Below are 57,671 nucleotides of genomic sequence, written 5' to 3' on the forward strand. Positions count from 1 at the left end.
TTAGAATCCAAACTTTCTTGGAAAGCGAATTCCGTAGAATCGAAAGCGTCTGCATAGGTTTGAAATCGGTTTTCATTGAATTGTTCATCTTGATTTTCGAAAAAACCTGCAAGGAAAAACCCAAAAATTAAACTTTCTTTACAAAAACGGGGGGTGGTTTATGCAAAGTGCCCGAAAGCGAATTGTTCAAGAATTCGCCTCAAAAACACTATATTCAATCCGGTCAACTTTTTTCATTTGACAGGATAGTCTTCTAGAATTTCGTTGGCCAAAACCGTATGAAGAATTCCAATCCACCAAAATCAAAAGAATCGTTTCCAAAACGTCCTTTTGAAGATCAAGTCAATGACGATCAGAGAAAATATTCTCGCTATGTATGTGATTCTCGGGCGATTCCGCACGAAATCGACGGTCTGAAACCCGTCCAGAGAAGAATTCTCTGGGCTATGTGGAACTCGGACGCAAGAAACCGTTATACAAAAACCGTAAAAGTCGCCGGTCTTGCGATGGGATATCACCCGCACGGCGATAAATCGATTCAGGATGCGCTTTCTCAAATGGCTCAGGACTTTACCTTTGCCAATAATATTCCTCTCGTTTCCGGTGAAGGAACCTTCGGAGACGTTTTGGATCCGAGCGCGATCGCTTCTCCGCGTTATACCGAAGTAAAACTATCCGACTTTGTAAAAGATTTGGGATTCTTTGAAAGTTTGCCGGATATCGATTACGTTAAGAACTACGACGAAACCGAGGACGAACCGATTCACTTTGTCGGAAAAGTTCCGATCGTTCTTTTGAACAACATTCAAGGAATCGCGACCGGATTTCGTTGTTTTATTCCGGGTCATAGACTTGCCGACATCGTTAAGTCTCAAGTCAATTATCTCAAAACCAAAAAACCTCTTCCGTTAAAACCTTGGTACAAGGACTTCAACGGGGAAGTGAAGATGGCCGAAACCGAGACCGGAAATATCACGATGTCCACAACGTTCGCGTTCAAATGGGACGGAGATACTTTGTATCTTACCGATTCGCCGATGAACTGGAACCGTGAGAAGGTGATTTCCCTCTTGGACGATATTCTTGAAAAGAAGGATTCGTGGCTGAAGGATTATGTGGATTATTCCAGCCAAACGTTTAAGATTGAACTTCAGTATAAGAAGGGAGAAAAGCCGAGCCAAAAAGAAATCATGGCCCTCTTCAACAAAGAGGACGTGCAAACTCTGGCGACAAACGTCATTACTTACGACGGTAAACTGAAGAATTTAAAGCCCGAAGAAATCATCAAACGCTTCTGCGACTTCCGTAAAACGCATTTGATCCGAAGATTCAAACGACTCGCCGGTTTGGAAGAGGAGAAAATCGAAAGAAACTCCGAATTGATCCGTTTTATTAAAGAGAAATGGAACGAGAAGGTCGTCGGAATCAAATCGAAAAAGGATTTTGAGGAAAAACTCAAAGTTTCCAAGTTCAAATACTTCGAATGGTTGTCCACGATTCCCGTCTATAGAATGACGATCGAGGAAGTGCGTAAATGCGAAGAAGCGATCGTGGAAGCGAAAACCACTCTGGCCCGTTATCAAGGTCTGGTCAAAGAAGATAAAAAATTGACCGACTATATGATCACCGAGCTGGACGAACTCCAAAATAAATGGGATAAAGTATGAGCGCCGATAAGAACAAAGTAAAAGAAAAAACATCCCAAGAAAGAAATTTTAAAAAGTTATCCAACGTGGAACACGTTCGGATGAGAACGGGTATGTGGTTGGGACAAAACTCCGCTTCCACGTTCGAACAACACTTTTTCCGTAAGAACAACGAAGGAAAATACGAGATCGTTCACGAAGAACTCGAAGACGTTCCGGCAAAACTGAAATGTCTGGACGAAGCTTGTATGAACGCGGTGGACGAATACCGCAAAAATCAAAAGGACAAAACGATTCCTGAAAAGGATAAGATGTCCAAACTGATCATTCAACTTTCTTCCGATCGCAAATGTGTGACGATCACCGATAACGGACGCGGAATCCCCGCCGCCAACGCGGAAGGGGTTTATCTCCATTTGATGTACGGGGAGAATTTCGACGATCACGTAAAACAGGATCACGTAGCCGGTCAAAACGGCGTAGGGATTTCCCTCGTGAGAATGGTTTCGAGCTACTTCAAAGTTAAAACCGTAAACAACGGAAATTCCTTTAAGAAGCTGTTCACCGTTCACGACGACGTAAAAAAACAAATCCGTTCCTATAAACTTTCCAAAGAGGATACGGACCGCGTTTTTCTTTACTTCGACGAACACGGAAAGTTCACCGATTGCAATCTTCTCACCAAAGATCAAATCGATAAGCTCGGTCCTTTATTAAAAAAAACGAATATGCAGGAATTGATCGAAAAGGCTCCCAAAGAGGATCACGGGACTTCCGTGGAGTTCGAACTCAATCCGCAATATTTCAACAAACTGGATATTTCCTTCAACGTGGATCTGATGAAACAATATCTTCAGGATATTGCGATGACGAACCCGGGTTTGGAGGTTCAGTTCGTTTTCAAAGGGAAAAAGGAAAAGTATAAGTTCAAGAAAGGTTTGGACGAAATCTTTTCCCATTCCGATCTCGTTTACTACAAGATGGATTACGTCGCTCCGAATTCACCTTCTCAGCTTCATCTGGAAACGTATCTCGTCATCGGTCAGAATAAGAACCTGGCTTGGGTCAATTCCATCTTCGCACCGCAAGGCGGGTCCGCGATCGAATATCTGGAAAACAGAATCTGCGACGAGGTTCGTAAAAAAAGTCAGATCGTAGCGCTTGAGAAAAAACTCAAGACAAGTTCGACTCGTAACGACGTGAGAAACTGTTTTCACATGTATGTAAACGCGAGGCTTTTGAATCCTCGTTTTAAATCCCAGGATAAATCGTATCTGATCAACGACCTAAATGAAGAGATTCGGAATGCGGTCGATAAACATCTCGAGAAGTTCATCAAAAAAACCGGACTGATAGAAGAGATCAAACTTCAGATGGAAAAGAGAACCCAACTCAAAGCGTTTGAAGACGCGCAGAAGGGTTTGAAAAAAGCGAGCCGGATGAACATTCCGAAGCTCATGCCTCCTACCGGAAAAGCGGGAGATCCGGGCCGAGTTCTGTTCGTAGCGGAAGGGGATTCAGCAATCGCGGGTCTTCGTCCCGCGAGAAATCCAAAACTTCACGGTTTATTTCCGTTAAGAGGAAAACCGTTGAACTGCAAAGGTTTGAGCATCGCCAAGGCGATCGCAAACGAAGAACTAAAAAACATCGTAGCGATCGTGGGACTTCCTTTGGATCAAAAGGTAAAATCTTTGGACGAATTGAATTACGAAAAAGTCAGCATTATCACGGATGCGGACTTTGACGGTTATGCGATTCGATCCTTGATGCTTTCTTTCTTTTACGAATATTGGCCCGAACTTTTCGAACTGGGTTTTATTCATATCTCCAGCGCCCCGCTTTACGAAGTGGATGTGAAGTTCGGAGATAAGAAGAAGGAAACCGTATTCTGCATCGACGATAAGGATTATGAAGACTTAATCAAACGCGTCGAAAAAAGCGGAGGCGAGATCACCCGTAAAAAACGAAACAAAGGACTCGGTGAAACCGGTAAAGAAGCGATGAAGTTCGCGGTCGAAGAATGTATGACGAAGATTACGATCGGAAACAAGAAAGAAGCTTCTAAAGTTCAGAATCTCTGGTTTCACAAAGATTTCGCGGAACAAAGAAGGGACGCAATCTCCGAATATGCGATGAGCGTGATCGAAGACTGATTTTTGTTCAATAGAAAATTAGAATATTCTGTTTTTGGAAAAGGGGCTTCGGCCCCTTTTTTATTTTGTCGGAGTTCCGACAAAATTTTGCGCTTAAGATTGGATTGACTTTTTTCGATTTTTCTGTTATAAGCGGATTTGGTAAAAGTTCCCGCCACCTCTCCTCCTCCACCCAATCAGGGCGGGGCCGTCGCGTTTCACGATAAAATCGTAGGACCTACAACAAAATTTTAACTTCGAATTCCTTCTTGAAGCATCTTGAGAATTTTTCCGATCTCCGCATCGTCGTCGAATCGATCGTCTTTGGTTAAAACGAACCGATATACGAGATAGGATATATTGATGCTGTACGAAGTTTTTGCGAACGTTTCCGGATCGAGATCCTTTCGAATCTCACCCTTCTCCTGGAAATAACGAATCGCTTCCAGCGCGGGTTTGAAAAGATTCTCTTTCCAGACGTCTCCGAAAAAATCCGCAAAACTCGAATCGTGTAAAATCGCGGACAAAAGGATTCGAATTTTCGAATGATTCTCTTTAGCCGCTTGGATCCGGTTTTTCATCATAGAAAGATACCACTGTTCAAAAGAAACATTCCTTGTTTCGAGGAACTTGCGAAGTTCCGGCATCTGGGAACCGAAAGCGGTTTCATAAACGATCGCGGATAGGATTCTTATATAAAGATCCTTTTTTGTCGGAAAGTATTTGAACAGCGTCCGTTCCGTGACGTTCGCTTTTTTCGCGATTTGGGCGGTGGTCGCTCCTTCAAAACCGAATTCTCCGAAAATGGATTCACCGGCCTTTACGATATCGATTTCCTTTTCCGAAACCGGATTCGCGTATCGTTCGTATTCCGAAATCAGTTTTTTACGATTGAGCTTCAAACGGTTCCTCTTCGATCGATCTTGAAATTCGAACATAAAAAGAAAACCGATTTCGAACGATGAAAGCCTCTTTTCGCGGAGTTTTTTTTCGGAAGGTTCCCGAAAAGTTGTTGTATAGTGCGTACTTTACCGTCTATTGTTTTAGTATAGTATTTACTATATTTGGAGAATTTATGAAAAACGTAGATACAAAGCTTCCCCTTTCTCTTCCGGTTTCATGGCTCAAGAAGAACGTAAACACGGCCGAATCGGGCATGGAAATTTTACCCGATGGAAGAGTGAAATTCTGGATCCGCCATTCCCCCTTAAAAGGTGTTACTCCGAAAATGCTAGTCTGGTGGTTTTCCCATTTGGAAGGCACGATTGAATACGACGGCGGCGTATTCAATCGATACCGCATTTGGCATCCCGAAGATCACGTTCACGCGAGTTACGAAAGACGTTTGCCAGACGGTTCGATCGGGCCGGGCGCTTCCATTCGGTTGGTGGAATATCTGGGTAGAAATAAAAACTACATCGTCAATATCGTTACGGAAATCGAAAAGCTGGACGAAACCGGTTACATTCACAATCCAAAATTGGAAGGGAAATACAAGGTCGCGAGAATGGAATACGAATTCTCCGCGATCGGCAACGATACGTTTTATACGAACTGCCTCATCATAGGTTGGAAAGGATGGACTTGGAACTGGATTCGTCCCTTGTTCCTAAAGTTCGTGTTTAACAAGGAAAGAGGTTTCGCTTGGATCAAACACAACGTGGAAGAAGTCGGTCAGTTCGAAAGATTCTTACCCGAATTGTATCGAAAAGAAACCGCTTCATCGAAGGAAAGTCGACTTGCTGAATCCGTGTCGCTTTAAAAAACGATTTCGATTTCAACGTTGCAGTCGTTTAAAAAACGGATGAATCGAAAAAACGAGGAGACACGAATTGATCACCGGTTTCGCCACGGTTTGACGGTTTGAAATGCGATTCTATTCTAAACCTGATTCACAGCGCGGATCGCGGAGGTGAGAGCGCCTTCCACCGTTCCGTTGATTTCCGCGGTGTGTTCTCCGGCAAAGAAAATTCGATCCATCGGTTTTAACAAAGATATGATCGAACCGTAACTTCCCGGAGGAAAGGTCGCAATTCCGGTCGGAACGAACTTCGACTGCGATATTTCGCTGCTTTGAATTCTTAATACCTGCAAATCCTTTTTCTGTCCCAAACGTTCGAGCGCAAGACGGATATATTCCACTTTCATCGCGTCCGTGGAAGAAGCAAATACGTCGTATCGATCCCCCGTCGCGATCATGCCGAGAACCTTGTCTTCGGAACCGGCCTTGGTTCCCGCGTCGTATATGAAACCAGCGGCAGAATCCGAATACGCGGAAAAATTCTCCCGATTCCAAGGCGCTTCGCGAAGCATTAGAAAAGTCTTATAGATTCTCGAATAACGGATTCGCAACGCGGATAATTTCTTTTCCTTGTCCAATTCCGGGTCCCATTGAATCGACGTTAATTGATTTGCGGGAAGCGTGGAAATACAGGCGCTGCCTTCGAGCTTCTTTCCGGAAGCGGTCGTTACGGCGACCTTTCCTTCTCCCTGCGTAACGGAAACGACCGGATCGGCAAAGACGGTTTCGGTATTCTCCAACGAGAAAACGAGCGCCTTTGCCAACGCTTCCATCCCGCCTTCGACGCGTGTGTTGTATTTAGGAAAGTTGACGAGATCGGACAAAACCTTCTGTGCGGATAAGGAACGAAGAGAATCTCCGTAATATAAGGAATATTTAAAGTTCAATACGTTCAAATCTTCCGGAGTCATTCCTTGATACGTCAGAAAATTATAAAAACTGATTCGATCCAATTCCTGTTGCTGCGTGGAATTGATTTTAGAATTCATCTGAATGAGTTTGTTCAAAATCTCCTGCGACTTCGGAGAAATGTCCCAAGTTCCGAACTTCTGATACGATCCGAAAAACAAATCCGATTGAACTTCGAAATCGGTCGTCTTTAAACCCAGCTCGCGGAGTAAACTTCTTGCGGTTCTATGTTCATTCTGAATCCACTCGGCGCCCAAATCCAAAACGTTGCCGCTCCCGTCGGCGACCGTCCGGATTCTCCCCCCCAAACGATCCGTCGCTTCAATGAGTTTTACCTTGATTCCGGTTTTGCCCAAAAGGTAGGAAGCGTAAAGCCCTGAAATTCCGCCGCCAAGCACGATCACGGTCTTCTGCGGGGATGACGTCCCTTGCGCCCGTAAATTCATCCCAGGAAGGCCGGAAATGCCTGCTGCGGTCAAAATTCCTAGTTTGATAAACTCCGATCTGCTTAGTTTCATTGGGTTGTCCGAATTGAATTTGGAAGGTTAGATTCCTTTTCCTTTATTTTCGGTCAAAATCTTGCATTTTAAGAATCATTTTGATCGTACTTTTTGAATTTGTCGAAGTGTGGGAACTCCCACGAAGTTCAAGATCTTTCCGTAAAGTAAAGTGTGGGAACTCATACGAATTAGAATTCACGGTGAAATTTACGAACAACGGACGATTTTCCATTCTTAAAAAAAGAAGAAAGGGCCGTCTTTCTTTGCTCAAAAAAAATCTTGCCCGTACAAGCTTCCGATTTTCCCCTGTCCATAAGCTTTCAGGGAGGAAGTTGGGTGAAATTCCCACGCTGACCCGCAACTGTGAATTCGATTTTAGTTTTAGAATCGGACAGCCAGATCTTCCCCGCGAACAACGTCCTCGAGGTAGGGACAGTTCGAAACTCGCCTTTGCATTTTTCATGCGTCCGCGATGGGGTCCCGAAAGACGAACGTCGGGGGACCCGAGTGGAAAATTCAAACTTTTCAATCCATTCGTTAGAACGGATTCTAAATCGAATTCTATACGTTTGCAATTTAGAATCTTTTCTACCCTGACAAAGGAAAACTTTTGCAGGTAACAACATGAAAAAACTTTCAATCCATTGGAAACTCTTTGCGGTAACCTTTCTGATTCTCGGATTGGTGAATTGTTTTGAAACGAAGAAGGAAGAGGATAACAACGATAATAATCTTCTTCTTGCGGCGATCATCGCGAACAACTTCGAGATTACGGGTTCTTGGACCTTTTACAACGGAACTCCCGATTACGCAGGAGCGGCGTTCACAGAAAAAGGAACGATTTCTCAAGGAACCTATACGATTACACAATCTAGAATTTCGAGAAACATTAAAGACTCAGGCTTCGGAGCAAGCCAGTTAATCGGGGACGTGGTGGAAATCGATCTCTCGAAAAAAGTGGCCTATGTTCAATTTACGCAAGATTCCACTTATTCCAAAGGTAAGTTCGCTTGGTATCGCTGGACATACAACGGCGGCTACTTCTATATTTGCCCGGATCTTTCAGGTGTGAGCAATCAAAACACTTTGGAACAGGCGAAAGCGGATAATCTTGATACGTATTCCAACACTGCAAGCATCAACGCCGGTTGCGGTTTGAACAGCGGATTCGACCCTGCTCCGTGGAGTCGTTTGGAAATTAAAACGAATTAAAGTTTTTGAATATAACGAGTGAGTAAAATCACTCGTTATAGAACCTTTTCCCGAAACGGAACAGGTTCTTGCGGTTTGTATTTCTATCGAAGTAAAATTAAGTTTTGGGACAAGCTGTAAATCGAATTCTTCAGACTCGGATATTTTTATGAAAAAAACAATTCTCATTCCAGTATATTCAATTCTCCTTATGGTTCTCATTGTATGTAAAGAGAATGCTACCGATAGTACGGAATCGGTCGTCGGGCTTTTTGCTTTAATTCAGGTTCAGCAATCCGGTTCCACTTCCAGACCTTGCAAGGATAGAATTGCCATCGATCAAACCGGCGTTTACCACGCGAAAGAAATCGTAAGCGCCCCGGCAAATACGAACTCCGGTTTTCAGGATTCGCTCTGCGCCGTTGACGGCGTTTTGGGATTAGGAAGTTTTAACGGCTCTCTCGACGTTTTTACGTTGGATACGAACGGCGCCGGAGCTTCCTTGATTCTCGGATGGAACGGTAAAAAAGTCGAAAATGCGACCGGTGCGGATTTTATCGTGTTCGAAAATCCGTTTCAAGTGAGCGGAAACGTAAACACTGTCTTTTTAGAACCGGTAATCGTCGAAGTCGGTAACGACCAAACCAATTGGTGCGGTTGGAATCCAACGTACACCGGCGGCGGAACGTTCTCGAATAACCCTACCAATTGGCTTCGATTCGCCGGATTGAAATACGTAGATTACAATCAAATCACGAATTCGATGAATTCGACCACTTTATTTGCCTCAGGCGGAGGGGATTCCTTTGATCTCGGGGATGCGAATTTCGGAAATTCGGGAACTGGTTGTAGCGGGGCTTTAAAAACCGAACTTCAAACAAACGGGTTTCTTTATATCAAACTTACGTCCGCAAAAGCGATTCTTACTTCCCTTCCGATTCCTGGTTCCAACGAAAATCCGGACATCGACGGCGTAATCGCCAAACAAGTCAGTCCATAATATTAGGAGAATTGAATGCAACTGTTCGATAACACTTTACGAAATCTGAAATCAAGATTAGCGGCAAAGGATACGATTTCCGTACTCGGGGTGATTCTTTCGGGGATTTCCCGTTTTTTACCGCATCCGTCCAACTTCACTTCGGTGGAAGCCATGACCGTTTACTCGGGGGCAAGAGTGCAAGGTTGGAAGGCGTTCGCCTATCCGATGTTCATGATGCTTGTTACCGATTTTGTTCTATCCAAGATCCACGGCTTCGAATGGTTTTACGAAGGACTTCCTGTTGTATACTGTTCGCTTCTTGTGAACGTTTTCTTGGGGAGAATCTTTTTAAGGAACGACGATAAATTCGTTTCCGTAGCGGCGGTTTCCCTTTTAGCCAGCGTTCAATTTTTTATTCTTTCGAATTTTTCAGTCTGGGCGTTTTCCTCTCTCTATCCTAAAACGTCCGTCGGTTTATTGACTTGCTATATCGCGGCTATCCCTTATTTTGGCGGGACTCTGCTCGGAAACATGATCTACACTCCCGTGCTTTTCGGAATTTTGGATCGTGTTGAATTGAAAGTGAAAGCGAATTTTGCGAACCCCGAGGTCGAGACAGAGAAGGAACTTTCTGTTTGAACTTGAATGAACTGCTTACGAAATTACAAAGTAAAATCGATCTAAAAACCAAACCTCCCGGTTCTCTGGGAGCTTTGGAATCTCTCGCACTTCAAATCGGTTTGATTCAAAACACCGATTCTCCCGAACTCAAAGATCCTCATATTCTCGTTTTTGCCGGCGATCACGGTCTCGCGAATTCCGGCGTCAGCGCGTATCCGAAAGAAGTCACATATCAAATGGTATTCAATTTTTTGAATGGAGGCGCTGCGATCAACTCGTTCTGCAAACAGAATTCCATTCGACTGAAAGTCGTAGACGCCGGAGTGGATTTCGCATTTCCTCACGATTCGGTTTCCATAAATCCGGATTTTATCGGAGCCAAAGTAGGTTTCGGAACAAAAAACATTCTGATGGAACCCGCAATGACAAAAGAAGAATGTGAACAGGCGATCGAAAGAGGAACCTGGGTTTCCACCGAAGCGGTATCAAAGAACTGTAATATTATCGGATTCGGTGAAATGGGGATCGGAAACACTTCCTCCGCAAGCCTGATCACCGCGAGCGTGCTCAACAAGGACTTAAAGGAAGTTACGGGAAGGGGAACGGGACTCAACGACCAAGGTTTTCAAAAGAAGATCGTGATTTTGGAGGAATGTCTCCGCAAATACCAATCCTCTCTCGAAACTCCTTTTGCCGTCTTACGGACGTTCGGCGGTTTTGAAATCGCGATGATGGTCGGGGCTATGATCGATTCGGCCAAAAAAGGAAGAATTCTTTTGATCGACGGTTTCATCGCGACATCGGCGTTTTTAATCGCACAAAGAATGGAACCCGTGATCGTAAAGAACGCAGTATTCTGTCATAAATCCGTCGAACCCGGCCACACATATCTATTAGAAGAATGGAATGCAAAGCCGATTCTCGATCTGGGACTCAGACTCGGAGAAGGAACGGGTTGTGCGATTGCGTATCCGATCGTCGTTTCGGCCGTAACCTTTCTCAAAGACATGGCCTCGTTTGAATCCGCAAAAGTGGATCAAAAACATTGATATCTATGATTCGAGAAGAGTGGAATCGTTTCTGCGCTTCTTGGATGTTCAATACAAGACTTCCCGTTCCCCCGTTTTACGTTTATTCCGAGGCGACGGTTTCCCGTTCTTCTCGTTATTTTCCGCTCATCGGCTGGATCGTTTCCGGAGGAGCGTCTTTTACCACCTTTTTTCTTTCCTGGATCCTACCCGTTGAAATCTCTGTGATCCTCGGAATGATCGCGAGCGTTTTGATAACGGGCGGATTTCACGAAGACGGACTCGCGGATGTTTGCGACGCATTCGGAGGAGGATGGAGTAAGGAAAAAATTTTAGATATCATGAAGGACAGCCGAATCGGAACCTTCGGCTCCTTGGGATTGATCCTTTCATTGGGTTTGAAATATCTTCTTCTGGTGAAATTGTTTCAAATGTCGCCCTGGATTTTTTTATTCGTTTCTTGGTTCGCGCACGCAGCAAGCCGATGGTTCGCATTGGTCATGATGATGTTGATTCCATACGCGAGAGACAACGATCTCTCTAAATCAAAACCGATGGTCAAACGACTTCCCGTTTCGGACTTTATTCTTTCCATTTTTTTCGGATGTTTTCCCGCGATCTATTTCGCGTATCAATATCAGGAAAAGATCATGAATGTTCTCTTCGGATTTTTCCTTTCGTTTTTGTTCGTTCTCTATTTTAGAAGTTACTTTAAAAAATGGATCGAAGGATTTACGGGAGATTGTCTCGGTTTTACGCAGCAAGGAACCGAAGTTCTTCTTTATATCGGAATGACGATCGTTTGGAACTTTATTTAATCCGACATACGACCCCGGATGTTCCGGCCGGAACTTGTTACGGAAGGACGGACGTTCCGCTCCGATCCGATTTTCTCTCCGAATTTTCAAACGTCCTTGAAAAGCTCCCGGCGCTTCCGCAAACTTTTTATTCCAGTCCCAGTTCCCGTTGTAAAAAACTCGCCGAATTCTTAACGGAAAACCGATTCTGTAGTTTGGAATATTCTAATTCTTTAATGGAGTTGAATTTCGGAATTTGGGAGGGAAAACTCTGGTCGGCGATTCCTCGATCCGAATCGGAAGTCTGGACCAAGGATTTCGTCAAAGCGCGTCCTCCCGGCGGCGAAAGCTATCTCGATTTGAACGAAAGGGTTTCCGACTACCTGGCCGAAATTTTAAACACTTCCGAAAATTCTCCGATCGGCATCGTGACCCACGCGGGCGTGATCCGAGCCGCTTTGTGCAGATTGCTGAACATCCCCTTGGAACAAAGTTTTTCCTTCGAGTTGAACTACGGATCGGTCAGCAAAATCGATATTACGAAGAATGGGACAGAATTTTTTTCCAAATTGATCTTTTGGAATCGCTGATTCTTACGCGGCTTTAACATTACGAAAAGGCGAAGTTTTTTTGTCGAAAACCGAACACGCGATAGATAGATTTTTTCGGATTCGCCGATACAATTCTTAGTATGCGAACTTTACTCAAATCCGTTCTTATTTTATATTCTGTATTCTTATTTACGGGAACGGAAATCTCTTCGGAAAACCAAGAGCGGTCCAAATTGTTCATCATCGACGCGTCCGGATCGATGAACGAATATCTCGGAATCTATCAAAAAATCCATCTTGCCAAAAAACACGTTAGTCGCTATGTGTCCGCTCTTCCGACCGAAACCGAGGTCGGTTTTATGGCGTATGGAAATCGAGTTCCGGGTTGTTCCTCTTCGAGATTATATCATCCTTTAGAAGCGGGAAGCCACGACGCGTTTAAGAATCGTCTCTTCGGTTTAACGCCGTCGGGCGCGACTCCTCTGGCGGAATCGATTCGAATCGCGGGAAGCCTGATCTCTCAGAGAAAAAAAGGCACGGAGATCATTTTGGTAACGGACGGCGTCGAAAGTTGTTACGGCGATCCGAAAAAAGAACTTCAGGCTCTGAAACAAAAAGGAATTCCTTTTAAATTTCATATTCTCGGTCTCGGATTAAAACCGAACGAAGAACATCAGATGAAAATTCTAACGGAGGAAGGAGACGGAAAATATTTCGGAATCGAAGACGATTCTTCTTTTTATTCTGCTTTGGATTCTTTAAGAAATCAAAACGTTTCAGCGCCCCCAGGACATCAAACCGATCCGATTCCGGAATCGAACGAAGACCGGATCGTATGGTTCGAAAAAATTCATAGAAACCGGGAATCGGATTCAAAGACTACTTATACGATCGACTTCGGTTTTAAAACACAATCCAATCCTTCAAACTGCGTGGTGTTCAATCTAAAACAAAAGAGCGATTCTTCCAATCGAAACTTGGGTCCGAAACGAATCGTTGCTCCGGAGAGTTTGTTTTTAAGCAAAAGCGAGTGTTTCGATCTCCCTCAAGGAAAAGGAACGATCACGATCGAAATTCCCAATCAGACTTCCTTAATCGGAGTTTTGGAACTATGGGATATGACGGGAGTTCCCGCTTCTCTTGGAATTTCCAAGGAAGAAGAACTCCGCTAAACACGTTAGACGTCACAGATTCAAGTCGTATTCGGAAGGAAAGCTGACCTTATACTTCAAACGGATTTCCTGTTTCTGATTCGGTTTCAGATCGAGTTTCCATTCTAAGATTCCGGAATCCTTTCTGACTTCGTTATAACCGGGCGTCGTATTCGAATCGATGGAGATCTTTACGCTTTCCACGCCGGAAACCGGAATCGATTCCTGAAACGAAATCGTTCTGGATTCTTTCGCGAAATTTTCTAGTTCGACTCGGATCAACTTTTCGATGACCTTCGTTCCCGAAAGAATTCCTTCTTTGGTTTGATTGGATTCTTTTCGATAGATCGCGCGGACTTCGTTTTCGGAACCGAAAGAAATTTCAGCCTTTTCACCCGGACTGATATAACCGAAACTCGAAGTTCCCACCATTCCCGCCTGACGAAATACCGCGGCTTCTCCCGGAAGAATCGGAAACTCCGAAAGATTTTTAAAACTTCCTCGAATGAGCGGATAACGCTTTAACGCGGGGACATACAGGGCTCCGAACGTCGCATCGCTCGTAAACGAAGCCAAGGATAATTTTTTGGACTCTTTTCGGGAAAGAAGCGTTACCGGTTTCGCATAACGGAATAAGAAACCGCTTCCCGATTCCTCGCTTTTTCCGGTCGTCGGCTCCGTACTCGCCTCGGGAGCTTCCGCTTCGGGAGCCACGTTGGCCTCGCCCGCGGTGCTCTGACTTTGGAAGGTAATCAAATTATCCTTGTTCGTTTGTTTCTTTTGATCGTATAACTTCTGACTGGAAAGACGAGGTCTTCTACCGCTTACGTCCGGGCTGGAAGTAGATAACAAAAGATTAATATTGTTCCAATCCTCTCCGCTTTCCTGATTGATTTCGGCGAGATATTCCAGTTCGATCTTTTCCCTTCCTTCCATACGGACCGAATAGAACGGTTTCCAGGAAACTCCTCCGGTTTGATAGGTCAGGTTCAATTTGACTTCTTTCTTTTCCGTTCCGTTAAAACTTACGAGAACCTTCGTAATTCGCGAAGATTTTTCGGATAAGGAAAGAATCACTCCCAACTTGTCCCGCAGTTCGGAAAGTTTTTTTCGAAGATCCTTGATCGAACGGCTGACTTCCTGATTGGAACCGAGCGCGGCATGTATCGCTTGTCGATTTCCGGTAAGGCTTTGAAACCATCGTTTGGAATCGGTTTCGTTCTTTTTATAAAACAGATTTTTCGAGATCATCTCCGTCAGTTTCAATCTCGTGTCCGTCAGAATTCTTCTTAAGTTTTTAAGATTGGAATCTTTGCCTTCGTGCCCTTCGATCTCCTTTTCCAAGACTCGGATTTTCTTTTGAAGTTCCAAAGCTTCTTCGTTATGAATGATCGCTCCGGTTTCGATCCAAGTGCTGGAACCGACAACGGAGGCACCGGAAGCGTCCACGGAAGCGACCAGAGATTCGTCCTGAAGTTGAACCGGAAGATTTCGAATGATGAGTTCGTTCACACCCGGTTCCAAATTGATCCTTCCGCTCCTCAAAACACCGGCCGAGGATTCGTATAAGGTCACATCTTGAACCTTGAGTTCGACTTCCCTTGCGCTCGTTTCGGAAACAGCAAAAATTCCCGCCAAGAAGAAGATTGCAATCAGCGGATAACGTTTTTCGTTCCGCAGCTTTCTCGAAAAACTCGGAACAAGCTTCTTTACGGAAGAATTCTCCCGTTTGTCCGCGAAAACTCCGCACGTATCGGATGCCTGTTTCAACATTGAGAATATTCCAAAATTAGAATGTTTCATTTTAATATCCTCCCGAACCCGGAGTGCGGATCAGACGATTTTCCGCGGGATGACTGACCGAATATTCGAACTCGATCGTTTTCTTCCCGCCGGCCGGAAGTTCCATTTTGTAGGTAAGAATTCCTTCCTCGTTTTTAACGGGAACGTCTTTGCCGAATTCGAATTTGATTTCCACGCTGTCGTCCACGGTATAAGGAACGCGATCGATCAAAGTAAGGTTCGCGTTTCGTTTTTTACGGTTCTTGATATCGATGCTGACCTTGTATTTGATTTTTGTTCGCGATGAAATCACTCCTTCTTTTTGTTCGAAAGAGGTTTCTCTTCGATTCACGAGAATGTCGCGATCTTGACCGAGTTCCATACGGATCGCTTCGCCCGGTTTACTCACGCTCACGATCGTGTTTCCTAAAAGAGTATTTCCCGAAAAAACTTCCATCGGTCCCGCAAGCAAAGGTTCTCCTTCCGAGTTCGAAGCCTCGACGGTAAGATAAGCTCCCGATCCCGCCAACGGAGAAGAGGAATATCCCGGCGTCAAAGAAAGAGACTTCTTCTTTAGAAAAACCTTATTGAGGGAACGATCGGATGGAATCGTTTCCGAAATTCCGGATGCGTATTGATAATCGAAACCTTCCAAAGGAGAAGGAGGAATCAAACCGCCGGGAACTTTTTGCGAGGAAAGAATCAAACTTCCTTTGCGGAGCAATTCTTCCGTGTAAGTTTCGATCGAGTTCAATTCCTTACGGGAGAAGTCCGAAAGTTTCGAAAACTTTTTGAGAGCTTCCTGTCCGTAATAGTTCGCCTGATCGTATTGACCGTTGTTGAAGTTGTATTGCTGATTCGCTAAATCTGTTTTCAACTGATTGAGATTGTCTTCGGTGCGGAGAGAATTCGCTCGATTGGAATAATTCTGCTGAATAATCTGACGCGATTGTTCCATCGGAGCCGGTGCGTTTTTCGCCCGCTCGTTGTTTTGTGCATAACCGTCGGCTTTGGAAGGAGCACGTTTGCTTAATTTGCCCGTGGCCTTGAGTTCTTCCTTTTTCTTTTCGCGTGCCACTGCTCCTGCACTCGGTGCGACATCCGCACGATCATAGGCGGCTATCTCTTCATTGTCATTGTAAACTTGTTGTTTCGTTTCATCAACGGAAGATTGCGTTTGAATTCTCCACTCGCGAACGATCGGAAGATCGATGTCCAAGTCCGGATTGGAAGCGGTAAAAAAAAGTTTCACCTTATCCCAATCTTCTCCCGTATCGTTGCGAACGAGAGCGAACCAGCTCAAATCTCCGCTTCTCGATTCGTCCGTAAGCTGTAGCGAATACCGCGGAAACCAGCTCGCCCCGGGAATCAGATATTTGTATTCGATCAAAGCTTCCGCGTCTTCGGAAGTTTCGGTTTCGAGATAAATTTCCTTTTTTTGTTTCGCTTCCAGTCTTCCCAGATGATCCAAACGAGCGTCCACGACCAAACCTTCTTCGCGGACCTGATCCAAGGTTTCCAATTTTTTTTGGCGGACTGCGGACAACTGGTTTAGATGTTCTTGATATTGTTTTTGAAAGCCGGATAAAAATTCGGGATCTGCGATTTCTTCCTGAGGCGCCGGATCTTTTTTTACGACCGGAGAAATTTTTACGATCGCCTTTTCCTCTTCGATCAATTCCTGAATTTCGGAACTCAAAAGTTCGATCTGATCGTTGAGGATCTCTTGTCGCTTTAATAAAGATGCGATTTCCTTCGTTCTCGCCTTTCGTTCCACGCGGATCTTGCCGCGAATTCCGCGGATCTTGATCTTCTTGGAAGAATCCGGAAAACGAACCGAGATCGTTCTTTCGGAAACCATCTCGGGAATTTCTCCGAGATAAATTTCGGAACTTCCCGCTTTGATTTTGGCGCGAAGATTTCTCGTAACGTACGCAAAGCTGGAATACAGAACGACGGATTGAATTTTCGAAGGATCGGGTTTATCAACGGTCGCCGTCGCAACTCTTTCCCCCGCCGCGGGGTCGACGTCTTCGGTTTCATCCTGACCGCGAGCGGGCGGTGTCGTTAGAACGATTATGGTAAGAATTAAGATTGGAAATAACTTTTTTTCGATCCGCAACGATCGAAAGGGATGTCTTCGCATACGGGTTTTCTCCAGGAAACCGGATTTCTTCTTCACGAAAAGAAACACCGGCTCCCGGAAAGGGTCAACCGTTTTCCCTAAGGGTCGAAAGCGGATTTCAGAAAGTACTTTGTGTTTGGGGCTTTTGACCTCGAATCGAAAAGAATCGTTTCTGACTGATTAAAAAACCGCCGAAGATCGCAAGCGATACGATCGATCCTATCTGAAGAATTCTAGGCAAAGCGAGAATCCATTCGTTGCTCAAAAACAATGTCAGCTTTTCAACACCGGTAAAATCCATCGGAAAAAGGAATGAAATAGCCGCTATGGAACTCATCCTTACGATTTCGGAAATCAAACCGCTCGTCTTGGTTTCAAAGATAGCGCTGATATTCCAGAACGTCCAAAGAATATAAAACCCGAGAATCAACATCTCCAGTAAAGGAAGTTCTTTCTTAAATTCGATATAAATCATCGATGCGCCGATTCCCAACGCGAATTGAACCGCGGAATACGTCATCAATGTCGCGGGAATTTCCGTATTAAATTTTTTGTATGTTTTCCGATCGATTTCGGGAGGTGTGAGAAATTCGCCCAGATCGGAGGGCTGCCAGCCCGGAGGTTTGAACCAAACCAGAAATTTGTCCTTCCAATTTTTCGTTTTCCAAGCCATCCTCGCGAGATCCTCGAATTGATGAATTTGTGCGTGAACGGGACTCCAAGTCTGAAGCGGTTTTACGATTCCGTAAATCGGCTCGTCCTCCTCTTCGATATACGTTCCGAGCATTCTATCCCAGATTGCGAACGTGCCCGCATAATTCTTGTCGATGTATTTCGGATTCCGCGCGTGGTGAACCCTGTGTTGAGAAGGTGTGTTCAGGATATACTCTATAATTCCGAGTTTGCCGATCAAACGAGTATGAATCCAAAATTGATAAGCGAAATTGATCTGGATACAAAGCACGAACATCAAAGGGGAAAATCCGATGATCGCCAGCGGAAGATAAAACGGAAGGGAGAAAATATTCTGAAAGATCCCTTGTCTTAACGCGGCTGTGTAATTGTAGTCCTCGCTTTGATGATGAGCAACGTGCGAAGCCCAGAGTATGTTGACCTCGTGACCCAGACGATGGTACCAATAATAACAAAAATCCGCCAGAACGTAACAAGCGATCCATCCCCAAATGGAGGTATCGGAAATTCGAAATATTCCAAAATTCTTATACACCCAAGCGTAAATCGCGACTAACCCCACGGTTATGAAAACCGTAAAGACCTGCATATAAATTCCGGCGGTTAAATTGCTGACGGAATCCTTAAAACGATAAACCGGTTTCTTAACCGCGTATCCTACGATTAGCTCCACGACCAGCAGCACAAAAAAAACGGGAGTAATCAGCTCGATGAGATTCTTTTCCATTAGAGTTCGCTTCCTTTCCTCTTCACTCGAGAATTTACGTTGCAAGGTCCATAGATTCCTTAAGGAATCCATGGACAACGAGCGCAAAATCCTAACTCAAAGTGGCTCTGTAGCGAACGCTACTGTCAACAAAAAAGGCGAACTATAAAAATACAATCGGCCAGGATAACCTAACGTACGTTATAGATAAAATATTAAAAACGAATGGATTCTCTTTTTTTAGAAGAAAAGAGTCATGGAAACTCCAATCGTCCAGATATAACCCCCGTACGAATAATTCGGATTTCTTTCCGTTGGAACGTATTTATTGACTTCCATCGCTTTCAACTGGTGATTTTCGATCACGACGTCGAAGACGATCGGTTTACGGAGGCGGTTCATAAACCGGAACGTTGTCGGACTAAATATATAGGAAAACCCTAAGCTGAAAATATTCCGATCCGAATCCATCCAGTTGTTGGCTCCGGGCATCGCAGGAAGAGGGGTGGGTTTGGTCGCGAAACCTACCCTTGTTTTTAAGAATTTAAACAGTGAGTATTCCGCCCCGATCCGAAAGTTCGTCGTATCATGGAGGTAAAACGCTTCCGAATATTTTTCCTTAATGCGCGACATTTTGAACTGACTCCAGATTTCGCGGTTCGCATCGAAACTAAGAACCAAACGATCGTTCGGGCGAAATGCAATCCCGTACGAGAAAACTCTCGGGTTGAATCCGTCCAAGATTGCGAGATCGAAGTCCAATTGGATTCCGAGCAAGGTGGTTTGAGCTCTTGCGGGAACGGGATCGATTTGTGCGACTGTTTCCCGTTTGTAAGAAGCTCCTAAACTGAATTTACCATACGTAAACTGTAGACCGTATGTCGGATTGACGAGAGGTTTTACGGTAAGAATCACCTGTGAGTTTGCCGAAACGGGATCAGGGGAAATCGGAACGTCCTTCATCAAAATACTACCCGTACCTCCGGCGGTTGCGGTAAAACCGACTCCCGCAAAAAGACGATCCTTCCAAAGTTCAAGGCCGAGACCTCCCATAATGGTCGGCCTTTCGTTGCTGATCCCCTGTTGCAGATAACGTGGAACGGTTGGATTCTGATCGTTGAGAGTCATCAGATTTCCGCTGCCCGGAACAAGAGCGTTGATCCCGAAACGAAGACCTCTCCCGAGATCGAACATATCGTTCAAGTTGAGAGTCAATCCGAGACCGACAAAACTATCTCTGATTTTCGTAATATTCTGATTTCGTGGGGCATTCGTGTGCGAGGTAGGATTCGCATAGTGATATTGAAAACTGACTTCGTGAACGTTTCGTTCCGGACGACTGAGCGGCTTATACTTTAAAACGTCCTTTGTAAAACCTTCCTTTGTATCTGTCCAAAGGCGTTTGTACCAAGGTCCGGTTGCAACGATCGGTTGGGTAGCCGGGTCGACCGCAGCGGGATCTGCGTTGGGCGGAGTCAGCGGAGGAGCATCCTTGTTTTCAGGATTTTCCGCACCGCTGGTTCGGGCTTCTTTTTCGATCGAGGCAAGAATCAAATCCCCTTCGGAAAGCCTTCCGAGTCCGGCCGGATTGTAAAACACAGCGGACGAGTTATTGACGATCGCCGTAACCGCGCTTCCCATCCCCGCGGGGCCCGGATGCGCGCCGTAAATGTCCCCGTAACTTCCGGCTTTGATTTCTCTCGCAAAGCCGATTCCTAAAAGTAAACCTATCCCGAACGTTCTTTTTAACTTGAGAATTTTCAATTTCGCCTGCCCTCTTCATCCCTCTCAAAGGAACCAAAGATACATTTTGACTTCTATGTTTCGCTGATATTATTATTAAATATCAGTTATTTTTAAAAAGTTCTGATTATCTTATAGGTCGATACTTAAAAAGTCGAGAAAAAAATTGGAGCGTACGTTACAGTCAATGAGTTATGTTTCATTTTTCAGGAACGAAGGAAGCGATTTCGCGCTTTTGGGAAATGTGTTTTCGAAATAGATTTTCATTAAATCGGCAAAACGCAGATAACCGATAAAACGAGCCTCATCAACGATCGCAATTTTATCCAAGTCCTGATCGATTAGATTCTTCAGTAAACTCGCCAAAGAATCGTCCAGAGTTCCGCAAGGAGCCGAAGTGTCCGTAACGTCCCCGACCGTAATCAAATTCCCGGCGACGTTTCTGGATTCGAGGGTATGCCTTGCCTTCCGAAGAGAAAGAATTCCCAGATAGCGATTGTCCCGATTTACGATCACGTAATCGCTCGCTTGAATTTTAAGCGCTTCCTCTTCGAGTTCCGAAAGCAATCGATTTTCCTGCGCGACCGCGATCGTGCGAAGTCGGTTCCTGCAACTTCTCACTTGAATCTCTTCCAAAAAATCCCGATTCATATCCCAGAAATGAGCGGGAGATTGAAATCTCGTTTCTTTCTGAGCGCGGTACAAACTCAGCTTATGACTCAACACGAAGGTCAAAATCGAAACGACCATCAACGGAGGAAGCAGAGTATAACTTCCGATCATCTCGCAGATCATAATCATTCCCGCGATCGGCGCACTCGCAACCCCCGCGTAAAACGCACCCATCCCTACTAAGATAAACGAAGCCACGGAAAGATCCGGATATACAAGAACCTTTGCGAGAGTTCCCACTCCTCCTCCGAGCATTCCTCCGATAAACAACGAAGGGCCGAACATTCCCGCGGATCCTCCCGTTCCGATCGTAAACGAAGTGGTAAGAATTTTCATTCCCGCTAAGATGAAAAATAAAGCGACCAACCAAAGGCCGGTCGTTTGAAACATCGATGAAAAAATTCCCTGCGTTCCGACAGGATCCTTTCCGTCTAACGCGACTTGTAAAACGCCCGCTCCGGTTCCGATCGTCTCCGGCAGAAAAAGTCCGACCGTTCCGATCGCAATTCCACCTAACGCAGGTTTGATGATCGGAGAAATTTTTAGACGGATCGAAAAGCTCTGCACCTTCCTAAAAAATCGAATGAAAGCGTCGCCGCATAAAAAACAAAGAACCCCGAGTCCCAAGTAAAAGATCAAATCGGTATATCTTGAAAATTCCGTGTCCGCTACTCGATACACCGTATTAAATCCGTTGAGAGCGCAGTAAACCAAATACGCGGAAACAGAAGAGATAATACAGGGGATCAAAGAATCGCTTTCGATGTCCTCACGATAGATCATTTCGACCGAAGTCAACGCTCCGCCGAGCGGGGCATGAAAGATCGCTCCGAGCCCTCCGGCGGTTCCCGCAAGAAGCAAGGTTCTTCTTGCCCGTGCCCCTGCCTTCAACAGAGTCGCAAGCAAAGATCCGAATCCTGCTCCGATCTGCGAAATCGGACCTTCTTTTCCTCCGCTACCGCCGCTCGCAAGAGTAAAGACCGTAGCAACGGATTTAATCAGTGAAACGACGGGATTCATTCTTCCTTCCTGATTGTGAAAGGAATCAATCATCGCATCCGATCCCGTCCCTCCCGATTCGGGTGAGAATCGATTTACGATCCAACCGGTCAACAAACCGCCGATGATCGGAAGAAAGAACAAAAGCCAAGGACGATATTCGTTCGAAAAAGGAATTCCCCAGTGAAGCACGTCGTTTGAGTCGATCAAAAATTCTCCCGAAGCGTGAGGCAGAGAAAGTCCGGCGGCGCGCTCCAGAAATAGATATTCCGAGACCGCGAGAATTCTCGAGAAGACAAAAGCGCCCAAACCGGAAACGATTCCGGTAAGAATACAATAAAAGTATAACGATCGTCTTCCGCTGATTCGAAAAATCGGTTGTTTCACTGTATCCGTATTCATATTCATGGCGATCGTCTTTATAAACGAAAAGGGCGATCTTATTTTCGAAAAAGAAATTCTAAAAACTTAATATTTATACGTGTAAGACAATTCCACCAAACGGTTATGCGTCGTCGTATCCTCGATCGCTCCCGTCATCCGATACAATCTCGGAACCACAAGGGCCGCGACGAAAATCCCTCCGTACGGGGAATCGAATACGTTTCCGCTCGGGCCTTCTTTGTTGAGAAGATTGTCCATCATGCTCTTTTTCGGAATGCTGTTCATCGCAAAATAATACGCAAGACCGCCGATCAACAAATCGGAAAGCAGGTAAAAGGAAGTCCTTGAAAACGTTTCGCCGGAAGTATAAACGGGGGATTTTCGAGAGTTATATAAAACGGAAAACGCGGGTGAAATCAAATTCAAACCTTGAGAAACGATATGGGACTTTTTTTCCAGCTTTTCGATCTTCTCATCCGGATTCGTTCCGGAAGAAGGAGTGCCGATTCCGGCGGCATCCTTTCTCTGTAATTCTTCCTTAAAGTAATTCCGAAACACCTTTTCCATTCCGCTTTTAGGAGCCTCGATCCGCATAATGCTGACGTTGTCGCGCTTTGCAAATTCTCCCAAATAAACGTTAAACGAATACCGGGAATACCAAGGGTTCGTATAATGATATTTAAATCCTTTCGTCTTCTTGCTGAACTTTACCGAACCTTCCGCGAACTTGTTCAACGCCGCGGAAACCCTCATGTTGTTTTCTTCCACGTTTCCTTCGAGTTCGATCACCTCGGAGGCGCCGAGAGAATAAGCCGTCAAAAGATAAACGATTCCGATCGGAAGGAGTTTGTATAAACGTCTCACTGAATCTCCCCTCCTTTGATATAAGCGATCAACAACATGATGGAATTGTAACTAACGTGCGCGGAAATGGAATACCAAATATTTCCGGTTCTCAGATAAAAAAGTCCGAAAAACATTCCCACAAAGCTGAGAAGAATCGGAACGCTTACGGATGTTTGTCCGCTGTAATGAACCAAACCGAAAACGACGGACGTAAATAAAAGACCGGGCATTTCCAAACCGCGGGCTTGGAATTGTTTCAGACAAAATCCGCGGAAGAAAACCTCCTCCACGATTCCGGTGATCAAACCTACGCTGTAAAGCGACCAGAGCAATAAGGCGCGATTCCCTTTCATTTCTTTGAAAAGCGCCTCTTGAAATTCGTTCGGAGTCTGTTTGCCGAAAACTTTGGTAAGAAAAAAACCGAATACGATTACGAACAAAAAGACCAAAGCGCCGAGTCCGGCTCCGGTAAACATAGTCTTGAAGTCGAAAGGATCGCTGAGGTTGGCGTATTCCGCTTTAAAGAATCTCACCAAAATAAAATACGCGGGAAGAATAAAACAAAGGGCCCAGATCAATCGGTCCACGATCAAAAGCCAGGGTTTTTCCTTAACCATCACATCGACATAACGATGATAGATTTGTTTCGTATCGGTTTGGATTTCTTTCTGAAATTTTTCGGCGGTCTGTTTATAAATTTCCGCTCTTGTTTCCCCGTCGAGATACGGGAAGTCGCTCGGAAGTTCTTTCGAAATCAAAACGGTAAGAACGATCGAAGTCGCGATCAAAGGAAGAAGGATATATGTTCCAAGAATCAAAACGAGAAGCTGTTGAAAGGCGATAAAAACCGGTTCAAAGGGTTTCTTTTGCGGATTGCCGATATTTTCTAAGGATTCCATTGGATCGGGAGTCTCGGTTACAAGCATTTCTGTCTCTTTTTTTGCGTCATTGTTTTTTTAGAATCGGCCGATTCTACACGTATAAGACCATGAAACGTTCTCTTCGGTATCCAATCGGATTCATAACCGCGGCCGTTGCGCTGCTTTTTTTAGAGGGTCCGATCGATTCCCGTCAAAAACCGGAACTTCTAAAAAACTTGGATTACAACAACCAATCCGTAAAACGACTCAGAGAAGACGTAAAAAACAATCTGAGAATCTCCGTTTCCAATTTGGAACGATCCGAACTCACATCCCTCGAATTTTATCGATACGTAGTAAAGAAAGAGGACAACTTCTTCAAGATCATGGCGCGAACCGGAATGGACATCGATACGATCTCTTCGGTGAACAGCTTGTCTTCTCCGTATGACATTTATCCCGGAATGGAACTTCTGATTCCTAACATGAGGGGAGTTTACGATTCGGACGAACGGGAGAATTCTTCCGCCGCTCGGAAAAAACTTTCCAAAAAATACAATCTCTCCGAGAAATTTATTTCCTTTGATGAAGGAAAGGAACTTTGGTTCATTCCCGGAAAAGGACTCCCGAAAGAAGAACGATCGTTTTTCTACGGAGTCGCTTTTTACAGACCTTTAGGGGAAGAAGGAATCGTTTCCTCCCGTTTCGGAAAACGGAAGGATCCGTTTACGAGAAAGGAAACGTTTCACGGCGGATTGGACATCGCGGCGGAGGAGGGAACTCCCGTTTACGCTTCTGCGGACGGAGAAGTTTCCTTTTCGGATAAGAAGGGCGGCTACGGAAATCTGATCGTACTCAATCATCGACTCGGCTATGAGACGTTATACGGACATCTCAGTTCCATTTCGGTAAAGCCGGGAGAGAGAGTCCGCAAAGGTCAAAAGATAGGAGAAGTTGGTCAAACCGGAAGGGCGACGGGAAATCACCTTCACTTCGAAGTCAGAAGATTCAATCAAAGACAAAGACCTGTCTTTAGAGATCATGCTTAAACGAATTCTACTTTTTATCGGCGTATTTTTACTCACGTCTTTCGCATTTACGACATTTCTGTTTTTCAGATCGCATAAAAACACGGAAGAATATCTGGTCGATTCTCCCTTTGATCCGGGTAAGAACAATTATCTTTTGGAATCGGAATGGATTCATAAGGAATCCTTAAACCGTCCTTACGGAATCGCGATCGACACATCGGGCTACGTTTATACGGGAACCGCGGACAATAAAATCATGCGCGTCCGCACGAACGAAAAGGTGGAAATCTTTGCGGTCGTGAATGGAAGACCTTTGGGAATGGTTTTCGATTCTTTCGGAAATCTTTTGGTCTGCGTCGAAGAAACGGGAATCGTGGAAATCAAAAAGGACGGCTCTCAAAGAACGTTGATTTCCAAAATGCCGGACGGCTCGGCGCTTCGTTTTCCGCACGGGATCGACGTTTCCAAAAACGGGAGAATTTATTTTACCGTTTCAAGCAGATCGCATTCTTGGAACGAATCCTTTTTAGAAGAACTCTCCTCGCTTCCGGACGGAATGATTCTCGTCGCGGATAAGAGCTCGAACACATTAGAAATATTGAATAAAGAATTGTTTTATCCAACGGGAATCGCATTGTCTTCCAACGAACAATTTCTGCTCGTTACCGAACCGTTCCGTCACAGGGTTTCTTCGGTTCCTTTGTACGGTCCGAAAAAAGGGGTGGAGAAGTTTTTTCTTACCAATATTCCCGGAATTCCAGGTTTGATTTCAGGAAACGGCGGTTCGTTTTGGGTCGGAATTCCGTATTATCGAAACGAAGTTTTGGATCGGGCTCAAGAATATCCTGAAATCAAAAATCTGTTATCCGGTCTCCCTACGTTACTTTTTGCGAGAAACGCGCCGAGAGGATTGGTCTTCGCGTTGAACGACTTCGGGGATATTACGGCGAATTATCAGGATTTTTCGGGTTCTTCGATCAACGGCGTGACGGCCGTTTTGAACCACGGCGGAAGCATCTACTTGGTTTCTTCGAGCATCGGTAAAATCGCGAGAATGAAACCGATCATCGAAGAAATTCAGTTTTTCTAATATTCAAGAAACTTACAATTCAAAACGGCCCCTTCGATCGGGATCTCGGCTTTATGCCGAAATCCCTCGATAAGACTTCGTCGTCTTCGGCCGCGACACTTTCCACGGATCGCGTCGCGGATTCTTACATAGATCCTAAGGTTTCTCTGAATCTTTCCAACGGAAAACGGTTTACGAAGTCGCCGAACTTTTCTCCGGGATTTCCTTCGTTCTTCCAAAGCGTGAACACTTTTTCTAGTTGATTCGGAATCTCGGCAAGAGGAACTTTTTTCGCTACGTATTCCCCTACTTTGGTTCCTTCCGAATCCGCTCCGAGGAAGATGGAATATTTTCCTCCGGCCATCTGACCGACGATTCCCACTTCGGCGGAATACGGTCTTGCGCATCCGTTCGGACAACCGGTCATACGAACCACGGGAGCTCTGTCGCTCAATCCGAGTTTGTCCAAAACCTTTTGAATTCCGTTCAGAAGTTCCGGAAAGGAACGCTCGGATTCGGTCAACGCAAGCGCGCACGTCGGAAGCGCAGGGCAAGCGAGTGCGCGATCAAAAAGCGGAGAAGGGCTTTCCCAAGCTACATTCAATTCTTTTAATCTTGTTTCGATTTTTACACGGTCGGATTTTTGAATTCCGAGAAGAATCAAGTCCTGATCCGCGGTGATCTGAACGCCGAGTTTGTAGTTTCCTATGATTTCTTTCAAAGCCGACTTCAACGGTTTTCCCGGGAAATCCTTGATTCTTCCGGCAAGGGTATGGAACCCGAGAGACAGAGTTCCGTCTTCTCTTTCGTGCCATCCTAAATAAGAAGGGGTCGTCCATGTCGGAAGCGACTTATTCGTATCGAGTTTTACGTTGGAACGGGATTCCACTTCGGTTCTGAACCATTCCACTCCCTTTTCAGCGAGAACGTATTTTAAACGAGCGTGTTTACGATTCGTTCTATCTCCGAAATCCCTGTGAGCGGTTACGATCGCTTCCGCAACGGGAATCAACGCGTTTTCAGGAATCCAACCGAGCAAACTTGCGGCACGCGCAAACGTTTCCGGTTTGTTGTGGGTCATTCCGAAACCACCGCCCGCAAACACGAAATAGCCGTCGATCTTTCCGTCCGAGGATAAAGTCGCTGCAAATCCCATGTCGTTCGCGTAAATGTCCACGGTATTGTTTCCAGCGAGAGTTACGGCGATTTTAAACTTTCTAGGAAGATAGGTTTTTCCGTAGATCGGATCCTCTTCGTCCTTGTTGAGTTGTTTGTCGCCTAACCATACTTCGGCGTAAGCGTTCGTCTTATATTTAAAATGATCGGATAAAAGCTGAGCGACTCCGTCCAACAGTTGGAGATCTTTTTTACCGAGAGGATTTACGGCTTGAGTCACGTTACGCACAACGTCTCCGCATGCACCCATACTTGAAAGATTCACTTCATGGATCGCTTTCATCACGTCGCGGAGATGAAAAATTCTCAGCGTATGAAGCTGAACCGATTGCCTCGTTGTTAAACGAATCGCCCCCCCTCCGAATTTATCTCCCAGTTCGTCCCAAACCAAGTATTGCTCGGAAGAGAGTCTTCCGCCGGGAATTCTACCCCGAATCATAAAGCTGGTAGGAGCTTCGATATCGTTTCCGTTTTCGTCTTTTTTACGATCTCTGTCTTTCTGTTGATATAGTCCGTGAAACTTAAGAAGCTGTTTTTCGTCCTCTTCGTAGGTATCGATGTTCTGGTCTATGCCTTCAGCGATTTTTCCTCTTAGATTTCTAGAGTTCAGCTTAATCTCTTCTACGGGTGATAATTCTTTTGTTTCTGACATGGCTTGGATCTTTTTCCTTTTTCGGGTTTATGATTTCGTTATATACGTTTGGGTTCCGCGGGAATTTTGAAATAATCCTCTTTCAGAGTCTGTAACAGATCTTTCAAAACTTTTTTTCTTTTTTCGGGATCGGGAAGAATCGACTTCAATTCTTTTCTAAGTCGTATCAACTCTTGCAGTTCATTTTCGTGTTCGTCGGGGATAAGCTCTTCCAATGTCGTCTTAACGACTCCGGACAAACCCGCAAAATTTCCCTCGGTGGAAATTGCCACGCGTAGCGGACCGCGATCCAATACGGCGGCGGAATAAAAATCGCAGTTCGAAGGATCGTCCGCACAGTTGATCCAAATCTTCCAAGAATGCGCATAATCGCTGAGTCTTCGATTCAAATCGGAATCGTTGGTCGCGGAAAAAACCAAGGCCCGTCCTTGAAGATCGGAAAATTCGACGGATCTGTATTCTACTTTGATCTCGGGATGTTTTTCCAAAATCTGAGCGACTTCGCGGCAAGTTTCCAAGGCGATCAACGTGATCTTAGCTCCCGCATCCAAGAGATGCGGTAATTTTTCGAGAGCGACCTTGCCGCCCCCGATCAAAAGAACATTCTTGTTTTCTAAATTAAGGAACGCTGGATATTTACGGCTCATTCTTCTTCGCCTCCCAGCGTTTCGGAGACAAATTGTGCGAAACGGGTTCTTTCCAAAAATTGAACGACCTTTCCGATATAGATGATACCCGGACCTTTCGTCTTTTTTTCAAAGTAAGAATCGGCCGCTTCCCGAAGTGTGCACGTTTGAACGTTGCAGGTTTCGAGCGACGCATTTTCCACAAGGGCGACGGGCAAGGACGGATCGCTCCCGTGCCGCAAAAGAAGATTTGCGATTTTAGGAAGAGAAGTCGTTCCCATAAAAAGCGCAATCGTTCCTTTGAACTTGGCAAACCATTCCCAATCGGTTTCCTCGTTCAGAACGGTATGTCCGTCCATGATCAAAACCTGGCGGGACAAACCCCTGTGAGTCAGAGGAAATCCCGCAAAGGACGAACCCGCGTTCAAAGAACTGACTCCCGGAACGATTTCGTATTCTATATTATGATTGAGTAATGTGATGAGTTCTTCGCCGCCTCTTCCGAAAACGAAAGGATCTCCGCCTTTCAGACGAACCACATTCTTTCCATGCAAAGCGTAGAAAAGAAGAAGTTCGTTGATTTCTTCCTGTGTAGCGGAATGAGTGCCGGAACGTTTGCCCACGTAGTGAACGACCGCGTCCTTCGGAAAAATCTCCAAAAAAGAAGGATCCAAAAGCGCGTCATATAAAATTACATCGGCCTTGGTTAGAATCCGATACGCGCGCAAAGTAAGATCTTCCGGATTTCCCGGGCCCGCGCCGACAAGATACACTTTGCCGGTTCGACGGAGATCCGCGTTTGCGTCGGCGTTTAACATCGATTAGGCTCCGACTCCGGTAATCATTCCGGCCCCGACTGTGGAATTGGTTCCTTCATCCACGAGAATAAAACTTCCCGTGGAACGATTGATTCTATATTCGTCGAAACTGACCGGCTTTGCGGTGCGGATTTTGATCTTACCGATTTCGTTCAGCGTAAGACCTTTCGAAGCATCTTGTTTTTCATGAGTGTCGGGAGCGACCTTGAATTCGATTTCTTTTACGATGGCCTTCACCGAATTCGTGGTTTGGCGAAGAAGATATTTATTTCCGGATAACAAAGACTTGGAATCCATCCAGCAGATATTCGCTTCCAAATCCTGAGAAACGACCGGCTGGTTATCGGACTTAACGATCATATCTCCGCGCGAAATATCGATCTCGTCCTTCAAACGAATCGTGACGGACATCGGAGGAAACGCCTCTTCCACTTCTCCGTCAAACGTATCGATCGCTTCGATCGTACTCGTAAATCCGCTCGGAAGAACGGTGATCGAATCGCCTTTTCTGAAAATTCCGCTGCGGACCTGTCCGGCGTATCCTCTGTAATCGTGGTGTTCGTCGGAAAGAGGCCGGATCACGTATTGAACCGGAAAACGAGCGTCTTCAATGTTCTCGTCGCTTTCGATATAGACTTCCTCAAGATGATTGAGTAGAGTGCGACCGTCGTACCAGGAAAGATTTTCGGATTTATCGACTACGTTGTCTCCGTTGAGCGCGCTGATCGGAATAAATTCAATATCCTTAATGTCCAATCGGGAAGCGAAGTTCAAATACTCCGCTTTGATTTCTTCGTAACGAGCTTGGGAAAATTCCACCAAGTCCATCTTGTTGATACAAACGACGAGATGAGGAATTCTCAGCAGCGAAGCGATATAAGAATGACGATAAGTTTGTTCGATCACACCTTTCCGCGCGTCGATCAGAATGATCGCCAAATTGGAATTAGATGCGCCCGTAACCATGTTTCGAGTGTATTGAACGTGACCGGGAGCGTCGGCGATGATGAACTTTCGTTTCGGAGTCGAAAAATACTTATAGGCTACGTCGATCGTGATCCCTTGTTCTCTTTCCGCTTTGAGACCGTCGGTAAGAAGAGCCAAGTTGATCTGACCGTTGTTGCCTCGCGCGGTTTTTTCGATCGCTTCGAGTTGATCCTCAAAGATCGATTTGCTGTCGTAGAGAAGTCTTCCGATCAAAGTGGACTTACCGTCGTCCACGCTTCCCGCAGTAATAAAACGTAATAAATCCATCAAAAGTATCCTCCTCTTTTTCTGTCTTCCATAGCCGCTTCGGAACGTTTGTCGTCGAGTCTGGAACCTCGTTCTGTCGTCCGAGTCGTTTGGATTTCGAGGATGATGTCGTCGATGTTATCCGCTTGAGAATCCACGGCCGCGGTGCAAGTCATATCACCCACCGTGCGGAAACGAACGATCTTGTCTTCCACACGATCGTTTCCGTCGATCGTAATGAACTTCGAAACGGGGAAGAGAAGATTCTCGCGATAAATCACTTGTCGTTTATGAGAAAAATATAATGAAGGAAGAGCGATGTTTTCTTTGCGGATGTATTCCCAAACGTCCAGCTCGGTCCAGTTGGAAATCGGAAAAACGCGTACATTCTCCCCCGGACTGATTTTACCGTTGTAGATATTCCAGAGTTCTGGTCTTTGCAGTTTCGGGTCCCATTGACCGAATTCGTCGCGAACGGAAAAAACCCGTTCTTTCGCTCTCGCCTTTTCTTCGTCCCTGCGAGCGCCTCCGATACAAGCGTCGAATTTAAATTCGGCGATCGTATCCAAAAGAGTCACGGTTTGAATTCCGTTTCTGCTCGGGAACTTTCCTTTTTCTTCGACCGCTTTTCCCTGGTCGATGGAATCTTGAACATAACGAACGATCAGCTTCTCGCCGATTTTGGATGCGAGCTCGTCTCTGAAATCAAGAGCTTCTTGAAAGTTATGACCGGTGTCGATGTGAACCAAAGGAAACGGAAACTTCCCGGGACGAAACGCTTTCAACGCGAGATGCACAAGCGTGATCGAATCCTTTCCGCCTGAAAAAAGAAGGGCGGGTCTTTCAAACTGAGATGCGGTTTCCCGAAGAATGTAAATCGATTCCGCTTCGAGTTGTTCGAGATGTGTAAGTCTGGATCTATTCATAGTTGAATTCATATTGCTCTTTTGGGGCCGGATTTTTGACGGACCAACTTGCCGTCGACGACGTGAAGTCCGCATTCTTGATTGGATTCTTCCCACCACCATCTTCCGGCGCGGATATCTTCTCCCGATTGAACCGCTCTCGTACAAGGGGCGCAACCGATCGAAGGAAATCCTTTTTTATGAAGCACGTTAGTCGGAATCCGATACGTATCGATAAAGTCCTGCGTGCGTTCCAAAGACCAATCGAGAAGCGGATGATACTTTAAAATGTTACGCGAAGAATCAAGTTCCACTTTCGTGAGCGAATGTCTGGAATCGGATTGTTCCGACCGAATTCCGGTGATCCAAAGTTTTGTTCCGACAAGCGCTCGATTGAGGGGTTCGACTTTTCGAATATAACAACATTCTTTTCTGTTATCCACCGAATCGTAAAAACTGTCGGGTCCTTTCGTATTGATGAGATTTTGAACCGCGGTCGTGTCGGGAAAATACGTTTCTATCCTTTTGTTATAACTTGCGTTCGTAAGTTTGTGAAGGTCGTACGTTTCGTTGAAAAGGCGGCCCGTATCCAAAGTAAAAACTCTGATTTTCAGATTTCGGGAGAATATAACGTGAGTGATAACTTGGTCCTCAAGACCTAAGCTCGTGGAAAAGGCCGCAGTTTCCCCATACTCGTTGCTGATCCATTCTAAGGCGTCTTCCAGGCTCAAAGGCGCAAGTTTTTGTTCCAACTCTTGCGGGTTCATGTTCGTGATAATCTAAGTCTTGAATTGGAGGCTCACGCATCCAGCTTGATTTTATAATTGATCCAAGAAATAGTCCAGATTTAAGAAAAAATGGACCTATTTATTTGCCAAAGTTCTATATATTGGATTTTTTGTAAACTATATTTGATATAGCGTATCTTAGAGCGGCAATTTCTCAGTCTTACTGGAAATCTGGAAGTATTCAAAAGAATTTTTCTGTAGAACCTACGATCCACCGTGAAAACGCGCGCCCCACCCTAAAATTGGGCGGTGGTGGCGGGTTGGCGGGAAAAAACCGCGAAACTCCCCTCTATCACAAAACCTTTGTTCCTGCAAAATCAATTCTCTCTTCCTGTCGGAACTCTTGCGAAATTCGGCGGCCGCGTTTCCCTTCCCAATAACGAAAATAATTTGCAAAAACCAAAAACGAAAGTATTGGAAAGAATCCTCCCCTTTACTTCAATCGATTCCTAATGGAAATCCTCTCGATCCTCAAGGGATTCTTTCGAAAGAACCGAACGATTTACGCTCTGTTATTCGGAGTTTACGGAAGCCTTTTCCTCCTCCTCTTTCTCAACGAAGAATTCGGATTTCCCCTTCTTGGCGCCAAAAACCCAGTTCTAAAAACGATCGCCACGCTCTGCATCTACGGAATGCTGATGGTCTTCTTCTACTTTCACATTTCCCCAAAAAGAAGGAACCGATTTGCAAAACGAAAACTCGCCGGTTTTCTATTCGTATTTTGGATTTGTATGATCGTGCTGGAATTTTTAGATCTTTCGCATGAGAAATTTCTAATGTATCTCCCCAGAGAATGGATCTATTGGTCTTGGAAGGTCGCGAAACAATTCGTTCATTTTGTTCCCTTGCTCGCGATTCCGTTGTTGTACGATTTTTACAGACACAAAACCGATCCGGTTCCGTTCGAAAAAAAGAAAAACCCCCGTTACTATCCGATTTTGATTCTCGGATTGTTGATTGCCGCGATCGGATCTTTGGTTCCCGGCTTCCGCGAATTTTATCCGCGAGCGCCTTTGAGCAACGAACAACTTTTGTATCACGCAACTTGGTTCACGACTTTGGGTTTTGAAATCGTTTATCTTTCCACGTTTTATTTTACGGAATTCTTTTTTAGAAAATTCATCATTCGTTATTTGAGTTTTGCGGGACGGTATCACGCGGTCGGAATGGGCGCTTTGATTTACGGAATGGTTCATTTCGAAAAACCGAGAGGAGAAATTCTCAGTTCCTTTTTCGGAGGTTTATTGATGGGAGCCTTGAGCATAAGAACGCATTCGATCCGAGGAGGACTTTACGCTCATATCGCTCTCGCGGCGGGAATGGAATTTTTTGCGGGAATATACGTTTGGGAGAAGTTGTTTTGAATGAATCGGAAAAGAGACTTTTTCTAAAAATCGGGGCGACTCCCGCGGAAACGATCCGTGGAGAAGGACGCGCCGAGTTTTCGCAGGACCGGGCTCTCGCTTCAATCTGCAAAGCGCCGTACGGCCTTTTTTAAAACGAAAAACGAATTGAAAACGACGGCGCATTGCAGTATTTCCGCTCGATCCCTGTCGCAAAATACATTCTAAAAAGTGAATTCTTTTGAATCTCAACGAAGCTTTACGAAAGTGTAGTTATTTCAATTATTGGATCGTTTCGTTCGAACGATACAAGCCCCTCGAATCGGCGTTTGTATCGTATTCTTTGCGAACTTCAATTCTTTCGTCAAGATCTCGGTAAGACCTCCCTCGATCTCTTCACAAGACTTTGCAACGATAAACCAATCTTCTTTGGAAACCGGAAAGGAGGTCGTCGGTATCGACTCGGAAGAGCGAGCTTTCAAAAATTCCGCTTCTTCTTTTTTTCTCTTTTCACGGACCATTTGGCGATTCAAAAAACCGGCTCGATAAAAAGACAATGTAATATCCGGGCGATTGTGATGTTCCAGTGGAAGCAAATTCCATAAAACGGAAGAACGGTTTACTTCTTTTAGGAAATATTCCTCAGCGTCGTCGGCGGTATAAAACAAAGAACGGTCCACCCCCGAAAAACAAAGATTGCTTCTCTCCCAAACCGAATCATTCTTCCAACTCCAATACCCGAGCGTAAACATAATAAATAATGAATATACGGCCGCGGCAAAAATTTTGATGAATCCTTCTTTCGAAAACTCTTCGCGGCAAAAAATCCCGATCGCGATCAACAAAGCCGGATACAAATGATAAATATGTCGCGGTTGATGATTGGGCGTCATCAGTGTAAGTCCCAAAATCGAAACGAAGATCGATAAAAACAAAAAGAACGAAGCGCTGACCTCCCCCTTCTCGCGATAACGAAAGATTCCGAATCCGATCCCGAACAACAAACCCGCACACAAAATCCATCCGCCATACGGAGCATAAAACGAATTCTCGACGATCTCTCGAAAGTAAGTAAGACTAAAAATCGATTCGTCGCCTTGTCCTGGCAATAAACCCGCGCCTTGCGCGTGCCCGATCGTGCTGCTCGAACTGGAAAATCGGTCCGGATGCAATAAAACCCAAGAACCGATCGGAAGAATCACGTACGTCCAGAAATATTTCCAAAGAAAAAATTCCTCGCGTTTGAAAAGATTCTTATCCGAAGAAATTTCCGTATTTCCGCTTTTGATTGCAGAACCGTAAAATATGTTCCAAAGTGAAATGCTGGCGCTGATCCAAAACACGAGCGCGCCCGCGTAACGCAAAAGCGCTTTGGTTTTTCCCGGAAACGTTTCCTTGGAAAAAAGGATCGATGTAAAAATCAACACGATCGACAGAACGATCGGAAGCAAAGCGCCCCATTTGACTCTTTTAAAAAAATTCTTTTCCGAAGTTCGTCGATAAGAATGCAACAGATCGAATAGGAACGTTCTGGTTTCTTGAAAACGAAACACGGTTAAAAACAAACAACCGAAAAAAACGAAGATATAACCGTACGGATATTTCGTATGAAACAAAAGGTTCGAGCTGATCAATAAAAACCAGGATGAATCCGGTTTTTGATTTTCGATCGAGTTTCGGTACAAATTCCAAAAGGCAAGAATCGCAGGCAGAAAGAAAAGTCCGCCTTGCACTTCCAACATTCCCGAAAAAGAATAATGCATAAATCCCGGATTCTGCAAAAGCCCGGCCCAAAAGATCGGAAACAAAATCGCGGCTGCGATCCAACTTCTATTTTTGTTAAACGACGTCAAGATCCAAGGAACGATCGCAAAAAGAAGAATCAATTCTACGAACGTAAACAACGAAACGGGAGTTCCACCCGGACCGAACATCAAAACGATCAAAGCCTCGGGAATATTTCGGAGAACCGGCCAAGTCGGCGAATCAAAGATCAACTTCAGAACGGTGATCGCGTCGAAGGAACGCACGGCTTCCGCGATTCGAATCGAAGTAACTAATCTCGCGTCCGGGTCCCACGTTAAAAAATTCTGATTCGGACAAAACGTTATAAATTTAAGATACAGTTTTCGGAAATAGATTCCTAAAATAACGAACTGAGGTAAAAAAAGTCCCAGAGATAAAAATGCGGACGCGCGGATGTACTTCAAAAACTGCATGATCGATTTCAGGAATCATCACAACTTCTTTCGGATTACGGTCAATCGACTAATCGGAATCTATTTCTTATTCCCGATTTTTTTTGCGCTTCACGCGGACGATCGGGCCTTCGTCTTTCCCAAGGATCATTCCTTTCATTCTTCGTATAAAGTGGAATGGTGTTATTTCGTGGGGATCATCCGTTCGACGGACGGAAAACGATACGGATATGAGCTGAGTTTTTTCAAAGGGATTTTCGGCAAGAACAGGGAAGCGTTTCCCGTTCACTTTGCGATCTCCGATCTGGAAAACAAAAAACACGAAACCGCGCAAATCGTTGAACGAAAGTTAGGTGGAATGGCGGGTTATGATGGAAAACGGATTTTTAGCGGAGACTTCGTCCTCGAGATTCGAGGAAAAACGGAATTCCACTTGATCGCAAAACCGAAAACCGTTGCCGGACTTTCACTGGATCTGCATCTCAGCGCAAAGAATTCAAATATTCTAATACACGGAGACAATGGGAAATCGATCAAAAGCAGAAAGAATCCCGATTTCTATTCGTATTATTACAGCATCCCCGGACTTTCCACGCAAGGAGAACTCGTTTTCAACGGGAAAAAGATTCGGATCGAAAGCGGCAGTTCTTGGATGGATCATGAATGGAGCAGTCCGATGGATTCCACAAGACAAGCGGAACTTTCGGATAAATCCAATTCTTGGGATTGGATCTGCATTCAACTCGATGATGGAACCGATTTGATGGCGTTTAACTTTCGGGAAACTCCCGGCTCCGCTTCGGAAAGTTTCGGGACGCTCCGATTGAAGTCCGGACAAAAAACGAAATTCGAAAACGAAGGCGAAATTCTTTTTTCACACGATTCTTCCGTTTGGAAAAGTCGACGCACCGATAAAAAATATCCTCTCGTTTGGAATCTGACCACTCAATCTAAACAGAAAGATTCGACTCTTCAGCTTATAATCGAACCCTTCTTTGAAGATCAAGAATTCGATTCCAGACCTACAACCGGATTCAGCTATTGGGAAGGAGCGGTAAAAGTCCGAGGAACAAGAGCCGGAAAATCCGTTCAAGGTTTCGGATACTTGGAACTTAAAGGAAATCGCGATTGAAACCGAACAAGATCGGAACGTAACGTTCAAACGATTTCTCTTAACAATTAAAACTCTTTTTTGAAAAAGGCTTTGTCTTAGAATCAAATTCCTCGAAACTGTTTTTCCGGGAACCGGAAACGAAATGAAAAAATATTTCCTGAAACGATTTCTTCTCATCATTCCTACTTTATTGGGAATGACGTTTATCGTTTTTTTGATTTCTCATTTTGCGCCCGGCGGTCCGCTCGAAACCGAAATCGCAAAGATCCGAGGATATGCGAACGCGCAAGGCGGGAGCGCAAAAACGATTTCCGAAGAAGAAATCGACATCATCAAAAAAAGATTACATTTAGATAAACCCGTCGGTATCGCTTATCTTTACTGGCTCAAAGAAATTCTTAGCTTTAACCTGGGAGAATCCAGACTTCATACGCGGCAAGTCACCGATTTGATTGTGGAAAAACTTCCCGTATCGCTTACGTTCGGTCTTTCCGGTTTTTTTCTTTCCTATTTGATTTGTATCCCGCTCGGAATCGTAAAGGCTCTTCAGAACGGAGAACGATTCGATATCGCTTCCAGCGGAATCATTTTAATCACGTATTCGATTCCTGTCTTCGCGCTTTCCGTCTTACTGCTTTACACGTTCGCTTCGGGAGAATTATTGTCGATCTTCCCGCTCGGTCACGAGGTTTCGGACGAATACGAATCCTTATCCTCTTGGGAAAAGATCCTCGATCGAATCCAACACATGTTTCTTCCGGTGATCTGTTACGTTTCCGGTTCGTTTGCGGTTCTCACGCTTTTGATGAAAAATTCCCTCTTGGAACAAATCTCGAAAGAATACGTTCGCACCGCTCTTTCCAAGGGATTCAGTTTTAAGGAAGCGATCTTCAAACACGCGTTTCGAAATTCTTTGATTCCGATCGCGACCGGCTTCGGAAGCAATCTCAGTTTGATTTTCGCGGGCTCGCTCGTCATCGAACTCGTATTCAACATCGACGGAATGGGACTTTTAAGTTTCCAAGCCGTCACGGAAAGAGACACCGATCTGATGATGGGACTTTTATTGGTTCAAAGTCTTCTTTCATTGATCGGAAATATTCTTTCCGATTTCTGTTACGTCCTTATCGATCCGAGGATTCAATTCGAATGATTCTGAGTCCGATCTTAAAAAAACGATTTCAGAAATTCCAGGCGAACAAACGGGCCTGGTACGCCTTAAACATATTATTGATTTCTTATGTGATTTCCTTGTTCGCGCCTTTCATCGCGAACAATCAACCTTTGATCGTAAGTTATCAGGGGAAATGGCATTTCCCGATTTTTGCGTTTTATCCCGAGTCGCAATTCGGAGGGGAAAATCTAACCCCCCCGAACTACAAAAAACTCGCGAAACGAGACGACTTCCTCACCGGTTCCAATTGGATCCTATTCGCTCCCGTTCCTTACGGTTACAACGAGGACAACTTGGAAAGTTTGGAAGAAGGGGAAACCCCTCCCTCTTCCCCCAATCGGAAACACTGGCTTGGGACGGACGATCGAGGGCGCGACGTTTTTACGAGAGTCTTTTACGCTTACAGAAACGCTCTGAGCTTCGGACTTATATTAGTATTTCTTGAACTAGCGATGGGAACTTTGATCGGCGGAATGCAGGGTTACTTCGGAGGAAAAACGGATATTCTCCTACAGAGAATCATTGAAATTCTTTCCGCGATCCCCTTCTTATATTTGATTCTGATCGTGGGCGCGTTTTTCGGAAGAGGGTTTACAGTTTTATTGATCACGTACGGCGCGTTGAGTTGGATCGGCATTTCGTATTATATGCGCGGAGAATTCTACAAACTCAAACAGCTGACCTATGTGGACTCCGCAAAAGCGTTGGGAGTCAGTTCGTTTCGAATCATGCTGCGACACATACTTCCGAACGCGATCACGCCCCTCGTAACGTTTTTGCCGTTTACGCTGATCGGATCGATTTCCATTCTAAGCGCATTGGACTTTCTCGGTTACGGAATTCCAGCGCCGAATCCGTCTTGGGGAGAAATGATCGGGCAAGGAAGAGAACGATTGAGTGCATGGTGGCTCATCACGTTTCCGTCGTCAGCGCTCTTTTTCACGATTTTATTGACTTCGTTTATCGGAGAAGGACTGAGAGACTCTTTCGATTCCAGAGAAAAGGCGGTGTATGAATGAACGCTTCTTCTTTGCTTCAGGTTAGGAATTTTTCACTCGATCTCTATTCAGAAAACCGCTGGCTTCCCGTTCTTCAAAATTTAAGTTTCGACGTACGACCCGGTGAAATTCTTTCTTTGATCGGGGAATCGGGCTGCGGCAAGTCTTTGACAGCGCTCGCACTGACGCGTTTGATTCCTTCCAATATTTCTAAGGTTCGCTCGGGTGAAATTTTATACCAAGGAAACGATCTTTTAAAACTTTCCGCCGAGGAAATGAGAAAGATCCGAGGAAAAGAAATCGCTTATATCTTTCAAGAACCGTTTGCCGCTCTCAATCCTTTGTTGAAAATCGAAGAACAAATGATCGAAGCGTATCTGATGCACATTTCGGATAACCGCAAAGAGGCGATTGAAAAAGCGAAGTATCTTTTGTCTTCGGTCGGAATCACGGACATTCAACAAAGATTATATTCCTATCCGAATCAGATGAGCGGAGGAATTCTCCAGCGAATCAGCATCGCGATGGCGTTGATGTGCGATCCGACTCTTCTCATCGCCGACGAGCCTACGAGCGCGATCGACGTAACGATCCAAGCACAGCTTGTGGAACTTCTTCTCCGCCTTCAAAAACAAAACGGAATGTCGATTCTCTTTATCTCGCACGACTTCGGTTTAGTCGGAACGATCGCGCATCGAATCGCTGTTATGTATGCGGGAAGAATCGCGGAAATCGGAGACACGGATTCCGTCATCGATTCGCCGAATCATCCTTATACGAAGGATTTGCTCGCGTCGATTCCGTCGCTCGCCAAATCGGTAGAGGACTTGCAACCGATTCAAGGAATCGTTCCTTCGCCCGATCAGTACCCGATCGGTTGTCATTATTCCACGCGTTGTAAAGCTGTGATGAATTCGTGCAAAGAAACCAAACCGGAATTGTTTACAGTACGCTCCGAAAAAGAACCGCATCTGGCCGCTTGTTTTTTAACGAAAGAATAGGATCCTATCGAAGAAGAAATCATGATCTCCATCAAAGACCTATCCATCAGTTTTTATACGAAATCCGGATTCGGATTCAAAAAGAATCGAATCGCCGCGGTCGACGAGGTAAGTCTTGAAATCGCAAGTAATGAAATTCTCGGATTAGTGGGAGAATCGGGCTGCGGTAAGTCCACGTTAGGAAGAGGTCTTGTAAAACTTTTAAAACCCGAATCGGGTACGATTCATTTTGAAGATACGGAGATTTCTTCCCTTTCTTCTTCCGAATTTTTTCCGCTTCGAAAAAATCTTCAGATCATCTTCCAAGATCCGTATTCTTCCCTGAACCCGAGGATGACGATTGCGGAAATTCTTAGGGAAGGTTTGGAAATTCACGAGAAACTTTCCACCGAAGAAGCCGAATCCAAAATCAAAGACATTCTGCAAAGAGTGAATCTATCATCCGATATTCTTTCGAGATTTCCCCACGAGTTTTCCGGCGGTCAAAGACAAAGGATCGCGATCGCAAGGGCGCTCGTTTTAAAACCGAAGTTTGTCATCTGTGACGAATCGGTTTCCGCACTGGACGTCTCCACGGGAACTCAAGTTTTAAAACTTTTGGTCGAATTAAAAAACGAATTCGGACTTTCGTATTTGTTTATCTCTCACGATCTGGGTGTGGTAAAATCGATCTCGGACAGGATTGCGGTCATGTATTTGGGGAAAATCGTCGAGCTCGGAAAAACGAAGGACATCGTTTCTTCACCCGCTCATCCTTATACGAAAGCGTTATTTCAGTCGACGTTCGACGTTTATGATCGAAAGAAAATTCGTATTCCGCTCCAGGGAGAAATACCGAGCGTGGTTCATAAACCTTCCGGTTGTCACTTTCACACGCGATGTCCGATCGCACAGGATCTCTGTAAAAAGGAAATTCCCGTTTGGAAAGAAAACGAAAACGGACAAAAGGTTTTGTGTCACTTTCCGTTGGGAAAAGGAAAATGAAACTCCTAAAGCGCATTCAAGAATTCTTATATAGCAATCGAATCAAATTCCTTGCGATTCTTTTGTTTCAGGTTCTTGCATTGGCGCTTTTCACACTGCTGCCGATTCTTTCCCGTCAGGATTTTTATAAGGACTTTATATTAACCGAAATCGAAAAGGAAACGGGATTGGAAGTGAAGGTAGAATCTTCCGATTTGATTCTCTTTCCGTTTCCCGGAATCGAATTGAATTCCGTGCAAGTTCGAAAAGGCGATTTGATTATCGGAATCAGCGATCAGATCAAGATAGACATCTCCTGGTTCGGTCTTTTAGGGCAAAAGGTCGAGATCCGGGACGTTTCGATTTCAGGCGGTCAAATCAATCTTCACAAACTGAAAGACGGATCGATCGATCTGATCGAATTTCTTCAAAATGGAAAGGAAGCGCCTAAAGAAGATCGTGAAACTCATACCATCAAAATCTTCGATCCGACTTCATCGAACGCGGGCGCTCCTCTGAATCCGAAGGAAGTTCTCAAGATCGGATTAAAGAACATTCAGATCGAAAATTTCTACGTTCATTATCAGGACGATACTCATAATAGAACCTATGGAATCTATCTTTGGAAATCCTCTTTCGGTATTTCCTTTTACGGAGATACGCTCGACATAACTCTGCAAGGAAAATTGGACGAGCAGAGTTTTCAAATTTATGGAAGCGCCGGGCTGGAAGAATTTCCTACAACTCTCGAAAAACTTCAATTCCAAGCAACGATCATATTCGACAACTGTTCCCTTTCCATCTTTCGCGATTTACTTTCAATTTTTCCCAACGCCGATTTCTCCAAGACGATCTATAACGGAACGATTAAAATCAGCAAAGCGGCCAACGAAACCATCAATTTCAACGTAATCGCTCAAGCGAAAAACTTCGCATACAAAGGCGGGAATCCGTTCGGTGATCTTAAGGTGAATTTGGAATTACGTCTGGACATTCCGAATAAAAAATTAGAATTTCCTTATATAACGGCGGTTTGGCCCGGAGTGGCGGAAGGAACTGCGAGAGGAACGGTTCTGTGGAACTATAAGACAAATTCGTCATTTCAAATTTCCGCAAACTATCTGGATTATCAGAGTCTACTTCGTCTCGGAAAGTTATTCGAATTTACGAAGAAGTTCGACGATCCTAAACGTCCGGACGGTGTTTTTTATTTCAGCGCTGATCTGAAAAACGTGTACGCCTTAAAACATAGATTCCCTGTTTTAAAAGCCGAGATCAAATACGCATATCCCTGGATTCACATTTCCAGTTTCCACGCATATATTTACAACGGAGAAATATTAGGAAAATCTAAAATAAATCCTTTCAAATCCAGATTCGAGGTTCAAGGAGAAGCATATCGAATTCAAACGGATCGGATTCTCATGCCATATATAAACGACCGGATCATCAACGGAAATCTGTTCAGCAAATTCAGTTTTGTAACGGAGGTGCACGATCGATCTCCGGATTTTGTGGGAGATTTTTTTAGGAACATGGAAGGCTCCGGAAATTTGCAAATCTTGAACGGAGAACTTTTGGGTTACGCGAACTTTATGATTCCGGTTTTAAACACGCTCGGAAAAATCATTTCCTTCAACGGGATCGACGGAAGAAAGGTGGAATTCTCCACTTTAAAATCGGATTTCAAAATCGAAAATAATCGATTCTATTTCCAAAATCTAAAACTGCAAGGCAACGGTTTGGAAGCGGACGTAAAGGGAAACATCGGCTTCGATAAGAACGTGGACGTTCTTCTGAATTTAAGAATGGGGGGAAACATCGTCGGTAAGGCTCTGAAAATTCCGATCATTTATAAAGGGGTCTTTAAACAATCGATTCCTTATATAGATCCGATTTGGCTGGGATCGGTCTTTGCAGGAAGCACGATTCTAGCGCCATTCTTTACGCCCGTGGGTGGACCTTACGGTGGCGGTATTGCAGGATCCGTCGTATCGGAATATGTGCGGGACGCATGGGAAGGCTTTAAAGGTTTATTCTCATCCAAAGAAGAGAACAAGAAAAAATAAAATCGAAATCGTAAGGAGAATTTATGAAACCAAAATTATTGATTCGGATCGCCGCCATCATGTTGCTTATCTTTGCAATTGGTCATTCGATCGGTCATTTTACTCGATACAACACGACCGATCCGCAAGCGCTTACCGTTATTTCCACAATGCAGCAAACAAAAATTCCAATGGAAGGCGTTACAAAATCATACGATCAATTCTATTCGGGAATGAGTTTGAACCTGAGCATCGTTTTGTTTTCGTTGACGATCCTTCTTTGGTTCCTATCGAATCTTGCAGAGTCTGATCCAGGTGCGACTTTGAAACTTTTGCTTCCGATTTTCTTTTGTGTCGCCGCTTTTTCAGTTACGGGTTTTTTGTATTTCTTTGCGGCGCCGACACTGATTTCATCTTTGGGTGCGATTTCACTTTTGGCGAGCATCGCGATCTTGCAGAAGAAGTCATAGTAAGAATTGAGATTCGATAATCTTTCGAAGGGATCGTTTCCGTTCGACAATTGACTATGAAAGATTATGTTGTCGGAAATACCGCGATTGCACCGTGAACTTCAAATGGCTTCCGCCCGTTCAGGTAAAATCCAGATCCATTCCTTCTTGAATCAAAATTCGAAGCGCATTGCTCGTTTCCACCAGCCCGTCTCGAATCTTATAATCGAAGTGCATGGTTCCGTTTAGGATTTCCTCTTGAAAATGTTTTAATACGACACCGTCAACTTTTGCAAGTTCGAGATCGTGGCTTGTGACCAAACCGACCACTCGATTCTTTTTGAGTTCCTTTAAGATTCCTTTGCACGCAAGAGAACGTTCTCTCGTATTGGTTCCTTTCAAAATTTCATCGAGTAAAACAAGATGCGGTTTGCTACCGTCTTTGATCTTTTTAACGATCTCTGAAAGCCTTCTTACTTCCGCATAAAAGAAAGAGATTCCTTCTTCCAGGTTGTCCTCGTTTCTCATACTTGTATGAACTTTCAACACGGGCAGCGAAAATTCTTTTGCAGGAGCCGGACCTCCGCCCAAAGAAAGAATGGAGGCAACACCGATCGTGCGTAAATAAGTCGTTTTGCCGGACATGTTGGAGCCCGTGATTAAAACGACATTTCCTTCTTCAATCGCTTCCAAAGGATTCGAAACTCTCGACTCGGAAGGAAGCAAAGGGTGAAAAAGTTCCTTACCTGCTATTCCTCTGTTGGAAGCTTCCGGAAGAATTTCCGGAAAACAATAATCGGGAAACATCCACTTCAGATTCGCAAAAGGAAAGAGAGAATCGAATACGGTCAAATCCTCGATCGAATGTTCCAAAAGAGCCGAATGTTTTTCTCGCCATTTCGAAATTCTTTGCAGGATCCAAAGATCGTATAAGAACAGATTGTTTAAAATCAAATGAAGTAGAGGCGCTTCGGTTAAAGCAACCCGTTTCAAAATCCGATCCAAATCCTCATACGCGGATTTTAATTCTTTCTTTGAAGTTTCACTTAAAAGCGTCCTCTCGTTTTTGTCGCGAACGTTCAGACCTTTCAAATAAATTAGAATTTTCTGAAGTCCTCCGATGCTTCCTGAAAGATCATAATACTGCCTGAAAATTTCGAGGGAGCGGGAGCGATACAACCCGAATAAAATCAGATTGAGGAAAAGAACCGATGCGGGAAATGGAACGCCTAAAAGTACGTTTGCAGGAATAAAAGCCAATACGAGAATCGTAACCGGTTTATAAATTTTCCGGAGCCAAGGATACTGATCCCAGAATTTCGAATCGGAATCGTTCCGTATCAGTTTCAATTCCGCCTTGGCAACTGCGGGCGCAGCATCCTGATTCTCCCGAAGATACGAAGCCAGTCTCAATACTTTAGGAATCGCGAATGTTTTTTCGGAAATCGATTTTACGATCGATTGACGTAATAGAACATTCTCCCTTTTAAAATCATCGGAAAGATCGTCGATCGGATCCAAAAGCGAAACCAATCTCTGTTCCGCGTTCCGAGTGAATGTCGTATCGAGCCACGGAAAAAGTCCGTTCTCCCGAAACAAATCCAAATCTCTTGCCAACGGAGAAACCGTTTCCGAAGAAAGTTTCGTTCCGTATTTTTTACCGTAACCGCGAATCTCGATTCTTGCGATTTCCCGGTTCAATACGAAACTCCAAAGTCGAATTCTTTCCCTGGATAAAAGAGTCTTTTTGTATCTCCTTACAAAAACGAAAAAGATCAAAAGAAGAATCAAAGACGGAAGATAATAAACATACGAAGAACGAAGATAATAGAAAACGGAAATCCAAACCGCAAAGGCGGAAAAGAAGCTTAAGCGAAACAAGGAAAGTCTGGATAAAAGCGAGGAGACACGATCCTGATGGCGGTCTACTATTTCAGCTCTACGTTGAAGCCGATCGATCTGAAGAGAGGGTATCATCCGGTAAGGGAATTGATGTTTTCGTAGTGTTCGTTTTCGCGTTTATAAAGTTCAAAATCCAGCAAACGAACCAAAGATCCGAGGTCCGGCATCACCCAGCGTGAAACCAATTTCCCGCGGTCCTTGCCTTTGATCTTGTCCACGTACGCGTATCCGAACAGATCCGTTCCGTACTCGTAGGCGACGAATCTTCCCGTCCTTTTACCCGTATTGTTGATCAACCGAATCTGCATTTTTTTGCAATTTTACCGTTTTGGGAAAATTCGTACAAGAAAAAAAATACTCAAGGATTTTCCAATTTCATCGATAGGTAGTTCAGGGAGTCAATTGCTTTCTCACGGATGAGATCGGCCGGAATTCCCAATAAAAAGATCACCAACCAAACCAGAAGTCGCATGGAGGCGCAAAATGTTTTACCCGGAAATGGATCCAGATTTAAAAAGTTCCTTTCTTTCGATCGACAAAACCGTCGCAAATCTCGTAAACAATACGATTCTTCCTCAATCCGGATTAAAAGCCGGTAACCTTCTGAACGCGGATCAAATGAAAAAATTAAAGGAAATCCGCAAACGCAGATTCAGATCCAATGAGTGGAAACAATTCTTAAAGGACTAAATTCAAACTTCGCTTAACAAACGGCGGATTCGATTCTAAGGAGCTTCGCGAAAAAGCGAAACTTCCATGCGAATACGAATTCATAGAGAATCGAACCTATAAAATAAAAAAGCCTGCTAAAATAGCAGGCTTTTTCGTGTTAAACCCAAATACGTTTTTAGTATTTGGTTTTCGTCGAAGGCATCTTAACGTTTAGAATTACGTCCACCTTCGTCACGTCCCCTTCTCTTACGTTGATCATCGAATTGTTGAGATTCAAATCCTCCGCAAAAGAAGCCTTGATTTCGTAATCACCCGGCTTGAGGTTTGTGAACCAGAAATTTCCATCGCTGTCCGTATTCAATTTTTGAATTCCGGTTACGCTGGAAATCGTAGGCATAAAGATCGGTTGGTTGATTACAGGGTTATCCAATGTTTTGTAAAAAACCTTTCCTTGAATCGCACCGAAACCGCTCATAGAAACGTTGATCGGAAGTTCGTTCTTTTTATTCGGAAGAACCGCAAACGTTTCCTGAATCTCAGGATAATCGTCGGCTTTGATCGTAATTTTATGAACGCCGGCGGGCACCTTGCTCAAAGTGATCGTGTAGATATTTCCCGGAATCAGTTGTCCTTGCCGTTTCACCGCTCCCCAAAAATTGGAAGAAGTCGCCGTAACGGAAGAAGTAAATTCTTGATCGTCGATATAAACCTTTACGTTCCTATTTCCTTTTCTTTTCTTTTTAGCAAAGATAAGAATATCGGGAGGAAGATCGGAAAGTCCGTAAGCACGGTCTTGAATGATCGTCGTCTTTAATACCAAATCCCCTCTTTCGTTCGTAGGAACGACAGGAGGTTCTTGCGGTGTTACCACGGGTTCGGTCGGATTCGGTTTTACCGGATCGGGTTCCGGTTCCACGGAAGGCGCGGGAGGTTTCGGAGGATCGACTGGCTTAGGAGGTTCTGGAGTTTTTTTACCAGAAAGAAAAATCCCGGATGCGTTTCCGGAAATTTGCGGTACCTGTTCGTGCTGAAACTTCTTTGCCATCTGAACGGTTTCTTCTCTGGATTTAAAAAAAGCTTCCAAGGCCGTAACCACGTTATCCTTATTCAAGTCGGCCGTGCTGAGCGCCTTACCGAAGTTATACGTAAAGATTCCGTGATTGATGCTGCCGCCCACTTCGATCGCGGTTTGATTATCATCCGCTGATGAAATGATCGCTTTGTCTTGAAAGAAAAAATCCTCCGAGTCTTGTTTCACGGTTCCGTCGCTTCCCTCGGGAATCGGAACGTCCGCCGAACCTCGAGTCGCTTTTCCTTTCTTAGCGATACCGCCTGAAAAACAGCAGTCGAAGATGAAGACCGTTTTCGGAGATTTAACTTTTTCCAAATACTTATTGAGTTCGTCGTCCGGAAGATGCGGGCGATCGTAGCAGATGATTAAGTTTCTCATCCCGTTCTTTGCGGATGCGTCCCTTTGAAATGCGCCGTGACCGGAAAAGTAAAGAAGAACGGTATCGTTGTCGCCGGCTTTCTTCGCTAAGGCCTTAATCTCTTTTTCTATATTATCTTTCGTGACTTCCTTACCGAGAACGATCTTCACTTCGTCGAAGTTTCCCACTCTCCGAATCTCGTCGTTTAGATAAGTGGCGTCCGCTTCACAAAGATTGAGTTCCGGAATTCCGGCTTTGTTTCCGGTATAATTGGAACCGAAAATAAGCCCGTATCTTTTTTGTGCAAAAGCGTCGGTCGCAAAAAATAAAATCAAACAGACGCTGATTGCCGATAGCTTGGATTTCAAACCTGGCCTCCTGGGATGATTTGGAATGGAATCAGGGTAGCAAAAGAAATCCTTTTGTCATTATTTTTTTAGGGAAAGAATCGATGCTTCTAAATTTAGGAAAGAATTTTCTAAAATTTATTTGGCCGGAATGGAGCGAAAACGGATACAATTTACAATCGAATTTACGGCGTATCTTGAAACGAAACTCGATCGAATTATTTTTGATTAAAAACGGTTCTTATGAAACTCTTCCGAGAATTATAAAACGAAAAAAGAAATCGGAAGGGGTCTTTTCATATTCGACAAAGACCGCTTCTTAAAAATAAAATCTTGAAAATTAGAGTTCGTGTTTGTAACCGACTCGGTATTGTGTTCCGCCTAGTACAACCGGATACGCCGGTGACGGCGATAATCCGAGAATTCCCCCTGCAGATTGAGTGTGACCCGTGCCTAACTTATAAGAATAAAGTGTTTCCGCTTCTAAGTAGAGAAACCCCTTTTCGGTAAGTCTGGATTGAGCTCCCACGATCCAGTTTGGTGCGACACCGGAAACGCTGAAACGAACATCTTCCCAAATCGCCGCGGGGTTGGTTCCGTCGGAAATCAAACCTGCAACCGCGGGACTCAAAGGCATCACGGCATCGTGCACCAAATTGGAAAGACTGGAACCGGATAAACTCCATCCGCCTTTAAAATAATGAATTCCGCCGCCGATGTAAATTGCGTTGTCTTCCGAAACGGCAACCTTCATCCCTACGTTGATCGGAATTTGAATCGCGTTATAATCCCAAGTAATATCATAAAATTTGAATCCTAATGCCTTCGCTTCCGTGTCCCCGCCGAAGTATTTTCTCGTATAATTTGCAGCAATCCTTGCAAAATAGAATTTCCCGAATTCCTTTTCATAGCCCGCCGAAAAAACGAGACCGGACATAGCGCCGTTCGCTTTCACATTGATCAATCCGGCCGTCGTATTCTCCAGGGTTTGCAGACGATTTTCAGGAATTACCGCCCTTCTGGGTGCGACTCCTGCATTCGCATTTCCACCCGTTCCACCGGAAGCGATGTCGTAATAATTTGCCGAATCTAAACCGTCTTTCGTAATCGTTCCGCCCAATTGAGCAAGATCAAACTGAAGACCGAGACTTCCGAATACATACGACTTTGCGCTGATTGAATTCAACGAAAGCAATATTGATGCGGCAACAAATACAACCGTAAGCGATTTTCGAAACATGATTAACCTCTAATTTTCGATTTAGTTTCCGGATTTAGAGTGAGAAACACTCACTCTAAATCGGATGTGAACGAATCGTATATAGAGTAGAAAAGAATGTCAAACGACATTCAACGGAAACCGTTCAGGAAGCATCATTTCTCAAGCAACTACATTAAAATTTAATTATATTCTAATGCTTATTAGATAACGTTTGTTTTGCTAAATCGAACTTTTTTCTTCATTTTTTCGATATCATTATAATCTGACCGGACGAAAGGATAAGCTCGCAAAACTCGAAAGCATTCTTTCCTTAAAAAAGTTTTCGTTAAGACGAAAAGGGCAAACGCCAATAAAAAAAACCCGGAAGACTTTAAAGTCCGCCGGGTTTTGTCTGCAAGAAAAGCGAAGTGAAAATTACTTAGACAACCACTTCATCATACTTCTCAGTTTTTTACCGACCGATTCGATCGGGTGAGCCGCATTCTTCTCTCTCATATTCTTAAAGTTAGGATATCCCGCTTTTGTTTCGGCCATCCAATTGTTTGCAAATTTTGCTCCCTTATCTTTTTGAATATCGTTCAGAACTTCCTTCATTCTTTGTTTAACGCCTGCGTCGATCACGCGAGGTCCGCTAACGTAGTCACCGTATTCTGCGGTGTCGGAAATGGAGAATCTCATTCTCGCCAATCCACCTTCGTAGATCAAATCGGTGATGAGTTTCACTTCGTGAAGACACTCGAAGTAAGCGATTTCAGGATCGTATCCTGCTTCGGTCAGAGTTTCAAAACCCGCCATAATCAAGTTGGAAAGACCGCCGCAAAGAACGACTTGTTCTCCGAAAAGATCGGTTTCCGTTTCTTCACGGAAAGAAGTTTCCAGAATTCCCGCGCGTCCCCCGCCTACTCCGGCCGCATGCGCCAACGCTCTTTTCTTAGCTTCGCCGGTGGAATCTTGATAAATCGCGATCAGACAAGGAACTCCGCCGCCTTCCGTATAAACTCGGCGAACTAAATGACCCGGTCCTTTCGGAGCGACCATATATACGTCCACGTCTTTCGGAGGTTGGATGAAATCGTAATGAATGTTAAACCCGTGAGAAAAAACGAGCGCGTCGCCTTTTTTCAAATTCGGTTCGATATCTTTTTTGTAAAGATCCGCTTGAATCGTATCGGGTGCAAGAATTTGAATGATGTCTGCTTTTTGAGAAGCCTCAGCGACGCTGTACACTTCGAAACCCGCATTCTTAGCGTCTTGAACTGATTTGGATCCTTCTTTCAAACCGATAATAACTTTGAGTCCGGAATCCTTCATGTTTTGAGCCTGGGCATGTCCCTGGCTTCCGTAGCCGATCACTGCAATGGTCTTACCTTTGAGCGAGTTTAAATCACAGTCGGCGTCGTAATAGATATTTGCCATTTTCCCTTTCCTCGAGTGTTCCTTTTTACTAAACATTTGAAAAAGGGTAGAATGACAACTGAAATAACAAACCTGAGTCCGAGACGATTCCATCCCTTTCTACAATCGCTGAAGTAGAAGAAACCTTCTTTGTAAGGACGGAAGACCGAATTCTAAGCGTGTAAATTATGTATCATTGAAATTCGAATTAAACCGATCTTCTATAGAACGAAGCCTATTCCCCGTCGACCTTGGTCAACCGATTCGACTGGAGATCCAGTTCGAGAATGATATTCGCAAGATTCTCGCTTTTTTCCGTCAGCGATTCCATAGAATTCTGAAGACTCGCGATCGCGTTTACGATTCCGGTAAGACCAATTCTTTGTTCGGAAGAAGCAAGTTCGATTTCGGAAGACAAAGATCGCAAATGGTCCAGCGAAGAAAAAAATTGAGAATTGATCGTTCTCTGTTGTTCGAATAATTTTAAGAACTCGTTAAACCTGGAAAAGAGATCCTGAAATAAAATATCCTGTTCCTTCACATGGCTGGCGGTCGTTTCCGCGGACTTCCGACCCGTAACCACGTGATTGGAAGAATCGCGAATGATCTTAGAAATCAAATCCGCGTTGCCAGCGCTGCTTTCCGCAAGTTTGGAAACCTCCTGAGCGACTACCGCAAAACCCTTTCCGGCCTCTCCCGCACGAGCGGCTTCGATCGAAGCATTTAAAGAAAGAAGATTGGTTCGATCCGCAACCTCGGACATGATCCGATTCACTTCGCCCACGCTTCGGAAAGAATCGCCTAAAGAAGATAAAGATTTGGCAAGTTCTTCCACGAAACCGGTCACCATCGAACCGGACTTACGGACCTTATCCATACTCTGATCGAGTATTTCGTTGAACTGCGAAATTCTTTCGATGATCGATTTTAAATTATCCGTATGATCCAAAAGACTTGCAATTTGTTTAAACTGTTTCTGGACCGTATCGGAAGAATTCTCCGTTTGCGATTGAAATTCCTCGACCGTCGAGCTGATCTCCTCGAAAGAAGAAGCATGATCCGAAACCAACGCGGAAAAATCGTTCATAAATTCCTTCAGATTTCGCGAGGAACTTTTCAGATATTGAGCGGACTCGTTCATTCTTTGCGTTCTATCGTTCATAAATCGATATGACTCTTCTAATTTCTTTTGTCTGATCTTGGAATTGTCCCTGAGTTTTAAGAATAGTTTTACAAGAAATTGCAGAATCAGGGAAGAAGTGAACATAAACAAGATCTTCAAAAACTGTTCCGAAGGAGAAGCGCTTCCGATCGAAGTTGAAAGAATCGGATCGATCACAAAGTTAAGTCCGTTTAATCCCGAAAGCAAGATTACGATCGATTGGGTCAAAGCGGAAATAAAACCGATCAAAACGATAAAGTTAGGCGAAAGTAAAAGAGTGGAACAGATGATATATACGAATCCGATCGCCGTCAAAACTTGATTGCGAACGACACCCGCCGAAAGTTCGGGCTTATCAACCGCGACAACCGCCATAGAAGAAAAGAAAATAAGAACGTCGGCCACAAGCAGAACCTTGCTTTGAATTTCCGTAAAACCGTTCCGAAATTTGATTTTATAATAACCGTAAAGCGCGTAGGCGAATATGGTGCTGATACCTACGAGATAAGAAGCGTTTTGTCCCGAACTATTTTGTTTCCAATTTACGATGACGGAAAAATAAAAAAGAAAAACCAAAATCAATCGTATATGGTTGATATAGATCGAACCGGAAGCAATAATCTCTTGGTCGGATTGTTTGATTTCATTGTCGATAACTTGCATCGACCTTGAATATTTGCTTTTAGTTAGTTTCTCAAATCATTTTTAATACGTTATGCGAAACAGAGCTATCAAATTATAAAAACTTTGGGATTGTGGATTCAATCCTCAGAAATCTCCGATTCGTGTTAAAGAATTCGATTGAGTTTCCAGTTCCCGCACGATCAAGCTTAGATTCTCGCTTTTTTCAACAAGAGTTTCCATAGAATTCTGAAGACTCGCGATCGCTTCCACGATTCCTCTCAAACCCGTTTTTTGCTCGGAGGATGCGATCTCAATTTCGGAGGATAAAACTCTCAGTCGATCCAAGGTGGAAAAAAACTGAGCATTGATTCTCTTTTGTTCTTCGAACATCTTTGAAAATTCTTCAAACCTGCCGAACAAATCCTGAAATAAAGATTCCTGTTCTTTTACATGGCCCGCCGTAGTCTCCGCAGATTTTTGCCCCGTAACCACGTGATTGGAAGAATCGCGAATGATCTTGGAAATCAAATCCGCGTTGCCAGCGCTGCTTTCCGCAAGTTTGGAAACTTCCTGAGCGACTACCGCAAAACCCTTTCCGGCTTCACCCGCACGAGCGGCTTCGATCGAAGCATTTAAAGAAAGAAGATTGGTTCGATCCGCAACCTCGGACATGATCCGATTCACTTCGCCCACGCTACGGAAAGAATCGCCTAAAGAAGATAAAGATTTGGCAAGTTCTTCCACGAAACCGGTCACCATCGAACCGGACTTACGGACCTTATCCATACTCTGATCGAGCACTTCGTTGAACTGCGAAATCCTTTCGATGATCGATTTTAAATTGCTACTATGTCCGATCAAATTTTCAATATTGCTAAATTGATTTTTTACGTTATCGGAAGAATTCTCCGTTTGCGATTGAAATTCCTCCATCGTCGAGCTGATCTCCTCGAAAGAAGAAGCATGATCCGAAACCAACGTGGAAAAATCGTTCATAAAGTTCTTTAAGTTTAAGGAAGATTCTTTTAGAGCGCGAGCGGATTCTCTCATTTTATCGCTTCTTTCGGCGATCAATCTATGTGAGTCTTCCAATTCTTTTTGCCTAAATTCGGAGTTTTCTCGAAGCAGCATAAACAGTTTCACGAGAATTCTCACGATAAACGTGCATGCAAAAATGAACAAAATCTTAGTGATTTGTTCGGAGGTCGCCGCGTGCCCCAAAGAATTGGCAAGTTTCGGTTCCTCGGTAAGAACCAAACCGTGTTGTGTGGCCGTGTAAACGACGACAATATGGGCGAGCGCAGACGAGAATCCGACCACAAGAATAAAGTTAGGCGCAAGTAGCAAACCGGCATAAATGATGTAAAGATAACTGATTCCGTATAGAACGGAACTTTTAACCATTCCGGACGTATAATCAGGGTGATCCATCGCAGCGCCGAACATCGCACAAAATAGAGCGCCGACATCCGCCAAAATGAACACCTTACTTAAGGTATGGGAAAGAGTTCCGGTGGTCTTAATTTTATAAAGACTATAAAAGAAATACAGGAGCATCGTCGTAGTTCCACTTAGATACAAAGTGTTTTGAACTACGTTGCTCCGGTTCCAACCGATCGCGATCGAAGAATAATACAGTAGAATCAATCCGAGCCGAATCCAGTTGATGTAAGCAGGGCCCGAGGCAATGATTTCCTCGTCCGTTTTTCGCGAGGATTCTTTCTTGGATGTCATGATACTAATGACGAGAATTTACTTCGAAAAATCAATGGTTTTTCTAAAATGGAAATTTATAATTTACGAGTTCGGATTTACAATTCGAAAAAACGTTAAGTGACTTGTACCCTGATAACTTGCCGTTCTGAAAATCGAATTTTAGGAAACATTGATTCACTTTTTTCGAAATGTTTTCCGCGAATTCACGTTCGTTCTGAAATGAGCGCATATCGCAAAAGGACTTACTCTAAATTCCGCCCCATTGGGGACGGATTTTTGTTTGTTTCCATCCGCAATTTGATTCCGGTTCGTTCATTTTGCCGCTTTCTTTTTTTGAACGAACATCGAATAAAAAATTTCTTTTTGAATTTTATCTGATTCATTTGGACTTTTATAATTAGAGGGATGATCATGTCTGAACATAAAATCGGCATCTATTGGAAAAAAGGACCGGAAGAATTCAAATATGACTCGTATGACCGAACACATTCGATTCAATACGACGGCGGTCAGAAATTATTCGGATCTTCCACAGTAGAGACCTTCGGAAAAGCGGAGCACGCCAACCCGGAAGAATTGTTGGCGTCTTCCGTCTGCAGCTGTCATTTTTTAACCTTTCTTGCGGTTGCCGCAAAGAGCAGATATGTCGTGTCCGAATATCAGGACCACGCAATCGCCACATTGGAAAAGAACGCGGAAGGAAAGATGGTCGTAACGAAAATCGATCTTTATCCGAAGGTAACATTCGAAGGCGAAAAAATTCCCGATTCGGAGGCATTAGCGGATCTTCATGCGAAATCTCATCGGAATTGTTTTATTTCGAATTCGATCAAATCGGAAGTGACGATCCATCCTCAATGAAGGAGGATGATCGTCCTTTTTAATTTACAGCGTGTCCCAAAACCTAATTTTACTTTACCAGAAAGATCAGCTGCAAGGTTCCGTCCCGGTTTTGGGACAGGTTCTTATTCGGTTTCGGCCATCGTATGCGAATACTTTCTGAGCACGTCTTGAATCTTTAAGATCACTTCGTGGTGCGGATCCACCGAAAGTGCGATCTCCACCATTTCCATCGCTCGTTTATAATTCTTCAATGCGATGTAAATTTGCGCAAGATTCACGAGATTTTTCATGTGAGTCGGTTCTCTCAGTTTCAATCGTTCTCCGAAATCCAACGCCTTCTGAAGACTTCCCGCTTTGCGTGCGGCCGTCGAAGCGATATAAAGAATTTCCTTATCCACCGGTTTCAAATTCAGATAATCTTCCGCGTAGAGCGCCGCATTTCTGTAGTCCTTCTTTTTCAAAAAAAGACTTACGAATAACTTTTTGACTTCGGGAACTTGGTTGTTCAAAGATTCGGCTTGTTCGAGATACGAAATCGCTTCTTCGATCTCTTTGTTGCCCGCGCCTTCCTTTGCTTTTTTGAGAAGTTCCCTAATTTGTTCCCTCTCGTGAGCTTGCGCGATTTTTGACTGCGTTAGATTTTCCTTAAATGAAACTCGAACCAAAGAAAGGTCGTCCGTTAAACTTCCTTGTTTTTGAATACCTTCATAAATCGATTGAAGTTCTCCGTTTGCCTCTTCGACCTTTCTCAAAAATAATTTCTCGTCGTCGTTGATGATCCTTCCGCCCTCGCGATCGGTTCCGATCAACAGATCGTCGCGCCCGTCCGAACCCGCGATGATGATATCGCCCGGTTCCATTTGGAACGTTTTGATAAAGACGCTTCCTTCCATACCGGTCGTTCCGAGTTTTCGGAACATCAGATCGTCTTCGATAAAGCTTGCGATTCCGTCCCGATACAACACGGTCCAAGGATGTTCCGCGTTGATAAAGTAAAGAAGTCCCGCTTCATCATCCACAACGCCTAACACGAGTGAAACGAGCATCGATCCGTCGAAACTTTCAAAGACCTTGTGCAATTCTAAGAACGCGTTTTTCAGCCAGCGTTCGGGGGATTGCTCCTTCATCGTTGCTGCCATTTTCGTTCTTTCGATGATCGATTCAAAAACGGCTCCGAGTACGAGCGCCCCGCCCGCGCCTTGCATCGATTTTCCCATCGCGTCCGCGTTTAAGAAAACGGTATAATACCGATCCTGCAATTCGATTCCGTTGGAGATATTGATGTCCCCTCCGATCTCGTCGTTGAACCTTCTAAAGGAGAATTTCTTTTTTTGTTCGATCAGAAAATCCACTTTTACGTTTTCCTGACGAGCTTTGTTCGAGCCGAGCGGTTTGATTAAGAGGGAAGTTAAGAAATAATCTCCATCCTGTTGTTGCTTCAATTCCTGAACTTCTTCGAGAGTTTGCTGAAGTTCTTTGGTTCTTTCTTTTACCTTCTCTTCAAGTTCTTCCGCGTACTGTTGCAGACGTTTTCTTGCGGCTTGAATCGACCTCGCCATTCTGTTAAACGAACGGGCGATAAAACCGATCTCGTCCTCGACTTTCACTTGAAGACGATATTCTAAGTTGCCCGAATTCGCTTCTCTCAAACCGATCACGACTTCTTCCAATGGGTTGAGAAGGGCGCCTTGAAAGAAAAAACGGAATCCGAAAAGAACTAAAACCAAAATGCAAAGCGCGGATATATAAAGAATCTTACCCGTTGAATGGAGATATTCGCGGAGCGATTCGTATCGAAACCCGACCTCGTATATTTTGGAACCGGCTTCGGAAACGTAAAAATAAGAGATATAGTGCTTCGGAACATGGCCTCCTAACTCGTATATGCGTTCGCCTTTGTACGTTCTTTCATCCTGTTTTCTTACCTGAGTCAGGAGAGTTTGAATGATCTTATCTCTTTTCGCGGAATCGGTCACGTTCGAATTCAACGCGGCCTTTTTTAGTTCCTTTAAATACGCGTCGATACCCGGAGCGTTCGATTGAAATAACTTCTCAAGCGCGACAGGGTCGTTTTTTTCCTTCGGAGGAAGATGAAAGTATTTATTTCTAAGAACAACCAGCTTCTTTTCCAAGTCGTCAAAGAAAGATTCCACGTCCTTTCCCGAAAGGTTTTTGAAATCCTTTTTCGAGGAAAGATATTCCTTCACGCCTGCCTTATACGCTTCAAACCCCGGAGGAGAATTCTTTAAAATGGAATCCGATCTTTCGATCAATTCTTCGTTTGCCAGGACCGGAAGTTCGAAAAGGGTATGTGCAATTTTAAAAAAACGGAATTCCCGCAAAACCGATTCGTTCGGTTGAAGAGAATTTTTGATCGAACTGGATTTCGCGGAATCCGATTCCGAATCATACTCGAAAACGTATTCGATATCTTTTGAAACCTCTAAACCCGATACGGATAAGCGGACTTCTTTTCGTTTGATCAGATCGTAGGATTCTTCGTATTTATTGAAGATGAACAAACTGACGATTTGTAAAATTAAAAAGAAAGTCGCGAGCGTGATTCCGGTAATTCTGGAAAGAATCGAAGTCTTTTCACTCGTATAGTTGATATAACCTACGAGAATTACGAACAGTCCGATCACGAGAGAAA

48 protein-coding genes (2 of these 48 only partly in view) are annotated in these 57,671 nt (G+C 44.3%); 23 read left to right on the top strand and 25 right to left on the bottom strand.

Annotation, left to right across the window (positions count from 1 at the left end; translation table 11 throughout):
- Positions 1-76: the beginning of an LIC_13346 family putative lipoprotein gene (locus LFX17_RS17280; RefSeq protein WP_167882817.1), read on the bottom strand. The gene continues 854 nt to the left of window position 1, outside the view; 76 of the gene's 930 nt are visible here — the first part of the coding sequence; its start codon is at positions 74-76; its stop codon lies beyond the left edge, outside the window.
- Positions 77-278: 202 nt separating this feature from the next.
- Between LFX17_RS17280 and LFX17_RS17285 the strand changes: the two genes are divergently transcribed.
- Both LFX17_RS17285 and LFX17_RS17290 read left to right on the top strand, forming a co-directional pair.
- Positions 279-1,667, top strand: coding sequence for a DNA gyrase subunit A (locus LFX17_RS17285; RefSeq protein ID WP_238731337.1), 1,389 nt, complete (start codon positions 279-281; stop codon positions 1,665-1,667).
- Positions 1,664-3,799, top strand: coding sequence for a toprim domain-containing protein (locus LFX17_RS17290; protein WP_238731338.1), 2,136 nt, complete (start codon positions 1,664-1,666; stop codon positions 3,797-3,799). Before LFX17_RS17285 ends, LFX17_RS17290 begins: the two co-directional genes overlap by 4 nt.
- A 230-nt stretch (positions 3,800-4,029) precedes the next feature.
- On the opposite strand, the gene LFX17_RS17295 is transcribed toward LFX17_RS17290, so the two are convergent.
- Positions 4,030-4,680, bottom strand: coding sequence for a TetR/AcrR family transcriptional regulator (locus LFX17_RS17295; RefSeq protein ID WP_238747480.1), 651 nt, complete (start codon positions 4,678-4,680; stop codon positions 4,030-4,032).
- A gap of 173 nt (positions 4,681-4,853) precedes the next feature.
- Here LFX17_RS17295 and LFX17_RS17300 point away from each other — a divergent pair, with 173 nt between their 5' ends.
- Entirely contained in the window at positions 4,854-5,540 is a 687-nt protein-coding gene (locus LFX17_RS17300; protein WP_238731340.1) for a DAPG hydrolase family protein, read from the top strand.
- Positions 5,541-5,659: 119 nt separating this feature from the next.
- On the opposite strand, the gene LFX17_RS17305 is transcribed toward LFX17_RS17300, so the two are convergent.
- A complete protein-coding gene (locus LFX17_RS17305; RefSeq protein WP_238731341.1) occupies positions 5,660-7,006 on the bottom strand; it encodes a flavin monoamine oxidase family protein in 1,347 nt (448 codons plus the stop codon).
- A 606-nt stretch (positions 7,007-7,612) separates the two neighbouring features.
- On the opposite strand from LFX17_RS17305, the gene LFX17_RS17310 reads away from it, so the two are divergent.
- The 7 genes from LFX17_RS17310 (at position 7,613) to LFX17_RS17340 (ending at position 13,330) form a co-directional block, all read left to right on the top strand.
- A complete protein-coding gene (locus LFX17_RS17310) occupies positions 7,613-8,200 on the top strand; it encodes an LIC13354 family exoprotein (protein ID WP_238747482.1) in 588 nt (195 codons plus the stop codon).
- Positions 8,201-8,348: 148 nt separating this feature from the next.
- Complete coding sequence (locus tag LFX17_RS17315) at positions 8,349-9,179, top strand: LIC_13355 family lipoprotein (RefSeq protein WP_238731343.1); 831 nt, start codon at positions 8,349-8,351, stop codon at positions 9,177-9,179.
- Between the two features lie 15 nt (positions 9,180-9,194).
- Positions 9,195-9,800, top strand: coding sequence for a DUF6580 family putative transport protein (locus tag LFX17_RS17320; protein WP_238747484.1), 606 nt, complete (start codon positions 9,195-9,197; stop codon positions 9,798-9,800).
- Complete coding sequence (cobT, locus tag LFX17_RS17325; RefSeq protein ID WP_238731345.1) at positions 9,797-10,831, top strand: nicotinate-nucleotide--dimethylbenzimidazole phosphoribosyltransferase; 1,035 nt, start codon at positions 9,797-9,799, stop codon at positions 10,829-10,831. The genes LFX17_RS17320 and cobT overlap by 4 nt, the downstream gene beginning before the upstream one ends.
- A gap of 5 nt (positions 10,832-10,836) precedes the next feature.
- Complete coding sequence (locus tag LFX17_RS17330) at positions 10,837-11,628, top strand: adenosylcobinamide-GDP ribazoletransferase (RefSeq protein WP_240009059.1); 792 nt, start codon at positions 10,837-10,839, stop codon at positions 11,626-11,628.
- A complete protein-coding gene (gene cobC, locus LFX17_RS17335; RefSeq protein WP_238747486.1) occupies positions 11,613-12,197 on the top strand; it encodes an alpha-ribazole phosphatase in 585 nt (194 codons plus the stop codon). The genes LFX17_RS17330 and cobC overlap by 16 nt, the downstream gene beginning before the upstream one ends.
- 101 nt (positions 12,198-12,298) lie before the next feature.
- The gene (locus LFX17_RS17340; protein WP_238747488.1) at positions 12,299-13,330 is read left to right on the top strand and encodes a vWA domain-containing protein; all 1,032 of its coding nucleotides are present in this window, start codon (positions 12,299-12,301) and stop codon (positions 13,328-13,330) included.
- Between the two features lie 12 nt (positions 13,331-13,342).
- Here LFX17_RS17340 and LFX17_RS17345 read toward each other — a convergent pair whose 3' ends face one another.
- The 7 genes from LFX17_RS17345 to LFX17_RS17375 all read right to left on the bottom strand — a co-directional run bounded on the left by LFX17_RS17345 (position 13,343) and on the right by LFX17_RS17375 (position 24,185).
- Complete coding sequence (locus LFX17_RS17345) at positions 13,343-14,965, bottom strand: mucoidy inhibitor MuiA family protein (RefSeq protein WP_406600713.1); 1,623 nt, start codon at positions 14,963-14,965, stop codon at positions 13,343-13,345.
- 148 nt (positions 14,966-15,113) lie between these two features.
- Positions 15,114-17,237 (bottom strand): DUF4139 domain-containing protein, encoded by a 2,124-nt coding sequence (locus LFX17_RS17350; RefSeq protein WP_238747493.1) that lies wholly within the window; start codon positions 17,235-17,237, stop codon positions 15,114-15,116.
- A gap of 97 nt (positions 17,238-17,334) precedes the next feature.
- Positions 17,335-18,636, bottom strand: a complete 1,302-nt coding sequence (locus LFX17_RS17355; protein ID WP_238731350.1) for a sterol desaturase family protein — start codon at positions 18,634-18,636, stop codon at positions 17,335-17,337.
- 219 nt (positions 18,637-18,855) lie between these two features.
- Entirely contained in the window at positions 18,856-20,379 is a 1,524-nt protein-coding gene (locus LFX17_RS17360) for an OmpP1/FadL family transporter (RefSeq protein ID WP_238747495.1), read from the bottom strand.
- Between the two features lie 171 nt (positions 20,380-20,550).
- Positions 20,551-22,431 (bottom strand): chloride channel protein, encoded by a 1,881-nt coding sequence (locus tag LFX17_RS17365; protein WP_238747497.1) that lies wholly within the window; start codon positions 22,429-22,431, stop codon positions 20,551-20,553.
- A gap of 66 nt (positions 22,432-22,497) precedes the next feature.
- Positions 22,498-23,277, bottom strand: coding sequence for a hypothetical protein (locus tag LFX17_RS17370; RefSeq protein ID WP_238747499.1), 780 nt, complete (start codon positions 23,275-23,277; stop codon positions 22,498-22,500).
- Complete coding sequence (locus tag LFX17_RS17375) at positions 23,274-24,185, bottom strand: CPBP family intramembrane glutamic endopeptidase (RefSeq protein ID WP_238731354.1); 912 nt, start codon at positions 24,183-24,185, stop codon at positions 23,274-23,276. The genes LFX17_RS17370 and LFX17_RS17375 overlap by 4 nt, the downstream gene beginning before the upstream one ends.
- A 62-nt stretch (positions 24,186-24,247) precedes the next feature.
- Between LFX17_RS17375 and LFX17_RS17380 the strand changes: the two genes are divergently transcribed.
- The gene (locus LFX17_RS17380) at positions 24,248-25,168 is read left to right on the top strand and encodes a LysM peptidoglycan-binding domain-containing M23 family metallopeptidase (protein WP_238747501.1); all 921 of its coding nucleotides are present in this window, start codon (positions 24,248-24,250) and stop codon (positions 25,166-25,168) included.
- The gene (locus tag LFX17_RS17385) at positions 25,161-26,240 is read left to right on the top strand and encodes an SMP-30/gluconolactonase/LRE family protein (RefSeq protein ID WP_238731356.1); all 1,080 of its coding nucleotides are present in this window, start codon (positions 25,161-25,163) and stop codon (positions 26,238-26,240) included. The genes LFX17_RS17380 and LFX17_RS17385 overlap by 8 nt, the downstream gene beginning before the upstream one ends.
- 124 nt (positions 26,241-26,364) lie before the next feature.
- On the opposite strand, the gene LFX17_RS17390 is transcribed toward LFX17_RS17385, so the two are convergent.
- From LFX17_RS17390 to LFX17_RS17415, 6 genes are read right to left on the bottom strand one after another with little or no spacing between them, the layout of a single operon-like run.
- On the bottom strand, positions 26,365-28,047 hold the full coding sequence (locus LFX17_RS17390; protein ID WP_238747503.1) for an NADPH-dependent assimilatory sulfite reductase hemoprotein subunit: 1,683 nt from the start codon (positions 28,045-28,047) through the stop codon (positions 26,365-26,367).
- 38 nt (positions 28,048-28,085) lie between these two features.
- The gene (locus LFX17_RS17395) at positions 28,086-28,694 is read right to left on the bottom strand and encodes a precorrin-2 dehydrogenase/sirohydrochlorin ferrochelatase family protein (protein WP_238747505.1); all 609 of its coding nucleotides are present in this window, start codon (positions 28,692-28,694) and stop codon (positions 28,086-28,088) included.
- Positions 28,691-29,491: a uroporphyrinogen-III C-methyltransferase gene (gene cobA, locus LFX17_RS17400; RefSeq protein WP_238747507.1), complete on the bottom strand. Its 801-nt coding sequence runs from the start codon at positions 29,489-29,491 to the stop codon at positions 28,691-28,693. Before cobA ends, LFX17_RS17395 begins: the two co-directional genes overlap by 4 nt.
- A gap of 3 nt (positions 29,492-29,494) precedes the next feature.
- Positions 29,495-30,745 (bottom strand): sulfate adenylyltransferase subunit CysN, encoded by a 1,251-nt coding sequence (gene cysN, locus LFX17_RS17405; RefSeq protein WP_238731360.1) that lies wholly within the window; start codon positions 30,743-30,745, stop codon positions 29,495-29,497.
- The gene (gene cysD / locus LFX17_RS17410) at positions 30,745-31,650 is read right to left on the bottom strand and encodes a sulfate adenylyltransferase subunit CysD (protein WP_167450720.1); all 906 of its coding nucleotides are present in this window, start codon (positions 31,648-31,650) and stop codon (positions 30,745-30,747) included. The genes cysN and cysD overlap by 1 nt, the downstream gene beginning before the upstream one ends.
- An 8-nt stretch (positions 31,651-31,658) precedes the next feature.
- Positions 31,659-32,396, bottom strand: a complete 738-nt coding sequence (locus LFX17_RS17415; RefSeq protein ID WP_238731362.1) for a phosphoadenylyl-sulfate reductase — start codon at positions 32,394-32,396, stop codon at positions 31,659-31,661.
- A gap of 473 nt (positions 32,397-32,869) precedes the next feature.
- Between LFX17_RS17415 and LFX17_RS17420 the strand changes: the two genes are divergently transcribed.
- Together LFX17_RS17420 and LFX17_RS17425 are read left to right on the top strand one after the other, a co-directional pair.
- Positions 32,870-33,781, top strand: a complete 912-nt coding sequence (locus tag LFX17_RS17420) for a CPBP family intramembrane glutamic endopeptidase (RefSeq protein WP_238747509.1) — start codon at positions 32,870-32,872, stop codon at positions 33,779-33,781.
- A complete protein-coding gene (locus LFX17_RS17425) occupies positions 33,778-33,915 on the top strand; it encodes a hypothetical protein (RefSeq protein ID WP_238731364.1) in 138 nt (45 codons plus the stop codon). The genes LFX17_RS17420 and LFX17_RS17425 overlap by 4 nt, the downstream gene beginning before the upstream one ends.
- 123 nt (positions 33,916-34,038) lie before the next feature.
- Here the strand turns inward: LFX17_RS17425 and LFX17_RS17430 are convergent, their stop codons facing one another.
- Positions 34,039-35,979: a hypothetical protein gene (locus tag LFX17_RS17430; RefSeq protein ID WP_238747511.1), complete on the bottom strand. Its 1,941-nt coding sequence runs from the start codon at positions 35,977-35,979 to the stop codon at positions 34,039-34,041.
- On the opposite strand from LFX17_RS17430, the gene LFX17_RS17435 reads away from it, so the two are divergent.
- The 7 genes from LFX17_RS17435 (at position 35,978) to LFX17_RS17465 (ending at position 43,726) form a co-directional block, all read left to right on the top strand.
- Entirely contained in the window at positions 35,978-37,090 is a 1,113-nt protein-coding gene (locus tag LFX17_RS17435) for a lipocalin-like domain-containing protein (protein ID WP_238747513.1), read from the top strand. The two genes, LFX17_RS17430 and LFX17_RS17435, sit on opposite strands and share 2 nt — an antisense overlap.
- Positions 37,091-37,214: 124 nt before the next feature.
- Positions 37,215-38,225, top strand: a complete 1,011-nt coding sequence (locus LFX17_RS17440) for an ABC transporter permease subunit (protein ID WP_238747515.1) — start codon at positions 37,215-37,217, stop codon at positions 38,223-38,225.
- Positions 38,222-39,265, top strand: coding sequence for an ABC transporter permease (locus LFX17_RS17445; protein WP_238731368.1), 1,044 nt, complete (start codon positions 38,222-38,224; stop codon positions 39,263-39,265). Before LFX17_RS17440 ends, LFX17_RS17445 begins: the two co-directional genes overlap by 4 nt.
- The gene (locus LFX17_RS17450) at positions 39,262-40,245 is read left to right on the top strand and encodes an ABC transporter ATP-binding protein (protein WP_238731369.1); all 984 of its coding nucleotides are present in this window, start codon (positions 39,262-39,264) and stop codon (positions 40,243-40,245) included. The genes LFX17_RS17445 and LFX17_RS17450 overlap by 4 nt, the downstream gene beginning before the upstream one ends.
- 21 nt (positions 40,246-40,266) lie before the next feature.
- Entirely contained in the window at positions 40,267-41,229 is a 963-nt protein-coding gene (locus LFX17_RS17455; RefSeq protein ID WP_238747517.1) for an ABC transporter ATP-binding protein, read from the top strand.
- Positions 41,226-43,277 carry an AsmA family protein gene (locus tag LFX17_RS17460; protein ID WP_238747519.1) on the top strand — a complete coding sequence of 684 codons (2,052 nt, stop codon included), beginning with the start codon at positions 41,226-41,228 and terminating at the stop codon, positions 43,275-43,277. Before LFX17_RS17455 ends, LFX17_RS17460 begins: the two co-directional genes overlap by 4 nt.
- A 23-nt stretch (positions 43,278-43,300) precedes the next feature.
- Positions 43,301-43,726 carry an LIC_13387 family protein gene (locus tag LFX17_RS17465; protein ID WP_238747521.1) on the top strand — a complete coding sequence of 142 codons (426 nt, stop codon included), beginning with the start codon at positions 43,301-43,303 and terminating at the stop codon, positions 43,724-43,726.
- Positions 43,727-43,846: 120 nt separating this feature from the next.
- Here the strand turns inward: LFX17_RS17465 and LFX17_RS17470 are convergent, their stop codons facing one another.
- Together LFX17_RS17470 and LFX17_RS17475 are read right to left on the bottom strand one after the other, a co-directional pair.
- Positions 43,847-45,682, bottom strand: coding sequence for a MutS family DNA mismatch repair protein (locus tag LFX17_RS17470; RefSeq protein ID WP_238747523.1), 1,836 nt, complete (start codon positions 45,680-45,682; stop codon positions 43,847-43,849).
- Positions 45,679-45,915, bottom strand: a complete 237-nt coding sequence (locus LFX17_RS17475) for a hypothetical protein (RefSeq protein ID WP_118954649.1) — start codon at positions 45,913-45,915, stop codon at positions 45,679-45,681. Before LFX17_RS17475 ends, LFX17_RS17470 begins: the two co-directional genes overlap by 4 nt.
- A 175-nt stretch (positions 45,916-46,090) precedes the next feature.
- On the opposite strand from LFX17_RS17475, the gene LFX17_RS17480 reads away from it, so the two are divergent.
- Positions 46,091-46,297: a hypothetical protein gene (locus tag LFX17_RS17480; RefSeq protein WP_238731374.1), complete on the top strand. Its 207-nt coding sequence runs from the start codon at positions 46,091-46,093 to the stop codon at positions 46,295-46,297.
- 157 nt (positions 46,298-46,454) lie between these two features.
- Here the strand turns inward: LFX17_RS17480 and LFX17_RS17485 are convergent, their stop codons facing one another.
- From LFX17_RS17485 to LFX17_RS17505, 5 genes are all read right to left on the bottom strand, one after another.
- Positions 46,455-48,077, bottom strand: a complete 1,623-nt coding sequence (locus tag LFX17_RS17485) for a caspase family protein (protein WP_238747524.1) — start codon at positions 48,075-48,077, stop codon at positions 46,455-46,457.
- A 319-nt stretch (positions 48,078-48,396) separates the two neighbouring features.
- Positions 48,397-49,296, bottom strand: coding sequence for a porin OmpL1 (locus tag LFX17_RS17490; protein WP_238747525.1), 900 nt, complete (start codon positions 49,294-49,296; stop codon positions 48,397-48,399).
- Between the two features lie 396 nt (positions 49,297-49,692).
- Positions 49,693-50,694 carry a ketol-acid reductoisomerase gene (gene ilvC / locus LFX17_RS17495; protein WP_135573076.1) on the bottom strand — a complete coding sequence of 334 codons (1,002 nt, stop codon included), beginning with the start codon at positions 50,692-50,694 and terminating at the stop codon, positions 49,693-49,695.
- A 214-nt stretch (positions 50,695-50,908) separates the two neighbouring features.
- Entirely contained in the window at positions 50,909-52,498 is a 1,590-nt protein-coding gene (locus LFX17_RS17500) for a methyl-accepting chemotaxis protein (RefSeq protein WP_238731377.1), read from the bottom strand.
- A 105-nt stretch (positions 52,499-52,603) separates the two neighbouring features.
- On the bottom strand, positions 52,604-54,193 hold the full coding sequence (locus LFX17_RS17505) for a methyl-accepting chemotaxis protein (RefSeq protein ID WP_238747527.1): 1,590 nt from the start codon (positions 54,191-54,193) through the stop codon (positions 52,604-52,606).
- 393 nt (positions 54,194-54,586) lie between these two features.
- Between LFX17_RS17505 and LFX17_RS17510 the strand changes: the two genes are divergently transcribed.
- The gene (locus LFX17_RS17510; protein WP_238731379.1) at positions 54,587-55,036 is read left to right on the top strand and encodes an OsmC family protein; all 450 of its coding nucleotides are present in this window, start codon (positions 54,587-54,589) and stop codon (positions 55,034-55,036) included.
- Positions 55,037-55,140: 104 nt separating this feature from the next.
- Here the strand turns inward: LFX17_RS17510 and LFX17_RS17515 are convergent, their stop codons facing one another.
- Positions 55,141-57,671, bottom strand: partial view of a SpoIIE family protein phosphatase gene (locus LFX17_RS17515; protein WP_238747529.1) — the 3' portion only. The gene runs 637 nt beyond the window's last position; 2,531 of the gene's 3,168 nt are visible here — the last part of the coding sequence; its start codon lies beyond the right edge, outside the window; its stop codon occupies positions 55,141-55,143.

Origin of the sequence: Leptospira sanjuanensis (genome assembly GCF_022267375.1) — a bacterium.
GTDB lineage: Bacteria > Spirochaetota > Leptospiria > Leptospirales > Leptospiraceae > Leptospira > Leptospira sanjuanensis.

Bases quoted from the DNA above. Each gene is read 5' to 3' on its own strand.
- LFX17_RS17465 (WP_238747521.1), top strand. From the start codon at position 43,301: ATGAAACCAAAATTATTGATTCGGATCGCCGCCATCATGTTGCTTATC.
- LFX17_RS17490 (WP_238747525.1), bottom strand. From the start codon at position 49,296: ATGTTTCGAAAATCGCTTACGGTTGTATTTGTTGCCGCATCAATATTG.
- LFX17_RS17475 (WP_118954649.1), bottom strand. From the start codon at position 45,915: ATGCAGATTCGGTTGATCAACAATACGGGTAAAAGGACGGGAAGATTC.
- LFX17_RS17305 (WP_238731341.1), bottom strand. From the start codon at position 7,006: ATGAAACTAAGCAGATCGGAGTTTATCAAACTAGGAATTTTGACCGCA.
- LFX17_RS17510 (WP_238731379.1), top strand. From the start codon at position 54,587: ATGTCTGAACATAAAATCGGCATCTATTGGAAAAAAGGACCGGAAGAA.
- LFX17_RS17455 (WP_238747517.1), top strand. From the start codon at position 40,267: ATGATCTCCATCAAAGACCTATCCATCAGTTTTTATACGAAATCCGGA.
- LFX17_RS17385 (WP_238731356.1), top strand. From the start codon at position 25,161: ATGCTTAAACGAATTCTACTTTTTATCGGCGTATTTTTACTCACGTCT.
- LFX17_RS17445 (WP_238731368.1), top strand. From the start codon at position 38,222: ATGATTCTGAGTCCGATCTTAAAAAAACGATTTCAGAAATTCCAGGCG.
- LFX17_RS17420 (WP_238747509.1), top strand. From the start codon at position 32,870: ATGGAAATCCTCTCGATCCTCAAGGGATTCTTTCGAAAGAACCGAACG.
- LFX17_RS17470 (WP_238747523.1), bottom strand. From the start codon at position 45,682: ATGATACCCTCTCTTCAGATCGATCGGCTTCAACGTAGAGCTGAAATA.
- LFX17_RS17355 (WP_238731350.1), bottom strand. From the start codon at position 18,636: ATGGAAAAGAATCTCATCGAGCTGATTACTCCCGTTTTTTTTGTGCTG.
- LFX17_RS17430 (WP_238747511.1), bottom strand. From the start codon at position 35,979: ATGCAGTTTTTGAAGTACATCCGCGCGTCCGCATTTTTATCTCTGGGA.
- LFX17_RS17505 (WP_238747527.1), bottom strand. From the start codon at position 54,193: ATGACATCCAAGAAAGAATCCTCGCGAAAAACGGACGAGGAAATCATT.
- LFX17_RS17290 (WP_238731338.1), top strand. From the start codon at position 1,664: ATGAGCGCCGATAAGAACAAAGTAAAAGAAAAAACATCCCAAGAAAGA.
- LFX17_RS17285 (WP_238731337.1), top strand. From the start codon at position 279: ATGAAGAATTCCAATCCACCAAAATCAAAAGAATCGTTTCCAAAACGT.
- cobA (WP_238747507.1), bottom strand. From the start codon at position 29,491: ATGTTAAACGCCGACGCAAACGCGGATCTCCGTCGAACCGGCAAAGTG.
- LFX17_RS17380 (WP_238747501.1), top strand. From the start codon at position 24,248: ATGAAACGTTCTCTTCGGTATCCAATCGGATTCATAACCGCGGCCGTT.
- LFX17_RS17340 (WP_238747488.1), top strand. From the start codon at position 12,299: ATGCGAACTTTACTCAAATCCGTTCTTATTTTATATTCTGTATTCTTA.
- LFX17_RS17310 (WP_238747482.1), top strand. From the start codon at position 7,613: ATGAAAAAACTTTCAATCCATTGGAAACTCTTTGCGGTAACCTTTCTG.
- LFX17_RS17450 (WP_238731369.1), top strand. From the start codon at position 39,262: ATGAACGCTTCTTCTTTGCTTCAGGTTAGGAATTTTTCACTCGATCTC.
- LFX17_RS17395 (WP_238747505.1), bottom strand. From the start codon at position 28,694: ATGAGCCGTAAATATCCAGCGTTCCTTAATTTAGAAAACAAGAATGTT.
- cysD (WP_167450720.1), bottom strand. From the start codon at position 31,650: ATGAATAGATCCAGACTTACACATCTCGAACAACTCGAAGCGGAATCG.
- LFX17_RS17415 (WP_238731362.1), bottom strand. From the start codon at position 32,396: ATGAACCCGCAAGAGTTGGAACAAAAACTTGCGCCTTTGAGCCTGGAA.
- LFX17_RS17390 (WP_238747503.1), bottom strand. From the start codon at position 28,047: ATGTCAGAAACAAAAGAATTATCACCCGTAGAAGAGATTAAGCTGAAC.
- LFX17_RS17350 (WP_238747493.1), bottom strand. From the start codon at position 17,237: ATGCGAAGACATCCCTTTCGATCGTTGCGGATCGAAAAAAAGTTATTT.
- LFX17_RS17375 (WP_238731354.1), bottom strand. From the start codon at position 24,185: ATGCTTGTAACCGAGACTCCCGATCCAATGGAATCCTTAGAAAATATC.
- LFX17_RS17315 (WP_238731343.1), top strand. From the start codon at position 8,349: ATGAAAAAAACAATTCTCATTCCAGTATATTCAATTCTCCTTATGGTT.
- LFX17_RS17480 (WP_238731374.1), top strand. From the start codon at position 46,091: ATGTTTTACCCGGAAATGGATCCAGATTTAAAAAGTTCCTTTCTTTCG.
- LFX17_RS17435 (WP_238747513.1), top strand. From the start codon at position 35,978: ATGATCGATTTCAGGAATCATCACAACTTCTTTCGGATTACGGTCAAT.
- LFX17_RS17365 (WP_238747497.1), bottom strand. From the start codon at position 22,431: ATGAATACGGATACAGTGAAACAACCGATTTTTCGAATCAGCGGAAGA.
- LFX17_RS17300 (WP_238731340.1), top strand. From the start codon at position 4,854: ATGAAAAACGTAGATACAAAGCTTCCCCTTTCTCTTCCGGTTTCATGG.
- LFX17_RS17460 (WP_238747519.1), top strand. From the start codon at position 41,226: ATGAAACTCCTAAAGCGCATTCAAGAATTCTTATATAGCAATCGAATC.
- LFX17_RS17320 (WP_238747484.1), top strand. From the start codon at position 9,195: ATGCAACTGTTCGATAACACTTTACGAAATCTGAAATCAAGATTAGCG.
- LFX17_RS17500 (WP_238731377.1), bottom strand. From the start codon at position 52,498: ATGCAAGTTATCGACAATGAAATCAAACAATCCGACCAAGAGATTATT.
- cysN (WP_238731360.1), bottom strand. From the start codon at position 30,745: ATGGATTTATTACGTTTTATTACTGCGGGAAGCGTGGACGACGGTAAG.
- LFX17_RS17440 (WP_238747515.1), top strand. From the start codon at position 37,215: ATGAAAAAATATTTCCTGAAACGATTTCTTCTCATCATTCCTACTTTA.
- LFX17_RS17330 (WP_240009059.1), top strand. From the start codon at position 10,837: ATGATTCGAGAAGAGTGGAATCGTTTCTGCGCTTCTTGGATGTTCAAT.
- ilvC (WP_135573076.1), bottom strand. From the start codon at position 50,694: ATGGCAAATATCTATTACGACGCCGACTGTGATTTAAACTCGCTCAAA.